This window comes from Aeromonas sp. LsrichE-8G, from assembly GCF_022869435.1.
In the GTDB taxonomy this organism is placed as follows: Bacteria; Pseudomonadota; Gammaproteobacteria; order Enterobacterales; family Aeromonadaceae; genus Aeromonas; species Aeromonas caviae.
In genome coordinates, this window is the sequence record NZ_JALIHH010000036.1 from 1 (window position 1) to 56020 (window position 56020).

Genomic DNA, 56020 nt, shown 5'->3' on the forward strand with positions numbered 1-56020 from the left:
CCTGGCCAGAAGGAGGCAATATCAATATGATGCACGGCGACAGCAGGGTGATGGTGGTGGTGTGTTTGGAGACAGCCAGTTTACCAGCACCCTGTCTGTCAACTTCCACTTCCCCAAGATCCCGCGAAGAACCTTTTTTTATGGGCACAAATGCTTAACAAAGCGGTGGTGGCGGCCTAACATGGCGGGATGTTTTTCTAGACGGGACAACAGGATATGTCTGGGTTGAAAAAGGATCTCGGGCTCTGGCAGGGGATGGGGCTGCTCGCCACCTCCCTGCTCGGTACCGGGATCTTCGTGGTACCGGCCACCGCCGCCTCGCTGGCGGGAGGGGCGTCGCTGTGGGCCTGGTTGCTGCTGATTGCCCTGGTGCTGCCCATCGCCTTTACCTTCGCCCGCCTCGGGCGGCGTTATCCCCACGCGGGTGGCGCGCCCCATCTGATTGGCCTCGCCTTTGGCAACGGCGCCGAGCGCTTCTCCGCTTTCCTGTTTCTGGCGGTGCTGCCGGTGGGCCTGCCTGCCGCCCTCACCATCGCCGCCGGTTTCTGGCACGCCCTGTTCGACATGGGGGAGTGGACCCTCTGGGGCATCCAGCTGCTCACCCTGCTCGGGGTCTTTCTGCTGGGGCTGCGGGGAGCGCGCTCCTCCGGCAACCTGCAACTGCTGATCGCCCTGGCCATTCTGGGGCTCACCCTGCTTATCTGGGTCAAGGGGGATCTCAGCTGGCGCGATGCCGCCCAGCCTCTGCCAACGGCGAGCGAATGGCCCGCCATGGGCTCGGCGCTGGCGGTGATGTTCTGGTGTTTCGTGGGGCTCGAGGCCTTCGCCCACATGGGGGAGGAGTTCAAGCGGCCAGAGCGGGACTACCCCCTTGCCCTGCTGGGGGGCGTGCTGCTGGCGGGGCTCATCTACTGGGTGCACTCGCTGGTGGTGCTCAAATATGACCTCTACGGGGACGAGGCGACCAATGCCACCGCCATTCCGGCCCTGCTCTCCCTGTTGTTCGGCCCCACCGCCAAGTGGCTGGTGGCGGTGCTGGGCTATCTCTCCTGCTTCGCCAGCATCAACATCTACCTGCAAGGTTTTGCGCGCCTTATCTGGAGCATGGCGCGGGAGGGCAAACTGCCGGTCTCCCTCTCTCGCCTCTCGGCCCGGGGCGCTCCCCTGCATGCCCTTGCCTGGGTGCTCGCCATCTGTTTCGTCTCCATCACCCTGATCCTCTGGCTGCGTCTGCCCCTCGATGCGCTGATCCGCTACGCCAACGGCAACTTCGTGCTGGTCTATCTGCTCTGCATGGCGGCCGGCTGGCGCTTGTTGTCGGGGACCGGCAAGGGGCTGGCGGGCCTCAGCGTGCTGCTCTGCACCCTGGTGCTGCTGGCCCTCGCTACCCAGGTGCTCTATGCCGTCGTGCTGAGCTTGGGGTATGGCGGCTTCTCCCTGTGGCGGCGCAGACGCCGCCGCTCGGCGTCCGATGAGGGTGTCTGCGCCATCAAGTAACTCCCGAAAAAAAGCCCCGCAGTGCGGGGCTTGTTGTTGCGGGTCACAGGCTGGCGGGCAGGTCGCTGCGCAAGATGGCGTAGTGGCGCAGGGAGATGAAGCCATCCCCCTTGCGCTCGCACTCACGCGCCGTGCCCTCGTAGTGAAAACCGGCCCGCTCCAGCAGGCGGGCGGAGGGGAGGTTGGGCTCCTCCACCACCGCCAGCAGCCGGTGCAGGTCGGTGGTGCGGTAAGTGAGCGGGAGCCAGAGTTGCAGCGCCGCGCTCATCACCCCCTTGCCCCAGTGTTCGGGATAGAGCCAGTAGCCCAGCTCGGCACACCGGTGAGTCGGGTCGGCATCGTTGTAGCCGATGGCCCCCAGCGGCTCGCCCGTGTGCCGGTCGCGAATGAGGTGCCAGGCGCCACGGCCGGTACGGGTCAGCTCGGCATACCAATCCATCTGTGCCCGGCATGCCGCCAGGCTGTCGTAGCTGACGCCGTAGTAGGCGACGACCCGGGGATCGGAGAGGCCGCGATAGATGTGAGGCAGGTCGGTGTCGGTGACGGGATCCAGCCTGATGTGGGGTGGTGCTGATGTCATGATGACTCCTTGCGGCCAGCCGTGGCTGGCCGCGTGTGTTGCGTCATAAGAGATGGATGAGCCGGGCTGGCGTCAGGCAAACCCGAGCCGCTCGGCAAGGCGCGCCAGCTCGTCACGCCACTGCTGCTGCAGGCGCGGGGTCTGGTGCCTGGGCTTGCGGGCCAGATCGGCGGCGAGCAGGGCATCGAGCTCATACCAGCGCGCCAGCAGCGCCTCTTCGTCATCCCCCGTGGCGGCCGCGGTCTGCGGGTCACCTGATCGAGCCGGGCTGCCCGCCTGCGGCAAGGGGGCATCGCCCAGCAGCTCGGCATAGGCCCGCTCGGCACTGTGGGCCTCCTGGATGCGCCCGTCCTGTATCAGCCAGAAGCGGTTGCAACTGCGCTCGATCAGCTCCCGGTCGTGGGAGACCAGCAGCACGCCCCCGGGGAAGGCCGCAATGGCGTCGGCCAGCTCCTCCTTGCCCGCCAGATCCAGGTGATTGGTGGGTTCGTCGAGCCAGAGCATGTGGTGGCTGCCGAGGGACAGGGCGAGGAACAGCAACCGTGCCCGCTCGCCCCCGCTCAGGGTGTGCACCTGCTGGCCGTGGCGGGCATAGGGGAAGCCCGCCCGGATCAGCGCCTGTCGCCGCGTCACCTCAGGCAGAGGGGCCAGGGGGTACAGCGCGTCGCTCAGGGTGGCGTCGTCAGCCAGCTGCTGCAGGGACTGATCGTAATAGGCGATGCTGGCGCCGGGGTGGCAGTACCAGCCCGCCTGCGGACTCTGCATGGTCAGTTCGCGCCAGCACTGGCGCAGCAGGGAGGACTTGCCGGTGCCGTTGGCACCGAGTAGGGCAACCCTGTCCCCCGCTCGCAGCCAGAGCCCCTCGGCACGCAGCAGCGGCGGCAGTGCCGGTGCCGGCGATACGTCGAGGGCCTCCAGTCGCAGCAGGGTGTCGGCAGGCAGGCTCACTCCGCGCAGCTCGAGCCGCCAGGGGGCCAGCGCCGCCACCTGGCTCTGCTCCTCCTGCAGGCGGGCGATGCGCTTTTCCATGGACTTGGCCTGGCGCACCAGCTTCTCGTTGTCATGCTCCCGCCCCCAGATGGCGAGGCGCTTGCTGCTGGCGCTCAGGCGGTCTATCTCCTTTTGCTCATCCGCCCGGCGCAGGCGGGCCTGCTCATCCTCGGCAGCCAGCGCCGCCCTGGCCTGGCTGCAGGGCAGGGCGAAGCGGTGCAACTGGCCATCTCGCAGGATCAGGGTCTGATCCGTGACGCGGTCCAGCAGGCGAGCGTCGTGGGAGACCAGCACGAAGGCGCCGCGCCAGCCCAGCAGAAACTGCTCGAGCCAGAGCAGGGCGGGCAAGTCCAGGTGGTTGCTGGGCTCATCGAGCAGCAGCAGGTTGGGTTGGCGCAGCAGGGCGCGGCCTATCTGCAGCCGGCTGTGCTGGCCACCGCTCAGTGCACTGACCTGCAATGTGGCCTGGGCCTCCAGCTGCAGTTCGGCCAGCAGCTTGTCCACCTGCCATTCGGCGGCGGGGTCGTTGCCGAGCGCATCCAGCAGCACGGCGCGGGTGCTGAGGGTGGAAAGCCCGGCGGGCAGTTGCTGGGCCACGAACTCGCAGCGGCAGGCGGCGGCCTGCACGACCCGGCCGGCCTGGGGCGTGCGCTCGCCCGCCAGCAGCGCGAGCAATGTGCTCTTGCCGCAGCCGTTGGCGCCAATCAGGCCGAGTCGGTCGCCTGCGCGAATGCCGAGTTCGAGGTGATCAAATAAGGGAAGGTGCCCCGCACTCATCTGCAGGGAATGGGTACTCATCAGGGTTGTCATGCTCTTGCTCTCTTAAATCGCGGGATAGGAAATCCCTGTCATCAGGAGCGCTGGCGACAACGGTAGAGTCGAGAAAGGTCTCGGTATGGAAGGGAGTCGGCTTTGCTCGAACCCGCTATCGCAGCGCGATGGTATGCAGGCAAGAGCACTTGAATGTGCCGAACAGGCGAGCCGAGAACATCGGACACGCTTGGATAACCATTTTTTACCTCCTTGTGTTTCGTTATGGCAGGGTGCGGCGATTATAGGCACAGAAAAAAACAGTCGTCCATCCGCCCTGTGGGGGGCCGTGGGCACCGCATCGGGAGGTGCGGGGTAAAAAACGCCCCGTGATACGGGGCGTGGGGGGTCAGTCGCGGGGGGTCTTGAGGGCCTCAATCACATCGTCACTGGGGGCCAGTCCCTCCACGTGGTTGAAGCTCTCCAGCCCCTCCTGGGGATTGATGGTGAGGGCGTCGGCGCTCAGGTAGCTGCCGCTGCCGGCGCTCTCCACCACGACGATGACTTCAGGCTGCTTGTCGCCGTTGAGATCCAGCAACTTGATCTCCTTGATGCTGCCATCGCGCGGCAGCACCTTGCCGTCGATGAACTGATCCAGCGGAAACTGGGGGTTGGCACCGGAGTAGAGGCGCACGTCGTAGCTGCCGGTGGAGGCGGGCTCGCCGCGCCCTTCGCTGACGGTCACCACCTGGCCGGAGGGGAGCGTCAGCTGCTTGAAGAAGCCATCCGCCGCCTGGCTGGCGAGGGGCAGGGTGAGCAGGCCGAGAGTAAGGAATAAGGCTTTCATGGAGAGGACCCTTGTTGCTGCTTATGTGTCTGTGACGGGCAGGGGACGCTTCCCTGCCACGTCGGAAGCGGGCAGGGGGCCGCTGGTCGGCCGCCCCCTGCCCGGGTTGTCATCACCATATCTTGACCCGTTTGGCCGGGTCCAGATAGAGCTTGTCGCCGGGCTGGATCTTGAACGCCTCGTAGAAGGCGGGGATGTTCGGTACCACGCCGTTGACCCGGTATTCCGGCGGCGAGTGGGGATCCGAGGCGAGCAGCATCTGCATCAGCTCGGGGCGATACATGCCCTTCCACACCTGGGCCCAGCCGAGGAAGAAGCGCTGCTCGCCGGTAAAACCGTCCAGCACCGGGGCCTCCTTGCCATCCAGGGAGAGCAGGTAGGCCTTGTGGGCGATGGTGAGGCCGCCGAGATCGCCGATGTTCTCCCCCAGGGTGAACTGGCCGTTGACGTACTGGCCCTTGATGGGCTCGAAGCGGTTGTACTGGGCCACCAGCCGGCTGGTGCGAAAGCGAAACTCCTTGAGATCCGCCGGCGTCCACCAGTCGCGCATCACGCCGTCACCGTCGGATTTGGCCCCCTGATCATCAAAACCGTGGCCCATCTCGTGGCCGATCACCCCGCCGATGGCGCCGTAGTTGACCGCATCGTCCGCCGTCATGTCGAAGAAGGGGGGCTGCAAAATGGCGGCCGGGAAGACGATCTCGTTGTTGCTCGGGTTGTAGTAGGCGTTCACCGTCTGGGGCGACATGTGCCACTCGTCCCGATCGACCGGCTTGCCGAGGCGCGCCAGGTTGTCAGCGTATTCGAAGGCGCGGGCCCGCTGCAGGTTGCCCACCAGATCGTCGGGGCGAATGGTGATGGCGCTGTAGTCCTTCCACTTGTCCGGGTAGCCTATCTTGGGTCTGAACTTGGCGAGCTTCTCGAGGGCCTGGGTCTTGGTGGCCGGGGACATCCAGTCCAGCTCCTGGATGCTCTGGCCGTAGGCGGTGCGCAGGTTCTCCACCAGCTGCTCCATACGGGCCTTGGCCGCAGGCGGGAAGTAGCGCTCGACATAGAGCTTGCCCACCGCCTCCCCAAGATTGTTGTCCAGTACCCCGAGGGCCCGCTCCCAGGGGGCGCGCTGCTTGGGCGTGCCGCTAAGAGCGGTGCCGAAGAAGGCAAAATTCTGGGCATCGGTCTGGCTGTCGAGGTAGGGGGCGTAATCGGTGATGAGCTGCCACTTGAGGTAGGCCTGCCAGTCAGCGACCGGGGTCTGCTGCATCACCTCGTTCAGGGCCGAGAGGTAGGTGGGCTGGCCGATGACCAGGCTCTGTTGCCCCGCAAGGCCGGCCTGGGCCAGGTAGGCGTCCCAGTCGATGGCGGGGGCGAGGCGCCCCAGCTCGCTCACCGGGCCCTTGTTGTAGTTCTTCTCTCTGTCTCGCAGGGCCACGTTGTCCCACTGGATCTGGGCGAGCCTGGTCTCGAGGGCCAGGATGCGTTTCGCCTTGCCCTGGGCATCCGTCTCACCGAAGCGGGCCAGCATGGCGGCGATGTGTTGCTCGTACTTGTGCAGCAGCGCCTGGCTGTTGGGGTCGCGCTTGAGGTAGTAGTCCCGATCCGGCAGGCCGAGGCCGGCCTGGTAGAGGTAGACGGCATAGCTGTCAGGGGCCTTGGCGTCGGCGTCAATCCAGAAACCGAAGGGGGAGCCGCCACCGGTGCGGGCGCTCTGGGCGAAGGCGCGGGCGAGATCCTGCGGCGTGCTGATCTGCTCTATCTCGCTCAGCATCGGCAGCAGGGGCGTGGTGCCCTTGGCGTTGCGGGCGGCCTGATCCAGATAGCTCTGGTAGAGGTCGTGGATCTGCTGGGCCGGGGTGCCGGTGGCGGCTTTGCCATCCAGCCCCTCCACCAGCACTCGCACGTCCGCCAGGGATTTGTCCCGCAGCAGGTAGAAGGCGCCGTCGGCGGGCCTGTCATCGGGGATCTTGGCCGTGGCGAGCCAGTGGCCGTTCACGTAGCGGAAGAAGTCGTCACCAGGCTTGACGCTGGTGTCCATGTTGGCCAGCGCAAGGCCGGAGTGTTTGTCCGGTTGGCTCGGTGCCTGACTGCAACCGGCCAGCAGGGCCAGCCCGACGAGGGTGGCCAGGATGTGTTTCTTGTTGTTCATTATGGTTTTATTCCAATTCGGGTTATATGGCTTCCTTGCCCACGCAGGGAGCGATTCACTCTAAGCAGCCGGGTTAGCGCTTGATAAGCCCGACTCTGCTAAGATCGGCCTGGTCGTATTGGGGAAGCCTATGATTTCTCGTATTTATTCTCGTTTTTGTCAGACCCTGCCCGCGCCGGAAGGTTCCCGCGGTCTGCTGGTGGCTTTCAGCGGCGGGCTCGACTCCACCGTCTTGCTGGTGCTGGCGGCCCGTTTTGCCCGCGCCCACGGCCTCGCCCTGAACGCCCTGCACGTTCATCATGGCCTGAGCCCACATGCCGACGACTGGGTGGCTCACTGCGAAGGGGTGTGCCGGCAACTGGCGGTGCCCCTCATCGTGGAGCGGGTGCAGCTCTGTCGGGGCAACGGGGAGAGCCTGGAGGCCCAGGCGCGGGCGGCGCGTTATGAGCGACTCGCCGCCCACCTGGGGGAAGGGGAGTGGCTGCTCACCGCTCACCATCAGGACGATCAGCTGGAGACCCTGCTGCTGGCGCTCAAGCGGGGGGCCGGTCTGCGCGGGCTGGCGGGCATGGTGGCGAGCCAGCCTTTTGCCGCAGGCCATCTGTTGCGCCCCTTGCTCGACATGAGCCGGGCCGAGCTGGCGCAAGCCGCGCAGTCACTTCCTTATGGCTGGGTTGAGGATGAGAGCAACGAGGACCCGAGCTATGACCGCAACTTCCTGCGCCAGCAGATCATCCCCCTGCTCAAGGACCGCTGGCCCGCCATGGCCCGGACGACGGCGCGCACCATGGCCTTGTGCGCCGAGCAGGAGGCGCTCATCGGCGAGCTGGCCGAGGCGGACTGGCAGGCGGTGGGGGAGGGAGAAGGGCTGCGCATTGACGGACTCCTCTCCCTCTCCCCCGTGCGGCGTAACAACCTGCTGCGCCACTGGATCCGCCGCCAGGGGGGGGAGATGCCCTCCCGCGAGCTGCTGGGCCTGCTGTGGCAGGAGGTGGCGCTGGCGCGCGATGACGCCAACCCCAGGCTGAGCTTGCAAGGGTTGGCGTGCCGCCGCTATCAGGGGCGCCTGTACCTGGTGGCGCCGGATCTCGCCCCCCGCGAGGAGGTGCTGCCCATCGGGATGGAAGAGACGCTCACCCTGCCGGACGGGCTCGGGCAGTTCAGGCTCTGGAGAACGGATGGCGAAGGGTTGCGGACACCGAGGGGGGACGAGCCGCTCTCGGTGCGTTTTCAGGTCGCCCCCGGCGTCATGCTGAAACCGGTGGGGCGGGTGGGCAGCCGGCGGCTCAAGAAGCTGCTGCAAGAGTACGGGGTGCCCTCCTGGCAGCGGGGGCGCATTCCCATCCTCTACTACGGTGAACAGGTGGCACTGGTGGCCGGGCTCTTTGTCTGCGACGGATTTCTGGCGCCAGAAGAGGGGGTGGCGTGGGAGTGGCGGCCCCCGTCCCCCAGGATACGAATTGACATCGCAGAGTGACAGGGGGCCGGGAGGTGAAGGGTGATGCCCTATTCGGGCAGGCCGGAGCCCCCGGCTTTCTTGCGGGCGTAGAGATGGGTATCGGCCGTCTCGTAGAGGCGCTGCACATCCATGCCCGACTGCCAGCTGGCGGCTCCCAGGCTGCACCCCACAGAGAAGGTGCTGAGCTCCTTGTGGCTGTGGAGCACATGTTGCAACCGCAGCCAGACCGGGCGCCAGGCCTCGGGGTCCGCGGGCTGCAGCAGCAGGGCAAACTCGTCACCGCCGAGGCGAAACGCCTGATCCGTCCCGCGAATGCACCCCTGCAGCAACTGGGCGAAGCGGCTTAGCACCAGGTCGCCCACCGGGTGGCCCCAGGTGTCATTGACCTGCTTGAATCTGTCGAGATCCAGCAGCACCAACACCAGGCCGTGGGGTTCCCGGCTGTGTTGCTCCACCGCCCGGCCGATGGCCTCATCGAAGTAGGCGCGATTGCCAAGCCCGGTCAGGTGGTCGAGCCGCACCTGCTGTTCCAGCCGATCCAGCCGCAGATAGAGGGGCAGGGGGAGACTGAACAGCTGATGATATTGCTCAAGCAACCGCCTCTGGCCGTCGCTCAGGGGGTGCTCCAGCTCGTAGTGCAACTGGCCGAGCAACTGCTCGTGTCGTCCCCGCAGCTCGAAGCGATAGGCATGCAGGGTCAGCCTGGCCTGGGGCGGGTGCGAGATGAGAGGATGGGGCTGGCCACAGTCGAACTGGAGCGAGTGGATCCGGACAATGTTTGCCACCCGCTCGGCAAAGATTGCCAGCAGGGCGTCAAGATCCCGTTGCCCCAGCAACTGCTCTATCTGCTGATAGCGGTCCTGCCCGGTCAAGGGCGCAAGCCGCTCCATCTGCTGTACCCACTGCTCTATGCCATGTCCGAAGCCGTTCAATGACGATGTGTTTTCCACGTTACAGCCCTTACACCTCTCCATTCATTGCGCAGGCTCTTGCAAGCCCTGTGCCTAAAATATGTCCGATGAAAAACAAGGGGGCTGGCTAGGCTTAACGGGATGAAACGTGAGGGGAAATCCCTGCCGCTGAGCGAGTGCCGTGCCATATGGGGAGCGGGCGCTGTACTTGCTGTGTCAGGGAAGAGGGCGCCGGGCAGATGAAGGAGAGGGATGGGTGTACGCCGATGTGTTGATCCTGCTGATCTTCGCCGTTGTGCTGGTGGCCATTTTCCGGCGCCTCGGCCAGCCGGTGATCCTTGCCTATCTGTTTGCCGGCATGCTGCTCGGCCCCCATGGCGTGGCCATCGTCACGGGTCAGGCCATGATGCAGACCATAGGAGAGCTTGGCATTGTGTTCCTGATGTTCTCCCTCGGGCTCGAGTTCTCCCTGCCGCGTCTGCTCGCCATGCGCAAGCTGGTGTTGGGGGTCGGCAGCCTGCAGGTGCTGCTCACCTCACTGCTGTTTTTCGGGCTCGGCTGGTGGTGGGGGCTGAGCCTGGCCCAGGCGCTGGTGGTATCAGGCACCCTGGCGCTCTCCTCCACCGCCGTGGTGATCAAGCAGCTCGGCGAGCTCAAGCAGCTCCATACCCGGCGAGCCCAGCTCGGGGTGAGCGTGCTGCTGTTCCAGGATCTCGCCGTGGTGCCCCTGCTGGTGATGATCCCCATCCTGGCCCAGCCCGAGGTGCAGGGCAGCGCCCTGCTGGCGGAGGTCGCCTGGGCCTCCCTCAAGGGGTTGTTTGCGCTATCCGTGCTGCTGGCGGTGGGGAAGTGGCTGCTGCCCATGCTGTTTTTCGAGGTGGCGCGCGCACGTTCAGACGAACTCTTCGTACTGAGTGCCCTGCTGGTGGCATTGCTGGCGGCCTCCCTGACCCAGTGGATGGGGCTCTCCATGGCGCTCGGTGCCTTTCTGGCGGGCATGATGCTGGGGGAGTCCCACTATCGTCATCAGCTCGAAGTGGACATCAAGCCGTTTCGCGACGTGTTGATGGGGCTCTTCTTCATTACCATCGGCATGACCATGGACTGGGCGCTGGTGGCGGGCGCCTGGTGGCAGGTGCTGGCCTGTGTGACGGGGCTAATCCTGTGCAAGTCGCTGCTCATATTGCTGGCGGGCCGTCTGATGGGGGAGCGCAAGCGCGACGCCATGGCCGCTGGCATCATGTTGAGCCAGGTCGGGGAGTTCGGTTTTGTGCTGCTGGCGCTGGCGAGTCATCACGGCTTGCTGGATCACCAGCTGGTCTCTCTGCTCATCGGCATCGGTGTCATCTCCATCGCCCTCACCCCCTGGCTGGTGTTGCGGGCGCTGGGGCTTGCCCACTCCCTCACCGACAGTGCCCTGCTCTCTCGCGCCGAGGTGGCCCAGTCGGGCCTGAGCAAACACCAGCACGTCATCATCGCCGGGTTCGGACGCACCGGCCAAACCTGTGCCCGCTTTCTCAAGCTCGAAGAGATACCTTTCCTGGCCCTGGATCTCGATCCCGAGCGGGTGAGTGAGGCGAAGCTCGCGGGGGAGCAGGTGGCGTTCGGCGATGCCAGCCGGCGCGACATCCTGCTGGCGGCCGGTCTGTTGCGGGCGCGGCTGGTGATCATCACCTTCGACGATCGCAAGCGGGTCGATGCCATGCTGACGCTGATCCGGGAGCTGGCGGGGGAGATCAAGGTGCTGGTACGTACCCGGGATGACAGTTTCCTTGAACACTACAAGCAGGCCGGCGCCTTCGAGGTGATCCCCGAATCCCAGGAGGGAGCCCTGATGCTGGTCTCCCACCTGCTGCTCAACTGCGACATTCCCATCGGCCGGGTGATCCGGCGCATGGAGCACGAGCGCAGCAGCCAGTATCGCTTTTTGCACGGTTTCTACTGGGGCGGCAAGAGTGCGGGCAATCTGGAGACGGATCAACTGCTCGAGCGGCTGCATCCCGTGCTGCTGCACGACCAGGCCTGGGCGGTGGGACACAGGGTGCGGGATCTCGCCCTGGGAGAGGTGCGCATCAAGGCGATTCATCGCGGGGAGCGCAGCCTGGATCCCAGGCGCGAGCTGGTGCTGGCGGCGGGAGATACCCTGGTGCTCTTCGGCACGGCCGTGGCCATGGAACAGGCGGAGCAGCGCCTGCTGGAGGGACGCTAGGATCTCCTTGCCATGGGATAAGGCCCCTCAGGCCTCTTCGCGAAACTGCTGCTGCCTCCCGCTGCCCGGCAGGTCGAGGAAGGCCTCGATGCGCTGGCGGTGCTCCAGCGCGTCCTGGTATCCCAGCTTGATGAGCCGCTGGCAATAGCCGGGGTCAAACATCAGGAAGCTGGCCAGGCTGCTGCTCTCTTCGCCGTTGACCCCGAGCACTCGCAGCAGACGGCGCAGCTGGGTCGGCAACCGTGGGAGGTAATCGAGGGCGATGAGGTCGAGATCCTGGCTGGGGCGGATCACGCAGGTCTCCACCTGGCGCAGTTTCAGTCGACTGCGCTCCCGTGCCGGAATAAGGGAAAGGGTCTGGTTGATGCGCCCGAGCCGCTCCAGATCCGAATTAAGGGTGTCGGAGAAGACGGTGTTGAGCAGATGGCTCGCGATGTTGGAGCTGGTCAGGTGCCCCTGGCGGGGAGTCGGGTTCTCCCTGTGAGGGGAGTCCAGGGTCACCAGCAGGATCCGCTCCGCCCCCAGGTGGATGGCGGGGCTGAGCGGGCTCAGCTGGTGGATGGAGCCATCCCCGTAGACGCGATCGCCGATGGGGGTGGCGGGAAAGACAAAGGGCAGCGCCGACGAGGCCAGCAGATGATCCGAGGTGAGCAGGGTACGCAGGCCACGTCGTCTGGCGCGCTCCCAGGGCTGATGTTCGGCCCGCCCCTGGAAGAAGGTGGTGGAGAGGCCGTCATCGTAGTCGGAGGCCGTGATGGCGATGGCCTCCAGGCTGCCGTAGAGGATGTTGTCATCGATGCGGTGATAGTCGATGAGCTGATCCAGCAGACGGCGCAGGGGGGCGTTGTCAAACAGGTGAAAGGCTCGGTTGCTCTGGGGGGTGATGAGGCCGGCCGAGCCCTGATAGAGGGTGCGCCACAGCAGCTGGCAAGGGTGGAAGTCGAAGATGTGGTGGGTCTCGAATCGTCGCCAGACCCACTCCAGCTTGCGCACCCCCAGGTGGAAGCAGGAGGCGTAGCACGCCAGCGCCGTGATGTTGAGAGCCCCCGCCGAGGTGCCGCACAAAATGGGGAAGGGGATGCCGATGTTGCGGGGGTAGAGTTCGGCCACCGCCTTGAGTACGCCGACCTGATAGGCGGCGCGGGCACCACCACCAGTCAGCAGAAGAGCAGTATTGGGTCTGGCCATGAGGGTGCGCCTTATCGTGATCGCCAGGGCGGGTTGCCACCGCGCAATTCAACTATAAGACGTTGTATACCGGATAAAAATGGGCCGCACGCTCAATTTTTGCGGCCCGTTTCCTTTTCAGTTTGCCAAGGGCGTCTGGCTCAGTTGATCGAAGGCGGCGAAGGCTGGAGGGCTTGCCAGAATACGGCCATGGCCGAGCCCCCGGGTGCTCACCAGCCGGGTGCGGCCATCCTGGGCCGCGCGCAGGGAGTCCCGGTGGGGGGCGAAGCGGTCTTCCTCATCGTGAACGATGAGGGTGGCGCCGCTGCGCCGGGCTAGCCGGCCAAGGGGGTCAACCGTGCTGAGCGGGTGCTGGTATTCGTGTTCTATCTCCTTGACCACCGCATCGAACAGCCGGATGGAGTAGCCGGAGCGCGCCACCATGCCGTAGAGCTGGGGCACGTAGTCGAGCACCGGGGAGATGAGCAGCAGCGGCAACGCATCCATGGCAGGGTGACGGCTGCTGAGGGTGACGGCGCCCCCCATGCTGTGGGTGACGACGCCCTGGACGGGGCCGACCCGCTCGAGGATCTCGTCGAAAGCGCGCACGAAGCGGGGCAGGTGGCCCCTGTTCCCTTCACTCCGGCCGTGGGCGGGGTGATCGTAGGCGAGGGCCGTATAGCCCTGGGCGGCGATATGGCTCATCAGCGGATAGAACTGGCTGGCACTGCCTGACCAGCCGTGCATCAGCAGCCAGACCGGCCCCTGCCCGAGCCGGTAGCTCATCAGGGTCCCTTCACTGGTGTGGATGGCCTGCTCGACCAGGCCGGCCGGGGCTGCGACGTCCCGGGTCGCCCGCTGCGGGGTGAGCAGCAGCTTGCTGGCGGTGCGCTTGGCGTGGGTGGGCGCGAGCACGTGATGCAGGCGGGTGCCGAGGCCCAGCAGCAACTTGCTCGGGCTGAAGCGGCGTGTGTTGAAATAGATCTTGCTGCTCATGGTCATCCTGTGTCTTTTGTGTGCGAACGGTCGTGCTTTTTTGCGGGTTTTTAAAAAGAAGAGCCCGTCGGGTCAGCGCCAGCTGGCCAGCAATTGTTCCACCTCGGGCCAGAAGTGGCGGGCCGGATCCTCGCTGAGCCCCAGGGCATGGAACACCTGATCCCCGAGATAGAGGCCATAGAGACGATAGACGGCGCGCCAGGGATCGAGATCGCTGCGCCACTCCCCTCTGGTCTGCCCCTGCACTACCTGGCGTGCCAGGTAGTCGAGCCAGAAACGGACCAGCTCGCGTGCCGCCTGCTGGACCTCACCCTCCTGGGCGGAGGTCCAGGCATCGAGGAACATGCAGCGGCCGGCAAAACTCTGGTTCCAGGCCAGCCAGGCCTGCAACAGGGCGAGCAGTTTCTCCTGCTGGGTGGCGTGCCCCTGTTGGCGCACCGGCTGGATCACCCGCTCACGAAATACCTCGGCGGAATAGGTGAGCACGGCGATTTGGAGGTTGTCGCGGGACTGGAAGTGGGCGAATAGACCGCTTTTTGACATCTCGCAGGCCGTTGCGAGGGAGCCTATGGTGAGGCTCTCCAGCCCCTGCTGGCTCGCCTGCTCGAATGCAGTCTGCAAAATGGTGTCGCGGGTCAGACGTCCCTTGCTCATCCGGCTCTCCTCTCTCTGGGCTGGCAGCATAAAGTACGACCGTGCTAATTGTCGAGCCGCAAATGGTGCAGGGAGGCCGTTTCCGGCTGCCGCGGGGTGCCAGAGAGTCTGTTGGAGGGGGGCTGGCTCGATACAAGCCAGCCGGGGACGAGCTCAGTCGTCCTTGATGCCCATTTGCTGCAGGGCGATGACTGCCTGGGTGCGGTGCTTGACCCCAAGTTTGCGGAAGGCGGAGTGATATGGGCTCTGATGGTGACAAGGTGCTCAACTGTCCTTGATATCCATCTGCTGGAGGGCGATGACCGCCTGGGTGCGGTGCTTGACCCCGAGTTTGCGGAAGGCGGAGTGATATGGGCTCTGATGGTGGCAAGGGGCTCAACTGTCCTTGATATCCATCTGCTGGAGGGCGATGACCGCCTGGGTGCGGTTCTTGACCCCGAGTTTGCGGAAAATCGCGGTGATATGGGCCTTGATGGTCGCCTCGGAGACGTTGAGCTCCCAGGCGATCTGTTTGTTGAGGCTGCCATCCCGCAACATGATGAGCACCTTGTATTGCTGGGGGGTGAGGCTGGCCAGCTTGGTGGCGAAATCGGGCCCTTCGCCGGGCTCGGGATGGAGGGAGATGCCTTCCGGCACCCAGTTGTCCCCCCCGATCACCGTATTGAGGGCGCTGACCAGCTCTTTCATGGGGACGGACTTGGGAATGAAGCCGAGCGCGCCCAGGCGCAGCACCTGCTGGATGATGGCGGGATCCTCGGAGGCCGAGACCACGACGATGGGGAGATCCGGGTGATGTCCGCGCAGATAGGCCAGCCCCTCGAAGCCGTTGGCCCCCGGCATCTTGAGATCCAGCAGCAGCAGGTCGACGTCGGGATGTTCGTCGAGCAGGTGGCTCAGGCTGTCGATGGAGTCAGCCTCCAGCAATCTGGCGTCGTCGATGGCCATGTGCACCGCTTGATAGAGGGCGCCCCGAAACAGGGGGTGGTCATCTGCGATGACGATGGTAAATTGGCTGTCCATAGCTCACATTGTTGCTAACTGATTGTTTTGAAAAATCAAACTAGCACTGCTACCCAAGTGGGTCAAACCCGCCAGTACGCAAATGTGAGGTGGTCATCGGATGTCGTGCCACGGGGCCGGCGGGATGGCCAGTAAACAACCCATGCAGGAGGCAATCGATGGGATCCCTGGTTTTGACGGTGGGCACGGGCTCCACCTGGGCAATGAGAACGGCGCTGGTGCTTGCCATGAGCGGGCTCAAGTGGCAGGAGCAGGTCTTCGATCTGGAAGATGCCAAGGAGCTGCAACGGCTCAAGCGCACGGCCCCCGCCGGCCTGGTGCCCTGGCTCGACGACGGTGAGCTGCGTATTCACGACTCTCTGGCCATCGCCGAATATATCCACGAGTGTTGCCCGGAGCGCCACCTTTATCCGGTGGACAAGGCCGAACGGGCCCTGGCCCGCAGCCTGTGCGCCGAGCTGCACGCCGGTTTTCGTCAGATCCGCACCCTGCTGCCCTTCTTCCTGGGGGCGCCCACCCAGAGTGAACCGCCGGTGGAGGTCATCGACGAGCTGGCCCGGTTGCAGACTCTCTGGTCCCAGGCGCGGGGGCCCTTCTATTTCGACGAGGCGAGCATTCTGGATGCCTTCTATGCGGTGATGGCCTATCGACTGGCAAGCTATGGCATTTCGCTGCCCGGTCAGGCTGGCGCCTATCAGCAGGCTTTGCTGGCCTGGCCCCTGTGGCAGGAAACCCTGCTCAGGGCGAGGTTGCAGTGGCCAAAGGCGGCCCGCCAGTCTGATTGATGCGGGCGTCGGCAAGACAAAAAAGGGGAGCCATCGGCTCCCCTTTTTATTCAGGCTAGGTCGCTATTTCTGCCGACCCGCGAAGACCACGACCACTTTGTCTTCTCCTTTCTCCCGCACGAAGCCATAGGGGACATCGGAAATCTTCTTGTGGCTGCCCGCCGCGATGGCAGGGTGGGCGGCACGGAACTGGCCGAGCCGTTGCCAGTGCTTGACCAGCTCCGCCTTCTCGCCACTCGCCAGCTCCTGCCAGTTCATGTCCGAGCGCACGCTCTGATCGAACACGCCGCCATCCTTGGCCAGCCCCCGGCCGGACTCGTCGCCATAGTAGATCTGGATGCCCCCCGGCAGCAGCATGAAGCTGTTGGCCACCCGCCGTTGCAGCGCCACGTCCTGGTAGTCGCCGAAGAAGAGCTTGGTGTCGTGGGAGCTGATGTAGCTCAGCACGTTGAACTCGGGATCCTGGTTGATGCGGCTGGCATAGCTCGCATAGGTGGGCTCTGCCCCCGCCATGCACTGGGCCTGGGGCAGGGCGAATTCACGCTGGTAGTCGAAGTTGATCAGGGAATCGAAGCCGTGCTGGTACCAGAAGTCCTTGGCGACCCCGTGATCCCACACCTCGCCCACCATGTAGAAGGGAAGGTCATCGAGGGCCTTGCCCGGGTTGGCGGCCTTCCACTCCTTGAGCGCGTCGGTGCCCGCCTGCTTGAGCCTGGCCCAGACCGCGGGCTCCAGGTGCTTGACGGTGTCGGCACGGAAGCCGTCGATGCCGAAGCGGCGCACCCAGTCGGTGTGCCAGGCAATGAGGTAATCGCTCACGGTGGCGTTGGGCAGGGCCTTGGCCCTGGTGTCTTTTTTGGCAGCGAGCAGCGGTGGCAGCCCCACCGATCTGGTGGATTCGGTCAGGAAGTCCGGCAGTCCCGCCACCGAGCCGGTGACGTCGTCGGTGCCGGGTTGCGGGTAGCCGGGCAGGCCGGCCCGCACCCAGTCAGGGCCCCACCACTTGTCCCAGTGGGATGACTGGTAGTCGATGAACTGGTTGTAGCCATGCCAGTTGAGGCCGCCGCTCGGGCGCCATTCATTCCAGCGACTCGGCAGCTTGCCGGTGTTCTGGGTGAGATCGGTGAGCCCCAGATCCTGCAAGTCGGCGAGGGTGGCGTAGCCTGCGTGGTTCATCACCACGTCGAGGATGATCCGCATGCCGCGCTTGTGGGCCTCGTCCACCAGGGTTTTCAGGCTCTCTTCGTCGCCGTAGTTGGGATCTATCTTGGTGAAGTCGAGCGCCCAGTAGCCGTGGTAGGCGTAGAAGGGGAAGTTCCCCTGTTCGCCACCGCCGATGAAGCCGTGGACCTGTTCCACCATGGGGGTGATCCAGATGGCGTTGATGCCGAGTTGCTTGATGTAGTCGAGCTTCTCGGTCAGCCCCTTGAAGTCACCGCCATGCCAGGTGGCCACTTCGTCCTGACCATCCTTCTGACGACCGAAGCTGTGATCATTGGCGGGATCGCCGTTGTGGAAGCGGTCGGTCAGCAGAAAATAGACGCTCGCCTGATCCCAGCTGAAGGGAGCAGGCTTGGCGGCCTTGACCGGCTCGAGCAGCAGCAGGCCGCCGCTCTCCTTGCTCGGTGTCAGGGTGATCTTGCCGCCTTTGACCACGGCTTCCTGTCCCGAGTAGGCATCCCGCAACCGTGTGCCGTCGGGCCAGACGCCCTTGAGTGATGTCGTGACCGGGCCGCCATCCCAGCTGATGCAGGGCTCTTCCGGGGGCTGGCGTTTGAACTCGCTCTTTTTGGTTGCCCGCAACACCTTGAGGCTGGGGGTATCGGGGTTGAAGGTGAACTCGTAGTCCCCCGCCAGCATCACCCTCAGATTGAAGTCTGTCCCCTTGCTGCACTTGTCCATGGGCTGGGCGGTGCCGAAGGGAAGGGGCCTGGCCTCGGTTGGCCCGAAGCTGGTGCCGCAGCTGTTGCCCGCATCGCTGATGCGGATCTGGTGGCTACCCTTGTCCAGTCTGTGGGTCAGGGTGACGGTGCCCTTGTCCAGCGTCAGCGCCTCGGCCACCGGTTTGCCATCCACATGGAGATAGACCTCGGGGGCGGCCATCGCCTGACCGATGAACAGCGGTGTGGCGAGCACGGCCAGCCACAGGGGTGATGGGCGAAGAGCGGGGCGCGAAGAGAGACGCATAAGCCATTCCTTGAGCAGAGTGTGAGGAGCAGGATCCGTTGAGGCACTCATTCTAGGGCGCGCTGGGGCAGGCTTGGACCGGTAAAATACCGATTTGTGACGTCAGTTCAAATGGTTACGTTTTCAAGAATGGAAAAGTGTGAACCGGGTGTCGCGGCCATGAAAAAAGCCGGTCAGTTGACCGGCTTGTAGGCATTCGGGGTGGCGTCACACGGTGAAGAACTTGAAGTTGACGAAGGCCACCGCGATGAAGGAGGCAACCATGCCGCTGATGCAGAGCACCGCAGGGCGGATGGCAGGCCAGCGATGGGCCAGCAGCACGATGGCCAGCAGGGTCGGATAGAGGCCGAACATGTAGCGGGGCATGGCGTTGAGTCCGGTCATCAGGGGGATGGTGCAGCAGATGAACATCAGGGTTGCTTCGGCCCAGCGTTTCTGGCTGAACAGGTAGCCATTCAGGCACCAGCCGAAGATCACCATGATGGAGAGATAGGCCTTGCGCCCCCCCAGCTCGAAGCCGCTCAGCCACCAGTCCAGGGGGCTGTCCATATAGCGGCCCCAGGCCACCTGGATGTGCTTGAAGGCCAGGGCATCCCCGGTGAGGTGATAGAGATAGACCATGTAGGAGAAGAGGCCGAGGGGAATGAGCCAGAGGGTGAACACCACCTTGAAGGCCCGCTCGGTGAAGCGGAAGAACTCGCGCCAGCCGTAGGCCTGCAGGGCCAGGATCAGCACCGGGAACACCATCATCACCCCCAGGTTGCGGGTGGCGGAGATGAAGATGCCGAGGAAGGCGACCATGAGCCACTGTTCGCGGTAGGCGAACAGGAACATTCCCAGCATCAGCGCCATGAACATGGGCTCGGTATAGCCGGAGACGAAATAGGCGGAGAAGGGGGAGAAGGCCAGCAGCCAGACCCCGAAGCGGGCTGTGTCGTCCCCCAGCTTGAGCTGGTGCAGCACCAGCAGCATCAGGGGCAAGCTGATGAAGAAGGCGATGTTGGCCACCAGCATCAGGCCGATGAGGCTCTCCATGTCAAACAGGCTGGAGAGACCGCCGGCCAGCATGGGATAGAGGGGCATGAAGGCCCAGTTCGCCGCATTGCCCTTGCTCAACCAGCGTGGATAGAGGTCGTAGCCATTCTCGATGATGCGCTGGAACCAGACGCAGTCGAACTGGCAGTAGGCTTGCAGCGGCCCGATGTCGGTGGCGCCATAGAGCTGGACGCCGAAATAGCCCATGCCATAGAGCGCCACCCGGCTCAGCACGAAGGCGGCGACGATCATCAGCCAGTCGCGGCCGCTGATGCGCAGTGACGGGCGATAGGGGAGTGCAGCCCCGGTTGACGGGGCGGTATTGGTCATATCATTCATCAGGCAAAAACCCAGATACGGGAGAGAACGTAGGTGAGCACGGTGACGGTCAGGGTGGCGATCACCACCGGCAACAGGCCGGAGAGACCGGCAAACAGCAAACCGCTCAGGATGAGATTACGCACCGCCAGCGAGAAGAGGGCAACCAGCAGGAACTTGCTGGCGGCACCTTGTTTCTGGAAGGTGATGTAGCGATGGCCGAAGAACGAGAACCAGAACGCCACGGCAAAGGCCAGGGTCGTGACCAGGTGCTCGGAGATGGCCGGCCAGGTATGAAACAGGGCGATGGAGGTACCCAGATCGACGAGGGTGGCCCCCCCGCCGACAAAACCGAAGCGAACCAGCCGCCAGAATTCCTCGCGGGAGATCATTGAGACGCCTGCTCCTGCTGATCATCAGCGGCTTTCGCGGCGGCCTTCTTGCCAGCGCTCTTCTTGCTGGCGGTGGGCACTTCCTGCTTCTGCTCTTCATCCTGCTTGGCGTACTGGCCGTAGACCCCTTCGATGAGGTAGACGGGGCGCTGTTTCACCTCGACGAACATGCGGCCGATGTACTCGCCGATGATGCCCAGCGACAGCAGCTGGATGCCGCCGAGGAACAGCATGACCGACATCAGGGAGGCGTAACCGGGCACGTCGATGCCGAAGAAGAGCACCTGGGTGATGATCTTGAGGATATAGAGGAAGGCGATGAAGGAGACACCGACCCCGATGTAGCTCCACACCCGCAGCGGCCAGCTGGAGAAGCTCATCAGGCCGTCAAGGGCGAAGTTCCACAGCTTCCAGTAGTTGAACTTGGTTTCGCCGGCATGGCGGGCCGGGCGCTCGTAGGGAACGCCGACGGCGCGAAAACCGGCCCAGGCGAACAGCCCCTTCATGAAGCGGTTGCGCTCCGGCAACTGCTTGATGGCCTCGACCACCTTGCGATCGATGAGGCGGAAGTCACCGGCGTTCTCCGGCAGCTTGGTGCTGGTGGAGAGGGCGTTGAAGAAGCGGTAGAAGCCACCGGCAGTCAGGCGTTTCATCGGGGTATCGGCGCTGCGATCCACCCGGATGCCGTAGACGGTGTCATAGTCGCCGGTCTGCCACAGCTTGACGAACTCCAGAATGAGAGAGGGGGGATCCTGCAGGTCCACGTCCATGGGGACGATGGCGTCGCCCTTGGCCTGGTGCAGGCCGGCGGTCATGGCCGCTTCCTTGCCGAAGTTGCGGGCCAGGTTGACCAGGGTCACACGGGGATCCCGGGCGATGGCCTGCTCGACCACCTCACGGGTGCGGTCACGGCTGCCATCGTTGACGAACACGATTTCAAGCTGGTCTTTGAGCGGGGCCAGTTCGGTATCTATCGCGCTGATGAAGGCGTCTATGCTCTCTTCCTCGTTGTAAACGGGAACGACCAGAGAGAGTCGAAAATCGGCACGGGACATGGGAACTTCCTTATTGAAAGAATTATTTTACGGAACAGATACTTGGGGCATTCCGCTTCACTGAGCCACGGTCAGTCGCACGGACTGGACGTTGAGCGGTGTCGGGGCGGAGAGCGCCAGGAAGTTGGGACGCTTGGGATCGGCGGTCAGGGAGTCGCCCGGCAGGCTGAGGCGGATCTCGTTGATGCCCGCCTTGGCCAGCTTGACCGTGGTGGTGAAATCATGACCCAGCGCCACCTTGAGCAGGGTGCCAGCCTGAGGGCTGTTGATCCTGGCCTGGATGGTGAGCTGCTCCGGCTGGGCCTGCTGCTTGGGCAGCACGAAATAGAGACCGCCCTGACCGCTCAGCTCGGTGCCTTGCTCGCTGGGCTTCTTGGCCCAGCCTTCGCTTGAGAGGAAGCGGCTCGGCTTGGTCAGGTTGAGTTCGTTGCCAGGCTGGAGGGTCATGCTGGAGTTGTGCTCCCAGAAACGGGTCTTGCCTTCCAGGTAATAGAGCTTGTAAGCCAGGCTCACGTTGGGGTGAGCGGCCAGATAGAGGGTATAAAGGTAGAAACCGCTCAGTGCCAGGATGGCAGCCAGAAAACCGAACTTTTTGTAGGTCATATTACTCACTCGACGCCCGACAGATTGATAGGCAGATTTCGCGCATATGCTAATCCAATTGCAAAAAAAGCATAGTGGATCACAAAAATATATTTGCTCACATATTAACCCTCAATCACCCTGCTTACCAAGGGGCTTTGGGGTCGTTTGCTTCCTCTTCTTGATTGTGGCTTTTTCGGCGCCAACCTGTCTGCCGCCACCTGGGGCGCATCAGGCAAACGGCTGATATTGTGCTTTGTTGTGGCAGGATCTGTCGCCATTTCACCCGGGCAGAATTAAGATGGCCTGTCCCGTTGTCAAGGATGACCCATGAGACTCTTCTCTCTGTGTGTGCTCTGCTGTCTGCCCCTCCAACCGTTGTGGGCGCAATCGTTCTGCTCCTCCCCCCTTCGCGTCGGTTTCGATGACTGGCCCCCATACCACTATTACCAGCAAGAGGGAGCACGTCGGGAACTGCGTGGATTTGCGGTCGACTACCTCAATGCCGTGTCGAATCGGCTGGGTTGTCATCTGGTCTATGTGGAGCGTCCCTGGAAGCGGGGGTTGCACGATCTTGAGCGGGGTCGGCTGGACATCGTGATGGAGGCGTATTTTGCCGATGACAGGGCGCGTTATGCCTGGTTCTCCATCCCCTACAACCCGGGCCGGACATCGCTCTGGGTACGCAAATCCGGTACCGGGGAGGAGTCGGATCTGGCGAGCTGGCTGGCCCACGGGCATCGCCTCGGTGTGACCAGGGACTACTATTACGGCCCGGAAATCACCAAGGTTCTGCAGCGATACCGCAACCAGGTGAGCGAGGTCAACGATGTGCAAAACTATCGCAAGCTGCTGCTTGGGCGGATAGACGGTTTTCTCGGGGATAGTCTGGCCACGCCCTGGGGTCTGAAGAGAGAGGGGCTGTCGGATGCGGTCGTCCCCCACACCATGGCGATCCATGAGACGCCCACCTTTTTCATGTTGAGCAAGAAGACCCTGTCCGGGGAATTCGTAGCGCGGTTCAACGAGGCGATAGTGGCCGTCGGCGACAGCGGGGAGCAGGAACTCATCTGGCGTCGTTACACCTCCGTCCGCTAGCAAAGTCGTCGGCATTCACGCATCATGGGGTCCTGACCGTCGCGCCTGACAGGCCGAAATGAACCGATTTGAGGCAAGCGTGGTAAGAAGCATGGGTAAGAAGTATTGGTTGGCATTGGCGAATCTCATCTGGCTGGGCTGCTGGCCGGCCAGCATGGTTCATGCCAGCACGGAACAGGCGGTAGTGGCCAGTCCCAGCATCCAGCATGACTGGTATCAGAACGAGGTGGCCGAGCAGGCTCGTCATGAGCTTGAACAGCAGTTGCAGGAAGCGGTGTTGGCCCAGCTGCATCCGGATTTCTACCGCCTCTGGCAGCAGTTGCAAAAGACCCCGGCGGATCGGCGCGGTGCCCTCTACGATGAGGCCTTTGGCAAGCTGGCCCGGTTCCAGCAGGCCTGGCGAGGGATGGATCTGGTCGCGCGCGAACAGATGCAGACCCTCAAGCTGGATCTGAACCGCCCCCTGGCCCATGCTCCCCAGGGAGACAATCTGCTGGAGCAGGTCAGGCAACTCAGGCCACAGGTGGCGGAATACGACGCCGTGCGCGAAGAAGTGCGCAAGCTGCTGGCCATGCCCATGGCCAAGCACTGGCCCATCCTCTCCATGCCGACCCTGAGGGCGGGGGAGAGCTCGACCGAGCTCGGCCAGATCCGCTCCATCCTGAACGAACTGGGGGACAGTGCCCCGACTCACCAGGACAGCCTCTACGATCCCGAGACCGAACAGGCCATCAAGCAGTTCCAGCGCCGCCACGGCCTGACCGCCGACGGCATCATCGGCCGTCAGACCCGCAGCTGGCTCAATACCGGCCCCGAGGTGCGCGCCAGCCTGCTGGTTCGCAACCTGTGGCGCCGTGATCTGGTGGATCACCTTGCCGGTCGCTATGTGCTGGTCAACATTCCGGACTACCGCCTGAGCGTGGTGGAGTCGGGCAGCGAGGTCTTCACTAGTCGGGTCATCGTCGGCAAGGAGCAGCGGGCAACCCCCATCCTCGCCAGCGAGATCCGCTCCATCGTGCTGAACCCGGCCTGGCACGTGCCGCGCTCCATCCTGAGCAAGGACATTCTGCCCAAGCTCGGGCGCGATCCTGCCTACCTGGATCGCGAACAGTTCGAGGTGATCGACGGCGAGGGCAATCCGGTGCAGTTCAGCGAAGATGGCTGGCACCATGCGCTGGCCTCCGGTTTCCCTTACCGGTTGCGGCAAAAGCCGGGGGATCACAATGCCCTGGGTCGCTACAAGTTCTATCTGCCTAACAACGATGCCATCTATCTCCACTCCACCCCGCGCAAGGCGCTGTTCGAGCAGGGGGCCCGTGCCTTCAGCTCGGGTTGCATCCGGGTGGAACACGCCGACGATCTGGCAGAGCTGCTGCTGGCGGACTCCCGCTATCAGCCGGACAAGGTAGCCAGCATCCTGAAAGAGACCCAGACCAAGTGGCTGCCCCTGAGCAACCCTATCCCGGTGTTTACCGTCTACTGGAGCAGCTGGATTGATGAAGAGGGACGTCAGCAACTGCGCAACGATATCTACGGATTCGACAGAGTCAGCTATCAAAGCCGCTTGCTGTGATCCTCGCCACAGAGTGACAAGCCCGGCCCGTGCCGGGCTTTTTCATGGGTGAATGGGGTTTGACAGCGCTTTTTCTGGCAGGTAGTTTCGGCCCTTGTATCAAATTCATTCACCTGTGTGACTTCACCATGAGATGGACGGACAACGGATGCTGGGACAAGAGATAAGCCGACGCCGTCTGCTGCTGGGGGCGGGTTGCCTGATGGGGACCAGCCTGCTGTCGTTCCCTGCGCTTGCGAGCCGCAGCACTTCGGGACGGGAACTGAGTTTCTTCAACCTCAATACCGGCGAGCGGGTACGCGCCAGTTATTGGGAAGATGGCCACTATCTGAGTGACGGGTTGGCGGAGCTCAACCATATTTTCCGTGACTACCGTCGCAACGAAGTGTTCAACATCGACAGAAAGCTGTTCGATCAGCTCTTTCTGCTGCAACACAAGCTGGGGCGCCACGGCGAAATCCAGCTCATCTCGGGTTATCGCTCCCCGACCACCAATCAGCAGAAGCGGCGCAAGAGTCGCGGTGTTGCCAAGCACAGCTACCACACCCTGGGGCAGGCGGTTGACGTGCGCATCCCCGGCGTGCAGCTGGCGCACCTGCGCAAGGCCGCCCTGAACCTCAAGGTGGGCGGTGTGGGTTATTACCCTTCCGACAACTTCGTGCACCTGGACACAGGCCCCGTTCGTAGCTGGTGAGTCGGGATTTCCTCAAGGGTTGAGTGCCGATTGTGTCTTTTTGCCGCTGGCATTGAGGGGGACCAAGCTGCTAGGCTCTGGACTCCAGCCAGAGGAGAGAAAGATGAAGCAGATTGTGATCGGGGGGCTCATCGCCCTGTTGTTGACTGGTTGCGGCAAGCTCAACCGCGAGAGCTACGACAAGCTGAAAGTCGGGATGAGCTATGCCGAAGCGAGCGCCATCCTCGGCAAGGCCGAGCGTTGCGACGATGCTCTCGGCACCACGAGCTGTGTCTGGGGAGGGGAAGGCAAGAACATCAAGGTGCGTTTCATCGCCGACAAGGCGACCTTCTTCAGCTCGGAAGGGATCAACTGACCTTTTACTCTCTTGCCGATTTGCCGATGCCCAACAAAAAAGCGCCGTATGGCGCTTTTTTGTTGCTCGTTATCCGTGCGATATGGCCAGGAACTGGCGTGTTCAATGGGTGGCGTACTGATAGTTGAAGGTGGGCAGTCCCCATTTGAAGCGTACCGCCAGGAGCCGCAGCACGAAACCGATGCCGATGGCACCGAAAGCGGCCCAGTCGTTGGGCAGCCCATGGTGCAGCGCAAAGCAGTAGAGCGCGGCGGTGATCAGCGAGACGGCGGCATAGAGCTCGCGCTTGAACACCAGCGGGATACGCTGGCACAGCAAGTCCCGCAGTACCCCCCCGAACACGCCGGTCACCACGGCCATGATGCAGGCGATGCCGGCCCCGTGGCCCATCTCGAGCGCCCGGGCAGCCCCGAAGATGGAGAAGACCACGAGCCCCAGGGCATCGAGCGCCAGGAACAGCTTGCCAAGGTAGCGCATCAGCGGGGCCGAGATGACCCCGGCCATGGCGGCGCCCGCCACCAGCAGCACGTATTCGGGGTGCTCGACCCAGAGCAGGGGATAGTGGCCCAGCAGCACATCCCGAATGGTACCGCCACCGATGGCCGTCGCCGAGGCGATGATCACGACGCCAAACAGATCCATCCGTCGCCGACCCGCTGCCAGCGCGCCAGTCATCCCTTCGGCCACCAGGCCGAGCAAGAAGAGTGCATGTAACATGAGATATCCCAGGGTGCGAGAAAGGCCCGCATCCTAACAACCCTGCGCTGGGGCGACAAGCTATCTTGGCTATGCATTAGATTAAGTAATGAAAAGGGGGCTTTCGCCCCCTCTTTTGATCATGATGACGCGGTTCAGCGTCCAAGTTGCTCGCTGCGGTATTGGTCTACCCACATGGCGGTGGCGCCACAGATGGCCACCGGCATCACGAAGAGATTCACCACCGGGATGGCGGAGAAGAGGGTCACCAGGGCGCCGAAGCTCAGGCACTTTCCACGACGTTGCTTGAGGGCGTCGCGCATGGTGATGAAGCCGATCTTGTGGTTGTCGAACGGATAATCGACATACTGGATCGCCATCATCCAGGCGCTGAGCAGGAACCAGAGCACGGGTGCCAGGGTCTGGCCCACTACCGGGATCAGGAAGAGGATCAGGCAGCCGATGGCCTTGGGCAGATAGTATTTCAGCTTGGTCCATTCGCGGCCGAAGGTACGGGGCACATCTTTCACCACATCCAGCATGCCGGTGTCATTCATGGCTTCACCGGTGAGGATCTGTTCCACCTTCTCTGCCAGCAGGCCGTTGAAAGGGGCAGCTATCCAGTTGGCCACCGAGCTGAAGATGAAGGAGAAGACCACCAGTATGGTGATGAGGGCGATGGGCCAGAGCAGGTAATCAAGCCAGGAGAGCCAGCTCGGGATCTGCTGGTGCAGCCAGGCGAACAGGCCGTCCAGTTGTAGCAACAGGGCGTAGAAGGCACCGACAAAGAGCACGAAGTTGACCAGCAGGGGGATCAGCACGAAGGTGCGGATGCCGGGCTGGCGGATGAGTGAGAAGCCGCGCAGGAAGTAGTCTGCACCGCTGACCGAATCTTTGACCATGTGGGGTGATTGGCTCATGTGAGATCCATCAGTGAATGGGGAAAGTGCCAGCATATTACAAACAAGCCTTTGATTTGGTAAAGTCGCCTGCCCGCCTCCTCTTTATTTCGTTACCCACATAGGCCGCCATGCGTCTGAAATTGATCAAACTCGCCGGTTTCAAGTCGTTTGTCGAGCCGACCCGCATCGAACTCAACGCCGACATGACTGCCGTGGTGGGCCCCAACGGCTGCGGCAAATCCAACGTCATCGACGCCGTGCGCTGGGTGCTGGGGGAGAGCTCCGCCCGCCATCTGCGCGGCGAGAACATGACCGACGTCATCTTCAACGGCTCCATCAACCGCAGCGCCCATGGCCGCGCCTCGGTGGAGCTGGTGTTCGACAATCCCCACAACCGGGTACCCGGCGAGTTCGGCCGCTTTACCGAGATCTCGGTGCGCCGCGAAGTGCTGCGCGACGGCTCCAATCACTACCAGATCAACGGCCAGAAGTGCCGCCGCAAGGACGTGACCGACCTCTTCCTCGGCACCGGCCTTGGGCCCCGCAGTTACGCCATCATCGAACAGGGCACCGTCAGCCGGCTGGTGGAGTCCCGCCCCGCCGATCTCAAGCTGTTCATGGAAGAGGCCGCCGGGGTCTCCCGCTACAAGGAGCGGCGCCGGGAGACCGAGCAGCGCATCCGCCATACCCAGGAGAACCTGGAACGCCTTGGCGACATCCGCGGCGAACTGGGCTCACGCCTCGAGCACCTCAAGGCCCAGGCCGAGACCGCCGAGCGCTACAAGCAGCTCAAGAGTCGCAGTCGCGCGGCCCGCAGCGAACTGATCGGCTCGGAACTGTGGGCGCTGGAGACGCGTCTTGGCGAAGCCAAGACCGAACTGGCCCAGACTGAACAGGCGCTGGCGGCCCTCGATGCCAAGCGCACCGCAGACGAAGGACGCCACGTCACTCTGTCGGTGGCCCGCCAGGAGGCGCAGGCCGAGCAGGCGAGCCGCCAGCAGCAGATTTTTCTCGGCGGGCAAGCCATCGCCCGCCTCGAGCAGCAGCAATTGCACCAGAGCGAGCTTGGCCGCGACTGGCAGGCGAGGCGGCAAGCCCTCGGCGAGCGTATCGAGGGGCTCAAGGCCCAGTTGGCCGGCCAGCTAGAGCAACTGGGCGAGAGCACGTTGCAGGGGGAGGTAGCGTCGGCGCGCCTCGAGCAGTGTGAGCAGTTGCTTACCGACCAGCAGAGCGTGCGTGCGGCGGCGGCCGAGCGGCTCGAGCAGACGCGTCAGCGCCAGCAGCAGTGGCAGCAGCAGCTGGGCCAGTTGCAGGGGCGGCTCAACCAGACCCGCGCCGAGGTGAACGGCCTGCAGGAGCTGCAGGCCAAGACCCGGCTTGCCCGCCTCAAGCTGGAAGACGAACAGGCCGGGCCCCTTGGCGGAGAGGGGGAGAACCTGCAACCGGCGCTCGATGCGCTGGCGGCGGAACTCTCGCTCTCCCGCGCCCGCCATGAGGAAGCCGATGCGGCGTGGCAGGCCGGTGTGTCGCGCCATGAAGCACTCAAGGCAGAGCAGGGTCGCCAGCAGGGCCTGCTGCGCGAGCTGGAGGCGCGCCTCGCCACCCTGGATCAGATCCTGGGGGAGCAGATGGCGGGCGCCACCCTGGCGGATCGGTTGCAGGTTCCCCCCGAGTGGGCCCGGGGGCTGGACAAGGTGCTCGGCCGCTGGCTCACCGCAATCCCGGCGGACGAGTGCAACCTGGCGCAACCCGGACTCTGGATTGGCCCGGCCCAGTCAGCCAGGGCCGGTACCCTGGCGGCGCAACTGGGGGGCGAGCACATTCCGGCTTTCCTCAATGCCATCTGGCTGGCAGAGAGCAGGGAGGAGGCGCTGTCCCGCCTGCACAGCCTCTCTGCCGGTGAGTCGCTGCTCACTCCCGCCGGAGACTGGTTCGGCCCCAACTGGGCGGATCTGGGGGAGGGCATGGCCCTGGGTACCCTGGCGCTGCTCGGTGAACGTGAGCGGCTGCACACCGAACTGGCCGCGGGTCGGGAGGTGCTGCACAGACTCGACGAGCAGCTTGCCGCCGCCGATGCAGCGCGGGCCCAGCAGCACAGTGCCCATGAGCTGGCTCAGCACACCCTGCGCGAGCAGGAGCTGCGGTGGCAGCAACTGCGCGAAGCCTGGAGTCTGCGCGAGGGGCAGCGCCAGGAGCGCTTGCAGCGCCTGGGCCAGCTGGGGGAAGAGCTGGCCCGGCTCGATAAGGAGCAGGCTGAGGAGGCGCAGCGGCTGGCGTCGGCCGGGGAGCGGCTTGAGCAGGATGACGCGGCCCTTGGCGAACTGCAGGAGCAGGGGGAGGTACTCGCCGAGGCGCTGCTGCTCGCCCAGGAGCAGGTGAGCGGGGCGGAGCGGGCGCTGGAAGAGGCGCGCCTTCGCCGGGAGCAGCAGCAGGCGGCCTGCCAGCGGCTACAACTGGAGCAGCAGAACCAGCGCCAGCTCATCACGCTGCGCGAGCAGGAGCTGGCCCGTCTCGGCCTGGAGTTGGCGGAACTCAAGGAGCCAGGGGCCGCTCCGAGTCAGGATCTGTCGCCCCTGCTGGTCGAACAGCGCAATCTTGAGGCGCAGCAACTGGCCTGTCACCAGCGGCTCGCGGAGCTGGATCGCCAGCTGACCGAGCTGGAGCAGGCCAGAAGCGCCGATCACAAGCAGCTGGTGAAAATTCAAGAGAAGCTGGCGACTCTGCGGCTCGAGCGCGAGCGCAACCTGACGCGCAGGCAGGGACTGCACGAGCAGTTCGAAGAGCTGGGCGTGCGCCTGGTGGACCTCGATCAGGCGGTGCTGATTGCCGCTGATCGCGGCAAGCTGCGCCAGGAGATCCAGACGCTGGAGGCGCAGGTGGAGGCGCTTGGCGCCATCAACCTGGCGGCACTGGAGGAGTATGAGGAGGCGAAAACCCGCGCAAGCTACCTGGAAAATCAGTGCCAGGATCTGGAGCAGGCCCTCGACACCTTGAGCCAAGCCATTAAAAGAATTGATAAAGAAACACAAATACGCTTCCGCGACACTTTCGATAAGGTCAATGAAGATTTAAAATCCCTGTTCCCAAAAGTGTTCGGGGGGGGCAGTGCCTGGCTTGAGCTGACCTCGGATGATCTTTTGGAGGCCGGAGTGAGCATCATGGCAAGACCTCCGGGCAAGAAGAATGCTACCATTGCCCTGCTTTCCGGGGGGGAGAAGGCGCTAACCGCCCTTGCGCTGGTTTTTGCCATCTTCAGACTCAATCCAGCACCATTTTGTCTGCTGGATGAGGTGGATGCACCGCTCGATGAAGTGAACGTCGGTCGCTTCTGTTCTCTTGTCAAAGAGATGTCGAGCACAGTACAGTTCGTTTACATCAGTCATAATAAGGTCTCCATGGAGATGGCCGAGCAGCTGGTTGGCGTCACGATGCAAGAGCCCGGGGTTTCGCGCATAGTGTCGGTCGATATCGGTGAAGCCGTCGCTTTGGCTGAGCAAAACTAGAAAGAGAAGCAGCTAATGCAGGAATTGCGTTACATCTTGGTTGCCCTGGGCGGTATTGCCATCGCGGCATTGCTCATTCACGGGTTGTGGAGCAACAGAAAGAATCGTCAGGCACCGATCAAGGAGAAACCCCTGGGTCGGATGGAGTCCAAGTCCCGTGAGCGTGACAACGACGCCTTCGACAGCGATGGCATCGGTCAGGTGCGTGTGGTGAGCGGTGGCCGTCGTGCCGAGCCCAAACTGCGTAGCGACGAGGCCCGTCAGCCCGAACCCCGCCGTGTCGCCCCCGTTCCCGCCTTCGATGATGAAGATGACGACGCTGATCTGCCGCCTCCCGTGGTGCGCAAGCCTGCCGCTCGCCCTGTCCCCCCTCAGCCTGTGTATGAGGAAGAAGAGGACTATGAAGAGCCGGTTGCCGCCCCTGTTGAAGAGGCCCCTGCTGCGCCGGTGCGCAAACCTGCCCAGGTGATCCGCCGTACCCCGGTACACCGTTCCCGTCCGCAGCGCGAGCCCATGATGCAGCCGCTGGACGAAGAGCCGCTGGTGGAGCCGGCCTATGCCCAGGCGCCGACCTTCGGTGCACGCGAGCCGGCACCGGTTGCCCAGCAGGCTCCCCGCTACGCCCAGCCGGCTTATGAAGAGCCCGCTTACGATGACGAGCCAGCCTATGAAGAGCCGGTTCACACAGCCGAGCCAGAACCCGCTCCGGCCCCGGTCGAGAAGATCTGGCAGGATGTCTATGTCATCAACCTGATGGCCCGTCCCGGCCACGATCTGCAAGGGGCGACCCTGCTCTCTTCCCTGCTGGCGCTGGGCTTCAAGTTTGGCGAGATGGACATCTTCCACCGTCACGAAGATCTGGGCGGCAAGGGGGAGGTGCTCTTCTCCATGATCAACATGGTCAAGCCGGGTACCTTCAACCCCTATCGCATGGAGCAGTTCAGCACCCCGGGTGTGTCCCTCTTCATGCAACTGCCCCTTCGCAGCAATGCCGCCTTCGCCTTCGAGCACATGTTGCAGGCCGCGGATCAGCTGGCGAGCGATCTCGATGCCATGCTGACCGACGCCTCGCGCAGTCCCCTCAGCGACGACGACATCGCCCGCTACCGTCACGAGCTGGCGGCCTACGAGGCCAGCCGCGACTGATGCGCCATGGGGCTTGAACAATGAAAAGTGCGGTACCCCGGTGCCGCATTTTTGTTTCTGCCCCAGACTGAATGTTCCATCACACTTCGAGACTTTTTCATGAGCGATATCCTCTCCCGCCACCGTCAACTGTGTGAGCTGCTGACCGAGTACGGCCATCAGTACTATGTGCTGGACAACCCCACGGTGCCGGACGCCGAATACGATCGCCTGATGCGCGAGCTGATTGCGCTGGAGGCCGAGCATCCCGAGCTGAAAACCCCGGCCTCGCCGAGCGTGCGGGTGGGAGGCCAGCCGCTGACCGCCTTCAAGCAGGTACGCCACGAGATCCCCATGCTGAGTCTGGACAACGTCTTCAGCAGCGAGGAGTTGCAGGCGTTCGAGCAACGCATTAGTGATCGCCTCAAGCGGGAGGTGAATTTCACCTTCTGTTGCGAACCCAAGCTCGACGGTCTGGCGGTGAGCCTGCTCTACGTGGCTGGCCAGCTGGTACAGGCCGCCACTCGCGGGGACGGCACCACGGGGGAGGAGATCACCGAGAACGTGCGCACCATCAAGGCCATTCCCCTGACCCTGCGAGGCCAGGGGTGGCCGGCGCGGCTGGAGGTGCGTGGGGAGGTCTTCATGCCCAAGGCGGGGTTCGAGGCGATGAACCGCGATGCGCTGGCGGCGGGGGAGAAGGTGTTCGTCAACCCGCGCAACGCCGCTGCCGGCAGCCTGCGCCAGCTCGATTCACGCATCACCGCCAGCCGCCCCCTCAGCTTCTATGTCTACGGCGTGGGAGTCGGTGGCGACGAGCTGGGGGAGTCCCACTTCGGTCGCCTCAATCAGCTCAAGGCCTGGGGTCTGCCGCTCAGCCCGGAAGTGAAGCTCAAAGAGGGTGCCAGCGGTTGTCAGGCGTTCCACGACGACATTCTGGCGCGTCGCGGGGATCTCCCCTACGAGATCGACGGCGTGGTCTACAAGGTGGACGACATCGCACTGCAAGGGGAGCTCGGCTTTGTGGCCCGCGCACCGCGCTGGGCCACCGCCCACAAGTTCCCGGCCGAAGAGGAGATGACGGCGCTTGAGAATGTCGAGTTCCAGGTGGGCCGCACCGGTGCCATCACCCCGGTAGCCAAGCTCAAGCCGGTGTTTGTCGGCGGCGTCACCGTTTCCAACGCTACCCTGCACAATGCGGACGAGATCGCGCGCCTTGGCGTCATGATCGGCGACACCGTGATCGTGCGCCGGGCCGGGGACGTGATCCCCCAGGTCGTGGCTGTGGTGGAGGCGCAGCGCCCGGCGGATGCCCGCGCGATCCTCTTCCCGACCGAGTGCCCGGTGTGCGGCTCGGCGGTGGAGCGGCTGGAAGGGGAGGCCGTGGCCCGCTGTTCCGGCGGTCTCTTCTGCGAGGCCCAGCGGGCGGCCGCCATCAAGCACTTCGCGGCGCGTCGCGCCATGGACGTGGACGGCCTTGGCGATAAGATAGTGGAGCAACTGGTGGACAAGGGGCTGGTGAAGACCCCGGCCGACCTGTTCAGCCTCAATGCCATCCAGCTGGCAGGTCTTGAGCGGATGGGGCAAAAGTCCGCCCTCAACCTGGTGGCGGCCATCGACAAGGCGCGCAGCACCACCCTGCCGCGCTTCCTGTTCGCCCTAGGGATCCGCGAGGTGGGGGAGGCGACGGCGCTCAACCTCGCCAACCACTTCCTCACCCTGGAAGCCCTGCGCGCCGCCTCGGTGGAGCAGCTGCTCGAGGTACCCGACGTGGGGGACATAGTGGCCAAGCACGTCTACTACTTCCTGCGCCAGCCCCACAACATCGAGGTGCTCGACGCCCTGCTGGCCGCCGGTATCCACTGGCCGGTCATCGAGAAGAAAGAGGCAAGCGATCAGCCCTTTGCCGGCAAGACCTTCGTGCTGACCGGCACCCTCACCGCCTTGTCCCGCAACGACGCCAAGGCGGCGCTGCAGGCCCTGGGTGCCAAGGTGGCGGGCTCGGTGTCGGCCAAGACCGACGTGCTGGTAGCGGGGGAGGCGGCAGGCTCCAAGCTCGCCAAGGCCCAGGAGCTGGGGATCACCATCTGGACCGAAGCCGAGTTGCAGGCGGCCATTCAGCCCTGAGGATGCACGTTTGAGCAGACAAACCCGGCCCACTGGCCGGGTTTGTCGTTGGTGGGCTCACTCGACGTAGCTCACCTTGTCCTGCCAGGCATCGGGAGCCGTCAGGTGCCAGCGTGCCAGTTCGCTCTTGCTGAACAGGTATTCCCCGCGGGATGCGGCGCGGGGGGAGAGGGCGCCGGGCGCCGTGCCCGAGAGGATGGCATTGGCCAGTTCGGCGGCTCTCTCTCCCTGGCTGTGGCCGTCGAGCACCAGACCGCCGATGGCGGCTCCCCTGCCCACCGCAAAGGCCCAGAAGCAGAACAGTGGCACCGGGCTGTTGGCGCTGGTCCATGCCAGTACCTGTTGCTCGCTTACATGCTGGCCCTGAGCGTCGGTGAGAGTGTGGTAGAGGCCGAGGAAGAGCGCCTGATAGCCGTTTTCCCGGCTGGCGAGCACTGCCTCCTGCCAGCGTCCGTAGTCGGTGAACTGGCGGCTGCTGACCCGGGTCTGGCCGATCGTCAGCTCGCCTCGCCCCTTGAACTCGTGGGCGACGGCGGTGCGGGACACCTCGCTTTCGTCAAACAGCACCAGGGCACGCTCCAGCCCTCCCATAAACTGACTCATCTCGCTGATGCTGCGCTTGAGCAGGGGGCGTTCCAGGACGCCGGTGATCAGGGGGTGGCCGACCAGCCCCTTGGGGCGCGGATTCTCGTTCATCCCGAGAAACACCACGGGCGTTCCCCGGGCGGCGATGGGTCGGGCGAGGGCGTTGATGGCGTTGTCATCCCCCAGGATCACCAGCGCTGGCTGGTGGGTCCGGTAGGCGGCCATTCCCTTGGCGAGCAGTTCGTCACGGGTCTGGCCGGGCTGGCGCTTGGTGTCCAGATAGAGATAGCCGAGGTGATGCGCCTGCTTGAGGTGTTTCTCTAGGCCGGCACTGTAGCTCTGATCCCACTGGTTGCTCTGGTGATAGCTGCTGATCACCAGGATCTCGGCGGCCAGCAGCGGGAGGGAGAGGAGGGAGAGCAGGAGCAAGACCTTGGTCACGTGTGTTTTCCGCAAGGGACAGACTGTTCCCCAGTATGTGCTCTCCCGCTCTCTGGCGCCTCGGTCAATTGTTGTCGGAAGGCGTGCCCCTCTCTTTTTATCCCTTGCCGGGCGGGAGCCCGCATCCCGTCTGGGGTGAGCAAAAAGAGCTCCCTTTGGCGCTGATTGTGAACTGCCCCACTCCTTCTAAAACCTGTTCTGGATCAAGAAACAGGGTACCGCTTTGGTGCCTAATAGACCCCACATATAGGTGTAAGCATAAAAAAAACACCCATATATAGTGTCATAAAGCTGTGCATAAGTGGTCGCCCTCTCAGTGTCAGCCCAGGTGTTTCAAGCCTTGGCTGACCTTGTTTGCGCCGGGGACGGGCGTGGAGAAGGGGACTCAACGAGGGTGAGCCGAGGGTGGCCACCAGGTCTTTCAATACGGGGAAAATCGATGAAACCGGTAGTGATCAAACGCGATGGATGTCGTGCACCATTCAATGGCCAACTGATCCGCGATGCGGTCAGCCGGGCGGCGGCTGCGGTCAATCAGGCCAGTCCGGCGCTGGCAGAGCGCATTGCCGCCGCCGTCAGCCAGGAGCTGGAGGGGCGAGGGGAGGTAGACATCCACGAGATCCAGAACCGGGTCGAGAACCACCTGATGGCCTCCGACGACAAGGCCATCGCCCGTGCCTACATCGAATACCGTCACGACCGGGATCAGGCCCGCGAGGCCCGGGGTCGCCTGGCCCAGGAGATCCGCGGCCTGGTGGAGCAGACCAACGCGGCCCTGCTCAACGAGAACGCAAACAAGGACTCCAAGGTGATCCCGACCCAGCGTGACCTGCTGGCGGGCATCGTCGCCAAGCATTACGCCATCAGCCACATGCTGCCGCGCGACGTGGTGCAGGCCCACGAGAGCGGCGACCTGCACTTCCACGATCTCGACTACTCCCCCTTCTTCCCCATGTTCAACTGCATGCTGATCGATCTGCAGGGGATGCTGACCCACGGCTTCAAGATGGGCAACGCGGAGATAGACACTCCCAAATCCATCAGCACCGCCACCGCGGTGACCGCCCAGATCATCGCCCAGGTGGCGAGCCATATCTATGGCGGCACCACCATCAACCGCATCGACGAAGTGCTGGCACCCTATGTGACCATCAGCTGGCACAAGCACCGGGAGGTGGCCGAGGAGTGGGGGATCCAGGATGTGGACGCCTACGCCATGGCTCGCACCGAGAAGGAGTGCCACGACGCCTTCCAGTCCCTAGAATACGAGGTCAATACCCTGCACACCGCCAACGGTCAGACGCCGTTCGTCACCTTCGGCTTTGGCCTGGGGGACAGTTGGGAATCGCGCCTCATCCAGCGCGCCATCCTAGGCAACCGCATCGCCGGCCTTGGCAAGAACAGGAAGACCGCCGTCTTCCCGAAACTGGTGTTCGCCATCAAGGATGGCCTGAACCACAAGCAGGGGGATCCCAACTACGACATCAAGCAGCTGGCGCTGGAGTGCGCCTCCAAGCGGATGTACCCGGACATCCTCAACCACGACCAGGTGGTCAAGGTCACCGGCTCCTTCAAGACCCCCATGGGGTGCCGTTCCTTCCTCGGTGCCTTTGAAGAGAATGGCGAGCTGGTCCACGAAGGGCGCAACAACTTAGGTGTCGTGAGCCTCAACCTGCCGCGCATTGCCCTGAAATCCCGCGATGAAGCGGACTTCTGGGACAAGCTGGATGCCGCCCTGCGGGTGGCCAAGACAGCGCTCATGTACCGCATCAAGCGCCTGGACGGGGTCAAGGCCCGGGTCGCCCCCATCCTCTACATGGAGGGGGCCTGCGGGGTGCGCCTCAAGGCCGATGACAACATCAGCGAGATCTTCAAACATGGCCGCGCCTCCATTTCGCTGGGTTACATCGGGGTACACGAGACCATCAACGCCCTCTATGGCACAGACGTCCACCTGTTCGACAGCGAGACCCTGCGCCAGAAGGCCATCGCCATCATCGCGCGGCTCAAGGCGGCCACCGACGAGTGGAAGGAGGAGACCGGCTACGGCTTCAGCCTCTACTCCACCCCGAGCGAGAACCTCTGCACCCGTTTCTGCCGCATCGACGCCAAGGAGTTTGGCGTGGTGGCCGGGGTGACCGACAAGGGCTACTACACCAACAGCTTCCACCTGGACGTGGAGAAGCAGGTGAACCCCTACGACAAGCTGGACTTCGAGGCGCCCTATCCGCCCATCGCCAGCGGCGGCTTCATCTGCTACGGCGAGTACCCCAACATCCAGCACAACCTGGAGGCGCTCGAGAACGTCTGGGACTACAGCTATGACAAGGTGCCCTACTACGGCACCAACACCCCCATCGACGAGTGCTACGACTGCGGCTTCACTGGCGAGTTCGAGTGCACCTCCAAGGGCTTCACCTGCCCGCGCTGCGGCAACCATGACCCCGCCAAGGTGTCGGTGACCCGCCGGGTGTGCGGCTATCTCGGCAGCCCGGATGCGCGCCCCTTCAACGCGGGCAAGCAGGAAGAGGTCAAACGCCGGGTCAAGCATATGTAAGCGAGCAGACCCCACCCCAGCCCTCCCCTTGGCAGGGGGGGGGCAAAGAAGCTCCTCCCCCTTTCGAAGGGGGAGGTTGGGAGGGGGTTGGCCGTTAACCCGGAGAACTCGAATGCACTACCACCAGTACTACCCGGTCGATGTGATCAACGGCCCAGGCACCCGCGCCACCTTGTTTGTGTCGGGTTGCGAGCACCAGTGCCCAGGTTGCTACAACCAGAGCACCTGGCGGCTCGATGGGGGCAAGCCGTTCGATGAGGCGATGAGCGATCGCATCATTCACGATCTCAACGACAGCCGCATCAAGCGGCGCGGACTGTCGCTCTCCGGCGGCGATCCGCTCCACCCCGCCAACGTGCAGCATGTGCTGGCGCTGGTGAAGCGGGTGCGAACCGAGTGCCCCGGCAAGGACATCTGGTGCTGGACCGGTTATCTGCTGGCAAATCTCAGCCCGGCCCAGCGGGAGCTGGTGGCCTTGCTGGACGTGCTGGTGGATGGCAGGTTCGAGAAGGCCCTGGCGGATCCCGGTCTGCTCTGGCGTGGCAGCCGCAATCAGATGGTTCACGACCTCAACGCCTGGCGGAAAGGAGGAGAGCGGATCCCCTGTCTGGTTTGCAGTTGAGGCCTTGGGTGTTTATGGTTAGGCCAACCCCAAGCGCTGTTTACACGAGGAATCCCGATGAACAATCTGCTCAAGATCCTGCTGGCCATCTTTCTCCCCCCGGTCTGCGCCTTTATCCAGGTAGGCTTCAGCCTCCATTTCCTCATCAACATAGTGCTGACCCTGCTGGGCGGTCTGCCCGGCATGGTCCATGCCCTCTGGCTGGTGGTAAGCGACAAGCGCGCCTGAGTCGTGAGAGATCACAAGGCCAGCCCTCCGGGGTTGGCTTTTTTTTGCCTGCCAGATGGGGGCTTCCAGGATGAGCCCCTTTGCCTGACACTGGCGCGTCGCTCATGGAGTCGAGCGATACAACGAAGAGGGAATGTCGAGTGCGAGTGAAAGGGTTGTTGCTGTGGGCCGCCCTGGCCCTGCTCGGGGGCTGTGCCAGCCCCACCGCCAAGCTGAATCAGCCTCCGGTGGATGTCACCTGGGAAACGCTGCCCGAATACTGGGTGCTGGTGGGGGATGCCATCAGGTTTAACCCGGTCGGGGGGCTGCCGGCGAAGAGGCCGGTCAAGGGGTATGTGACCCTTCGCTACCTCATCGATTCCAATGGCACGCTGTTCAGCCCAGAGGTACTGGAGTCCCAGCCCCCCGGCGTGCTGGATCTCATCGCCATCTCCGGGCTGGCGCAGCTGCGCTACCGGCCATCGGAGCAGAATCAGCAAGCCATTCCGGCTCGGGTTGTGGCCCGATTCGAAGTGGAAGTGAAATGACAAACACCCCGGCCAGGCCGCAATGCTGTTCACTTAAGAGAATTTGAGTTCCAGTCCACGTAGTATCAGGACAAAAAATCGAGGGAGGCATGATGCCTCCCTCTTTCTATTGCAAGCCCCGCTGGATAAAGGCTGGAGGAAGATCGACTGGACACAGCCTTGCCCCCTCAACTCAAATCTAATTTATGAATAATCAGTCAAAAAAGTGCTTATCTGAACAGCATTGCGGCCAGGCCGGGGTGTTTCGTGTGGGCGGTGTGCCATGACGGCGCGGATCACTGCTCCTTGCAGTCGTTGTAGCGGCTCTGCCACTCCCCGGCGTCATCACGCATCTCGACGAACCCCTCCTTGCCCTTGTTCCACCAGACCACCTCGTGATCGTCGGTATAGCGGGCGCCGGAGGCGGAAACCGCCTGAGGCAGGGTGTAATCCTTGCCATCGGGGAGGGAGAGCTTGACGAAGTTCAGGCTCTCGTCCGAGAGGGAGAAGTAGCGAACCTGCACTTTCTGGTTCTGTTCACACAGATAGGTGACGGGATCGCCGCCGGTCACTCCCAGCTTGCCGCTGCCCAGATCGCAGCCGCCGAGCAGGGTGATGGCGCCCGCCCCCAGTAGAAAGAGCTTGGCGTGTTTCATGTTTGATCCTCACAACGGTGTCATATGGCCTTGAGCCTAACAGGATGAGGCACAACTGCAACCTCATGGCAGGAGCCCTGCGTCGGGATGCGTCCGTCTCCCTCTGGTCCGTGGGGCAGGCAAAAAAACGCCCCGGCAGGCAAGCGGGGCGAAAGGGAGCCGTCCAATGGCTGCAGAAAAGGGTCAGTGGCCGAACCGTGTCGCCTCGAAGCGATTGAGCAGCCGGTGGATGAGGTAGCAGGCGAGCAGGGTGACCACGATGGTAAAGAGGATGCTGCTCACCCGATAGAGGGCGCTGAACACCAGGTCGTTGCCCGGGGTCAGGTACTGGCCGAACAGGATGCCGAGGGTGGTGAGGGCACCGAAGCCGACTCCGGACCCGCTCGCCTCCTTCACATGGGCATAGCTGAACAGCATGGCGCCGAGCCAGAGCACCGGGGTCACCAGCAGCAGCAAGCCGGACCAGTCATAGAGCACCAGCTGCCCCAGGATGCCGAAACTCACCCCCAGCAGGGTGCCCATGGCCCGCTTGCGGGCATAGTCCAGGGCGCCGTTCCAGTGCATGGGGAAGAGCAGCAGCAGGGTGGTGGCCTGGGCAGACATGGAGTCGCGCAGATCGAAGATCTGGAACACCAGGAACGAGAGGGTCGCGATGGACGCCCCCAGCAGGGCTTCGTGGCGCATCCGGTGCGGCGCCTTGGGGGAGGGGGCCGGCCTGGGGCGCTCCTCCACGTCCGGAATGAGGGCCGTCATCAGATAGGCGATGAGCACCGACAGGACGCTGGCCCAGAGGTTGCTGAAGATGAGGTCGTTCAGATCAATCCCGGGGTAGCTGGCAAAGTGCAGCATGATGCTGAGGCTGAGCACCCCGTTGGCACCGAACAGGAACAGGCTGCCCCGGGACATGGCGGCGAAACGGTAGAGGAAGAGCAAAAAGACCAGGGGGGTCATGAGCCCCGGGTGGCCGCCGAACAGGCCGCCGAGCAGCCCCACTTCCAGACCGCACATGGCGGCGGAGGCGATGAGCTGGCGGGCGGCGTGACCGTTCATCACCGGCACCAGGCCGAGCAGCAGCACCGGGGTGACGGTGAAGAAGACCCCGTTGCTCCAGCCGAAGATCTTGCACAGCACAAACCCCAGGGTACAGCCAAAGGCGATGCGCAGACACTGGCGCAGTTCGTTGGGGGTGAGGGGTCTGTGCCACAGGTTCATGGTCGTCATCTCAATAGATGTAGTGCAGCAGGCTGAGCAGACGGATCTGGCCGCGGGCCAGCAGCCCGGTCAGGGCGTTGTCCGGCAGCAGCTGCACCGTGGCGCGGGCCCCGGCCGGCAGGTGGGCGGGCAGTTGCTCCAGGGTCAGGTGCAGGCGCAGGCGCTGGGCATCCCGTACCCAGCGATCGGACTCGACAGGGTTCGCAAGCTGGCCGTTGGCGTCAAACTGGCCGGCGCTGACCCCGGCATCCAGGCTGGCGACGCGGGCAGGATAGAGGCGACCGGGCTCGCCGTCGAAGGCGACGAGGGCCTGACTGCCGGCGCTGACGTGGCGCAGGCTCTTCTCGCGAAAATCGGCGATCACGTCCACCTGCTCGGAGACCAGGGCCAGCAGAGGGGAACCCGCATTGGCCACGCTGCCAGGCTTGAGCTGCAAGTTGGTGATGATGCCGTCCTGGCTCGCATGAACCCGGCTGTAGGCGAGGTTGAGCTCGGCCTGGGCGAGGCGGTTGCGGGCCTGGCGCAGCAGCAGGTTGTCTTCCCCTGGCAAGCCGCGGTTGACGCGGGCCTGCTCTACCCGGGCCTGGCTGCCGAGCAGGTTGGCACGGGCGGTACGGGCGGCGCTGTCGGCGTCATCTTTCTGCTGTTCAGAGACCATGTGACGGCGGTAGAGGGCGTCGATGCGCGCCGCTTCCCGCTGTTTCTGGTCGGCCTGGGTGCGCAGCGAGCTGTACTCCGCCTCGTAGGCGGTCAGGGTCGCGTCCAGCTGGCGGTTCTGCTGCCTGGCCTGATCCAGGGCGAGCCTGGCCTGATCCACGGCGAGCTGGAAGGGTTCCGGGTCGAGGGCGAACAGCAGATCCCCCTGCTTGACGTGCTGGTTGTTGGCGACGGCGACTTCGACCACCTTGCCGCTGACCTGGGGGGCCATCCGGGTGACGACCCGGGTGGCCATGGCCTGGGGGGTCAGGGGCATCTTGATGTCGGCCAGCAGAAAGTAGCCAAACACCAGGACGAAGCAGATGATGGCCCACTTTATCCAGCGCTTGAATTGTTGATCCGGTGTCATCTTATTCTCTCTCTTCGTGCTGTGCGGCTATCTTGCCGAGGGCGTTGGCGGAGATGCGGTGCACAATGTCTTCAAACTGGGCCAGCTCCTGCTGGCTGATGCCGGTGAGCAGCTCCCGGCGCACGGCGATGATGCGGCCCTCGATCTGATCGAGCAGCGCCTTGCCCGCCGGGGTCAGGGTGACGATGCGGGCCCGCTTGTCCTGGCTGCAGCAATGGCGCTCGATCAGCCCCTGCTCCTCGAGCTGACCCAGGGTCCGCATCAGGGAGGGGAGCTCTATCTCCAGGGCCTCGGCCAGGGTCTTCTGGCTGAGGTGGCCGCCGAGGCGGCTGAGTTTCCACAGGGCGGTCCAGCGGGGATGGGTGAGCCCTAGAGGTGCCAGCTCGAGATCGGCCACGGTGCGCCAGAGCCGGTGCAATCGCCCCAGCTGCTCGGCGAGGGAGAGTTCTCGCAACATCTCCAGATCCTTTTTCATGACGGGCACCTCAATTACTTAGCTTGCGAAGCATTATATTTATTTCGCAGGCTAAGTAAATAGTGTGATACAGCTCACGTTCAGGTTTTTTGCCCGGGCCGTGGTGTTTAAGTTTTTATATGGCTTTGCGGGCCAGCTAACCGACAACGGCCGGGGGAGGCGCTAGAGTGGCCACCTTTGAGGTGCGCCAGGCTGGCCACTGACCCGGCCGGGGGACACCCTCACCCTGGGCTTTCCTGTCCGCTGCAAGGTTGAACGATGAAACTGCGCCACCAGCTAGTCACCCTCTCGCTTGGCTTGTCACTGCTGCTGATCCTGATCCTGGGCTGTCTGCTCGCCCTCTTCATGCGCCACCTGCTGGAGAACAACCTGAAGGAGAAGGGGAGCGATCTGGCCCGGGTGCTGGCGGCGGACAGCCGGGTGGTCCGGGCCCTGGAGAAGGGGAGCGATCCCGGGCTGCGGGATTATGTGCAGGGGATCTGCAGCCGCACCGACGCCGCCTACATGGTGGTGACCGACGAACATGCCAGGCGCCTGAGCCACCCCTCGCCCGAGCTGGTGGGCCAGACCTTCCGGGGGGAGGACATCTGGCCTGCACTCCAGTCGCGCGAGAGCTACTGCTCCCGGGACGTGGGCACCCTGGGTCCCGCCATCCGCTGCTTCGCTCCCGTAGTGGGGCCCGATGGCCAGGCCATCGGTGCAGTGGCGGTGGGTTATCTGATGCGCACCGTGGAGGGCACCTATCAGGAGCGGATCGCCCTGCTGGTCGGCGCCATCGCAGCGGTGCTGGGGTGCGGCCTGCTGCTGGCGCTCTGGGTGCAGCACCTGCTGCGCCGCACCCTGCTGGATCTGGAGCCGGAGACCATCGCCAATCGCTTCGCCCAGCAGGATCTGGTGCTGGAGGGGATCTCGGAGGGGATAGTGGCCCTGGACAACCAGCACAGGATCACCATGCTCAACAGCGCCGCCTTCTATCAGTTGCGACTGCCCGGCACCGGGCGCCACGCCCTGCTGGGCCGCTCCCTGGCGGAGCTGGCCCCCGGCCTCGTGCCCACGTTGCAGCAAGGGGGGGCGGTCAGGTTCACCGTGCAGGGGGATGACTTCGTCGGCCACTGGCAGGAGCTCAGCGGTCGCGAGCCGGGGCGCATGCTCATCTTCAGCCGGCCAGACGGCACCGGCAGCCTGGGCATGCAGGTGACCCACCTGCGCCAGTACGGCGAGATGCTGCGCATCCAGACCCATGAATTCGCCAACAAGCTCAGCAGCCTCTCCGGTCTGCTCCAGCTCGGCCACGTGGATCAGGCGGTAGACCTCATCCAGCAGGAGAACGAAGCCTGCCAGAACATGTTGCAGGATCTGCTGCGGGTCATCGAGAACAAGCCGGTGGCCGGGCTCATCCTCGGCAAGTTCAGCCGGGCGCGGGAGCTGGGGGTGGAGCTGGTGCTGGATGCGGGGTCGGCCCTCGGGGAGTATCCGGCCGAGGTGTCGGCGGATCTCATCACCTGCATCGGCAACCTGCTGGACAACGGCATTCGCGCCGCCTGGGGGAACCGCGAGCACGCCGCGCCCAGGGTGCTGCTCTCCCTCGATGATCTGGGGCGGCGGCTGGTGATCGAGGTGGAGGACAGTGGCGAGGGGGTGGACGAGGCGCTGGCGGATCACCTGTTCGACTACGGTGTCAGCCGCCAGACCGGGGATCACGGGGTCGGCCTCTTCCTGGTCAAGAAGACGGTGGCCAGGCGGGGGGGCGTGATAGAATGGCGTCGCACCGCCGAGCAGACGACCCTGTTTGGTATCTATTTGAATAAAAACCAATTGGTGTAAGTCATGAAGCCAATTTTCACGCTGATTATCGAGGATGACGAGCGGATAGGCGCCATGTTGGGGGAGCTGGTCTCCTCCACGGCCGGGTTCTCCCTGATGGGGCGGGCCGGCACCCTGGCCGAGGCGGATCGCCTGATGGCGGGGAGCGAGCCCCGCTTGCTGATGGTCGACATCTCCCTGCCCGATGGCTCGGGCCTGGAGTGGGTGAGCCGGCTGCGCAGCTACAACCGGGAGGTGATGGTGATGATGGTGACCGCCTCCTGCGACGTGGAGACCATACAGCAGGCCCTCAACCTGGGCGTGCAGGACTACGTCATCAAGCCGCTGCGGCTGTTTCGCATCCAGCAGAGCCTGGAGGAGATCCTGGTCCTGCATCGCCGCCTGTGCGAGCCGGGGGAGCTGGCCCAGAGCGACCTGGACCGCCTGATGGGCAAGGCGCGCAACCAGGGTCGGGAGGCGCGGGAGACCCCCAAGGGGATCGACGCCATCACCCTGCGACAGGTGCTGGATCTGCTGGCGGGGGAGCCGGACAACACCTTCTCCACCGACACCGTGGCCCTGCGCCTCTCCCTGAGTCGCACCACGGCCCGCCGCTACCTGGAGTTTCTGGAGTCAGAAGATCGGCTGGACGTGGAGCTCAACTACGGCCAGCGTGGCCGCCCGGAGCGGCGCTACCACTGGCGCCGGGAGTCGTGACCCCGCCGCGGGCACAACGCCGAAGAGGCCGCGCACACCATGCTGCGCAGGCCGCGCAGATAAAAGGGAGCCTTTGAGCTCCCTTTTGTTTTGCCCCGATGCGACCCGGCCCTTCTATCTGGGATCGCCCGAGAAGGGGTGCAGGGCGGTGCGGGCGCGCTCGAACAGGGCGATGAGATGATCCGCCACGGCTCTCACCCGCCGGGAGTGGGCGAGATCGCTGTGGAGCACCAGCCAGATGGGCTGATCCACTCCGAGCTCCGGCAGCAGGCAGACCAGATCCGTCTGGCGGGCCAGGTAGTGGGGCAGCACCGCGAGCCCCAGACCGGCCTGGGCGGCGGCGAGCTGGGCCGCCAGGGTGCTGGTCTCCACCCGGCAGGGGCGGCCGCGCAGCATGCGGGTCATCCATCTGGCGGCGGGCAGGTGGCTCTGGGTTTCGTTCCATCCGATGAAGTCATCCTGATCGAAGCTGGCGGCATCCAGCCCGGGGCTGCGGGCATCCAGGTAGGCGCCGGTCCCGTAGAGGCCAAAGCCCAGGGTGCCCAGGCGCCGCAGGGTGAGGTGGCCGGCATCGGGCTTGACCATGCGCACCGCGAGATCGGCATCGCGCCGGTGCAGGTTCACCGTCTGCACCCCGGTGACCAGCTCCACCCTCAGCTCGGGGTGCTGGGCAAAGAGCGTCGGCAGGGAGGGGATGATGAGGGGATTGGCCAGGTTCTCGGCAGTGGCGAGGCGCACGGTGCCGGCCACCTGTCCCTGCAACTGCCCCGCCTCGCCAAAGGCCAGTCCCGCATGTTCCAGCGCCTCGGCTCGCTCAAGCAGGGCCTCCCCGTCGTCGGTCAGGCGATAGCCCTGCTGGTGGCGGCTGAACAGGGGGAGGCCGAGGGCCGCCTCCAGCCTGTCCAGGCGCCGGGAGACGGTGGCCACCCCCATGCGAAGGGCGTGGGCGGCACCGCTCAGGGTGCCGCTGCGGGCGATGGCCAGGAAGACGCGGGCGTCGTCCCAGAGCAGGGGATCGTGCATAGTGTTTCCATAATCGGAAAATGGGTTGCCAGTTATCTCTATATCTCATTAATTTTCGGAAGACCATACTCCCCTGCAACTTGTCAGGGAGAAAATGCGATGCAACGACGAACACTGGGAGCCAACCTGCAGGTCTCTGCCCTGGTGCTGGGCTGCATGGGGATGAGCGAATTCTACGGGCCGCGGGACGATGAGATGTCCTTGCGAGTGCTGGCGGAGGCGGTGGAGCGGGGCATCGACCTGCTCGACACCGCCGACATGTACGGCCCCCACCACAACGAGGCGCTGATCGGGCGTTTTCTCGCGACCCGGCGGGGGCAGGTGAAGGTCGCCACCAAGTTTGGCATCGTGCGCCAGCACGGGGAGTACAGGCGTACCCTCGACAACAGCGCCCGCTATGCGCGCCAGAGCTGCGAGGGCTCCCTGCGCCGCCTCGGCATCGAGCAGATCGATCTCTACTATGTGCACCGCCTCGATCCGGCCCATCCCGTCGATGAGACCATGGCCGGGCTGGCGCAGCTGGTACAGGAGGGCAAGATAGCCCGCATCGGTCTGTGCGAGGTGAGCGAGGCCACCCTGAGGCGCGCCCATGCCGTGCACCCGGTGGCGGCGGTGCAGACCGAATACTCCCTCTGGACCCGGGAGGTGGAGGCGGCGGTGCTGCCCGTCTGCCGGGAGCTGGGGATTGGTCTGGTGGCCTACTCCCCCCTGGGGCGCGGGTTTCTGACCGGGCGTTACCAGCAGGAGGCGGTGTTCGAGGAAGGGGATTTTCGGGCCAGTCTGCCGCGCTTTCAGGGGGAGAACCTCGCCACCAACCGCACCCTGGTGCAGGCGGTCATGGCCCTGACCCGGCAGAAGGGGTGCACGGCGGCGCAGATAGCCCTGGCCTGGCTGCTGGCGCAATGGGAGGGGATAGTGCCCATCCCCGGCACCCGGCGCCTGACCCACCTTGAGGATAACCTCGGCGCCCTCTCGGTGCGCCTCTCCCCAGCGGAGCTCGGGGCCCTGGGCCAGGCCATCCGGACCCTGCCGGTGGCGGGGGAGCGCTATACTGCCGAGGGGATGAAGGGGGTGAACGCATGAGCGGCTCGCACACGGATCGCCATGAACGGGCGTTCGCGCTGCTGGCCCGGCTCGATCCCCAGGCACCCACGCGAGTCGCCGCCAGCCTGGATGCCCTGCCACCGGAACTTGCCGAGCTGGTGCTGGGGTTTGCCTTTGCCGATGTGCTCGCCCGTCCCGGCATCGATCTCTGCACCCGCGAGATACTCACGGTGGCGACCCTGATGGGAATGGGCACGGCGCCCGGACAGCTCGAGTTCCATATCCGGGCCGCCCTCAATGTGGGGGTCAGCCGGGAGACCATCATCGAGATCCTGCTCCAGGTCGCCGTCTATGCCGGAGTGCCCGCCTGCATGAATGGCATCCGTGCGGCCCGCAGCGCCTTCGCCGCCCATGACAAGGGGCGGGGGGGCAGGGATTAAGGTGGAGACGTCACCCTGGCGAAAAGGTCAGGTGTGCCCTGACGAGGGCAGCAAGAAGGGAGCCGAGGCTCCCTTCTTTCATGGTGCTGGCCGGCTCAAGCCCCTTCTGGCAGAGGACGGCGTACCCTCGGCTTGAGCTGGGAGAGCATGACCCCGGTCAGGATGAGGCCGCCCCCCAGCAGGTGATAGCCGTGAATGGGCTCCCCCAGGGTGATGACGGCGATGAGGGCCGTGCACAGGGGCATCAGGTTCATGAAGACCGAGGTGCGCTCCGCCCCCAGGGTGGCGAGGCCGCGCATCCAGCAGTAGGCGGCGAAGATGGAGGAGGCGAGGCTGGCGAACAGCACCATGCTCCAGCCCTGGGCGGGAATGGCCAGGGAGTCGGCAGAGAGGGCCACCGGGATGAGCAGCAGCACCGCCAGCAGGATCTGCAGGTAGAGGTTGAGCCAGGGGCCGAACGGCAGTTGCCAGCGGCGGATCAGCAGGCCATAGAGGGCATAGCTGGCCGCCCCCAGCAGCATCATGCCGTCGCCGGGGTTGATGCCGCTGTGCAGCAGTGCCAGGGGGTTGCCCTGACCCAGCAGCCAGAGCACCCCGAACAGGGAGAGGCTCATGCCGAGCAGCGCCTGCTTGCCCGGCTTCTGGCCAAAGCAGCAGGCCCCGATGAGCAGGGTGAGCAGGGGCAGCAGGGAGCCGATGACCCCCATGTTGGTGGCCGAGGTGCTGTGGGCGGCGTAGTAGGCGAGGCACTGGTAGAGCACCATGCCGAGCAGGGAGAGCACCAGCAGCTTGCCGAGCCAGGGGCGGATGTCGGCCCGGCGGCGCCAGAGCTGCGGCAGGCAGAAGGGGGAGAGCGCGAGGGCGGCGATCACCCAGCGATAGAAGGAGATGGCAGCGGGATCCAGCACGCCGGCGGCTGCCTTGGAGACCACGGTATTGGCGGCCCAGATCAGGATGGCGAGCAGGGGGAAGAGAAAAGGCATAGGCACTCCTTGGTACGATGGGGAGAGTCTAGCCTTGTCTTGAACGAGGTAAGTAGCGTAAATAAGACATGTCATAACCGCTTTGGGACAATCTGCATGGGCACCCTCACCCTGGCCGAGCAGGATCGCCTGCTGGCCGACCCCAACCCCCTCTACTTTCGCTACAGCCAGATCCAGGGGGGCAACGCCTGCGCCGAGCACGCCCACCCCTGGGGTCAGCTCAGCCTCATCAGCCTGGGGGTCATGGTGGTGGAGGTGGGGGGAGAGCGGCTGGTGGCGCCTCCGGACTACCTCATCTGGGTGCCGGCGGACCTGCCCCACACCGCCTTCAACGAGCAGACCCTGGATTACACCTCCATCTACGTGAGCCACGCCCTGGCCCCGCGTCTGCCACGGGAACCCCAGCTGCTGGCCCTCACCCCCTTGCTGCGGGCCCTGCTGGAGGACTTCACCCAGCGCCGGGTCGGGCACATGGAGGATGAGTGGGATGCCCGTCAGGGTGAACTCTTCATCGAGAAGCTGGCCCGCACCCGATGCCAGCCGAGCTACCTGCCCCAGAGCCGGGATCGCCTGCTGGCCCCCTTGCTGGCGGCATTGCAGGCGGCGCCGGAGGACAACCGCACGCTGGTGGAGTGGGCCAGGGCGCTGCACACCACGGAGCGCACCCTGGCGCGGCGCTGCCAGAAGGAGCTTGGCATGAGCCTCGGCCAGTGGCGCACCCGGCTCCGGCTGGTGAAGGCGCTGGACTGGCTGCGGGGCGAGATGCCGGTGCAGGAGATCGCCTGGCGCCTCGGTTACGCCTCCACCTCGGCTTTCATCGCCATGTTCCAGCGGGAACAGGGCTGCGCCCCCCAGCGCTATCGCCAGCAACTGGGCCAACCCGTGGCCTGAACCGCATGAAAAAGGGCGCCCGCAGGCGCCCTTGTGGATCACGGGATGGGCTTAGAAGAAGCCGAGGGGGTTGATGTCGTGGCTCACCAGCAGGTTCTTGGTGTTCTGGTAGTGGTCCAGCATCATCTTGTGGGTCTCGCGACCGATCCCCGACTTCTTGTAGCCGCCAAAGGCCGCATGGGCCGGGTAGGCGTGGTAGCAGTTGACCCAGACCCGGCCGGCCTGGATGCCACGCCCCATGCGCCAGGCCAGGTTGCTGTCCCGGGTCCACAGGCCGGCCCCCAGCCCGTACTGGGTGTCGTTGGCAATGGCCAGGGCATCCGCCTCGTCCTTGAAGGTGGTGACCCCGAGCGCCGGCCCGAAGATCTCCTCCTGGAACACCCGCATCTTGTTCTGGCCCGAGAAGATGGTGGGCTGGATGTAGAAGCCCCCCTCCAGCCCGCTCACCTTGGCCGGGCCGCCGCCCAGCAGCATCTTGGCCCCTTCGCCGCGGCCGATCTCCATGTAGCTCAGGATCTTGTCGAACTGCTCGCGGGACGCCTGGGCCCCCACCTGGGTCGTGGTGTCGAGGGGGTTGCCCTGCACTATGGTGCGGGCGCGGGCCAGCACCTTGTCCATGAAGTCGTCATAGATGCTGGCCTGCACCAGGGCGCGGGAGGGGCAGGTACACACCTCCCCCTGGTTGAAGAAGGTCATCAGCATCCCTTCCACCGCCTTGTCGATGTAGCTGCTCTCGTGCTGCATCACGTCGGCGAAGTAGATGTTGGGGGACTTGCCACCGAGCTCCACGGTGGAAGGGATCAGCTTGTCGGCGGCGCAGCGCAGGATATGGGCGCCCACCTCGGTGGAGCCGGTAAACGCCAGCTTCTGGATCCGGTTGCTGGTGGCGAGCGCCTGGCCCGCCTCGGCGCCGAAGCCGTTGACCACGTTGACCACGCCAGGGGGCAGGATGTCCTTGATGAGATCCATCATCAGCATGATGGTGACCGGGGTCTGCTCGGCGGGCTTGAGCACGCTGCAGCAGCCGGCCGCCAGTACCGGGGCCAGCTTCCAGGCGGCCATCAGCAGGGGGAAGTTCCACGGGATGATCTGGCCGACCACGCCGATGGGCTCCTTGAAGTGGTAGCTGACGGTGTTCTGGTCCAGCTCGGCGGCGGAGCCCTCCTGGGCGCGGATGCAGCCGGCAAAGTAGCGGAAGTGATCCACCACCAGGGGCAGGTCGGCGGCCAGGGTCTCGCGCACCGCCTTGCCGTTCTCCCAGGTCTCGGCGACGGCAAGCCGCTCAATGTTCTGTTCGATGCGATCGGCGATGCGCAGCAGCAGGTTGCTGCGCTCGGTGACGCTGGTCTTGCTCCAGCTGGCGAACGCCTTGTGGGCCGCGTCCAGGGCGAGCTCGATGTCGGCGGCGTCGGAGCGGGCCACCTCGCAGAACACCCGGCCATCCACCGGCGAGATGTTCTCGAAATAGCGGCCGGCGCGCGGCGCCACCCAGTCGCCACCGATGAAGTTGTCATAACGGGATTTGAAGCTGACCAGGGCACCTGCCTGACCGGGAGCGGTATAAATCATCTCATCATCCTTATGTGTGTGGTCCTGACCGGCCTGGCGGGCAGTCCGGTTGCTTCCTGTCATCGCAAGGGGCGTGCCAGCGGGCAGCGCTCTACACAAAAAGGTTGCAAAAACGTTATAAAACGGGGTGCCAAGGGGTATCTTGGTTAACCAGTGCCCCCCAGAGCGGCCCCCGAACTGTGCCGTTTCTGAACATCGGGTGTGACACTGTGCCGTTTGTGAACAGGAGACGTGATGAAGGCGCTCCCCCAAGGCGGCCCTATTCGCGAGTGTGTAGAAGGAGGTGTGATGAGCGAGTTGCCTCAATCCGGTGCCAGCCCAATCCAGCGCTCCTGGGAGCGCTGCCTGCATCAGGGGCTGAGCCGCCAGCAGAGCGCCGAGCTGGACTTGCTGCCCCAGGGGGAGCTGTCGGCTCGCCAGGAGCAGCACAGGACGCTCATCGCCTGCTTCCAGCGCTTCGTGCTGCCGCTCTTTGGCCAGTTGCTGGCAGGCAGACCCTGTCGTCTGCTGCTGTGTGACGGCGAGGGGGCCATCCTCGCGGTGAGCGGAGACGACCGGTTTGCCCGCCATGCCGAGCGCATTTTTTTGCGCAGCGGCGCCCGCTGGGGGGAGGCGAGCAAGGGCACCAACGCCATCGGCACCGCGCTGGCCGAGCAGAGCGAGGTGCAGGTGCTGGGGGCGCAGCACTTCTTCGCCCAGCACAGCTTTCTCAGTTGCAGCGCCTGCCCCCTGCTCGGGCCGGACGGGCAACTGCTCGGCGTGCTCGACATCTCCACCGATGCGGCCCACCACGGCGGCGACATGCTGGGCACCGTGCGCCTCCTGGCCATGACCCTGGAAAACGCCCTGCTGGCCCGCCAGCCGGGCTGGCTGGTGGATCTCGATCCCCAGAGCCTCTGGTCTGCCCGCCTGCTGCTGGGGGAGGGGGGCGAGCTGCTCGGGGCCAACCGGGCCGGTCGGCTCTGGCTCGGCCAGCACCCCTTCGACGGTCAGCAGTTGCTGCGCGAGCGCCGCGGCCTGCGGCTGGTGCCGGAGGCGGGGGAGCGCGCCGCCAGGCTCCCCCTGCCGAGCGCGGTTGAGGAGGGGGGATCGCAGGCGCAGCAGGTGCCGCTCAAGATGCTGGAGCGGGGCATCTCATTGCTCATCGAGGGGGAGACCGGCAGCGGCAAGGAGCACCTGGTGCGCACCCTGCACGCCAGTTCGAGCCGTCGGGAGCGGCCTCTGGTGTGCGTCAACTGCGGCGCCCTGCCGGCGGAGCTGGTGGAGGCCGAGCTGTTCGGCTACGTGGGGGGGGCCTTCAGCGGTGCCCGCAGCCAGGGCAGCCAGGGCTATCTGCGCGCCGCCCACGGCGGCATCCTGATGCTGGATGAAATTGGCGAGCTGCCGCTCCAGGCCCAGACCCGGCTGCTGCGGGTGTTGCAGGAGCGCGTCGTCACCCCGGTAGGCAGCCACAGACCCGAGGCGGTGGATTTCTGGCTGGTCAGCGCCAGCCATCGGGATCTGGCGGCCATGGTGGCGGCCGGCACCTTTCGCGAAGATCTCTACTACCGCATCTGCGGCTGGCGCCAGCAACTGGCACCCCTGCGGGCCTGGTCGGTGCCCGAGCGTCAGGGGTTGATCCTGAACCTGCTCGCCCAGATGGACCCGGCGCTACAACTGAGCCGGGAGGCGGAGCAGCGGCTGCTGGCTCACCCTCTGCCCGGCAACGTGCGCCAGCTCAAACAGGCGCTGGAGGTGGCCTGTGTACTGGCAGAGGGGCAGGGCTGGATTGAACCTGCCCATCTGCATCTGCCCGCCGTGGAAGGGGGAGCGAGCTCACCTTTGGGAGGGAGTACCCTGCGCGAGCAGAGTCGGCAGCGGGTGCAACAGACCCTGGCAGAGTGCGGCGGCAACGTGAGCGAGGCGGCGCGCCGTCTTGGCATCAGTCGCACCACCCTCTATCGGGCGCTGCGGGAGGAGGGGTGAAGGGTGTCGCGCCGTCCAGCGCTTGTGTAGACTGCGAAGGCAAGGACGTTTTTTCGTTATGTTTCCATCGCAGGGAGTGCGCAATGACCCATCTCACCACCGACGAGGCCCCCCGCCTCTCTCCCGGCTGCTGGCCGATGCCGCTTGCGCCCCATGGGGCCCGTGCCGGTTAGTCGGCACCCGTCTGCGCCCGGTGCGGCGCGTGTAATAACCTTGGATCTGGATCAGCGCGGTTCGGCGCTTCAAGGTGTAGGGTAAAAGCCCTTTTTCAGGTGTGATGCCGATGATCCCTTCCTATTCCCGCATGACGACGCTGTTGTTCTGGTGCCTGCTGGCGGCGAGCCTGCTGGCCATGGTGTTATTCGAATTCGGACCCGAGCGGCGGCTCGACATCCTGAGCCAGGCCGGTTTGTCCGTGCGTGCCCAGGATGACAGGGCCCACAAGGGCTCCTCCGTCGCCACCCTGAGTCAGGGGGGCGACAGACCCGCCATCCAGTGCACCCTGCGAAGCCAATATGCCTATCCTTTCTGCGAGCTGGTTCTGACCCTGACCGATCCCGAGCAGGGGCTGGATCTCTCCGGCTTCACCGGGGTGCGGGTGAGGCTGGATGTAGAAGGGCAGGGGGTACAGGCCTGGCGCCTTTATCTGCGCAACTACGATCCCGTCTACTCGACGCGGGAAGACGAGAGTTCCCACAAGTTCAACGAAGTGCTCTTCACCGCCAGGGATTTTGGTCGTGAGCAGGATGTCCCCCTGAATGTCTTTGCCCCCAGCTCCTGGTGGGTGCAGCAGTACGACATTCCGCTGGTCCAGCAGGGGCCGGATCTGCACCATGTTTACGCCATCGAGATCGCCTCCGATGACAAGATGTTGCCGGGGGAGCACCGGTTGCGGCTCGAGCGGCTGGAGTTCTATGGCCGCTGGTGCAAGCCGGGGGACTTCTATCGCTATCTGCTGCTGGGGTGGCTTGTATACGGCGTGCTGCTCTTCCTGGTCCAGAACCTGATGTTCGGGGATCGGCTGCGCAAGGCCAGGGAGGCGCGCCTCGCGGCTGAAGCCCTGAGTGCGAGCCTGTGCGAGCAGAACCGGCGCACCGAGGAGGAGGCCCGTTACGATCCCCTGACCGGGGCCCTCAATCGGCTCGGCGGCGAAAAGCTGCTCGGGGAGCTCGGCGAGATGCCGCTCTCCTTCATCTACATCGACATCGATCACTTCAAGGGGGTCAACGACGGTCACGGCCACCCGGTGGGGGACGAGGTGCTCAAGCACATGGTGAGCGAGCTGCTGCGCCATTGCGACAGCCTGTGCCGACTGGTGCGCTGGGGCGGGGAGGAGTTCGTGCTGGTCTGCCTCCATTACGACGAGGGACGGGCCGCCGCCCTGGCGGAGCGGCTGAGAGGGGCGCTGGAGGGGTACAGGCACTGGCCGCTGGGGCTCGGTATCACCGCCTCCTTCGGGGTGGCCGAGCGGCGCAAGGATAGCCTGGAGCAGGCGCTCAAGCGGGCCGACGAGGCGCTCTATCAGGCCAAGCAGAATGGTCGCAACCGGGTGGAGGTGGCGCCCGACTGATCCGGCGCTGGAGCCCATGGCCGGGCGGGGCTATCATGCGCCCCATCATTTATCCGAGGAGAGATGCCATGGCACAACACATTGGCGCCCTGACGCTGCTGGTGGCGGATTACGACGAGGCCATCGCCTTCTTCACCCGGGGAATGGGCTTCGAGCTACTGGAAGACACCCCCTCGACGAGCCGGGCAAACCGGGCAAACGCTGGGTGCGGGTCGCTCCCAAGGGGGCTCCCGGCTCCGCCCTGCTGCTGGCTCGCGCGGCCAACGAGGAGCAGCGCGCCGCCATCTGTCGCCAGGGGGGCGGTCGGGTCTTCCTGTTCCTTGAGACCGACGACTTCTGGGGCGATTACGAGCGGATGCTGGCCTATGGTGTTCATTTTTGTGAACAGCCGCGCCTCGAACCCTACGGCACCGTGGTGGTGTTCGAGGACATCAGTGGCAATCGCTGGGACCTGCTGCAACTCGCTGCTGCCAACTGAATCTGAAAACGTTTATCATCCCGCCCGTCATAAAGTCATAAAAGTGTCACAGAAAGTTCTAATAATTGGCGCACCCATCTTCACAGAGGAGAGAGAAGGGATATGGCTAAGCGAATTCTGGTGGTCGAGGACGAGGCACCGATCCGCGAAATGCTCTGCTTCGTGCTTGAGCAGAAGGGATATGAAACAGTAGAAGCAGAAGATTACGCCGATGGACTGGCAAAGGTGCGCGAACCCTACCCCGAACTCATCGTGCTGGACTGGATGATGCCAGGTGGCAGCGGTATCCAGTTCCTCAAGCAGCTCAAGCAGGATGAGATGACTCGCCAGATCCCGGTGGTGATGCTGACCGCCCGGGGCGAGGAAGAGGACAAGGTGCGCGGGCTCGAGGCCGGTGCCGACGACTACATCACCAAGCCCTTCTCCCCCAAGGAGCTCACCGCCCGCCTGCACGCCGTGATGCGCCGCGTCTCTCCCACCTCGGTGGACGAGGTGATCGAGGTGCAGGGGCTCAAACTGGATCCCGTTTCCCACCGGGTCAGTGCCGAGGAGAAGGCCCTCGACATGGGGCCGACCGAATTCAAGCTGCTGCACTTCTTCATGACCCACCCCGAGCGGGTCTACAGCCGCGAGCAGTTGCTCAACAACGTCTGGGGTACCAACGTGTATGTCGAGGACAGGACGGTGGACGTGCACATTCGCCGCCTGCGCAAGGCCATCGAAGAGACGGGGCACGACAGATTGATCCAGACGGTGCGCGGGGCCGGCTACCGCTTCTCGACCCGTCTCTAGGTCAGGGCCAGTGCCGCCAGCGCCTGCCGGCGGGCATTGGACCCGGCTCTTTGCTGCCTCTAGGAGATCTTAATGTTGCAACCTTACGCCTGGCGGCGACAGTTGTGGCGAATGGCGTTCTTCTACAGCCCCTTCGTCTTGGTAGGTTGGTTAATCGATCATCTCGTTCTCTGCCTGCTGGTGGCCACTGTGGTGCACCTGGTCTGGCACTACCGCTTCCAGAAGCGGCTGTCGGACTGGCTGTGGCACGATCGCAGCCTGGTGCCGCCCCACGGCAGCGGCAGCTGGGAGCACATCTTCAACGGCATCTACAAGTTGCAGCAGCGTCACCGGGCCCGGCGCCGGGAGCTGGCGGGCCTCATCCGCCGCTTTCGGGAAGGGGCGGAGGCGCTGCCCGATGCGGCCGTGGTGTTTCGCACCGACGGCAGCATCCTCTGGTGCAACCGGCTGGCGGAGCAACTGCTCGGCTTTCGCTGGCCCGAGGATGCCGGCCAGCACATCGGCAACCTGATCCGTCACCCCGCCTTCGTCGCCTATCTGGGCAAGGGGCAGTATGACGAGCCATTCGAGATGCACTCCCCCATCAACGAGGAGAAGTTCCTCGAATTTCGCATCATGCCCTATGCGGAGGATCAGGCCATGCTGGTGGTGCGGGATGTGACCCGGCTGCGCAGCCTGGAGAAGACGCGCAAGCACTTCGTCTCCAACGTCTCTCACGAGTTGCGTACCCCCCTCACCGTGCTCAAG

Annotated in this window: 48 protein-coding genes and 2 pseudogenes (1 of these 50 cut by a window edge); 25 read left to right on the forward strand and 25 right to left on the reverse strand. The window is 64.4% G+C overall.

Annotated elements, in window-relative coordinates:
* The first annotated feature begins 216 nt into the window (after positions 1-216).
* Positions 217-1497, forward strand: a complete 1281-nt coding sequence (gene yjeH / locus MUW49_RS07850; protein WP_041211297.1) for an L-methionine/branched-chain amino acid transporter — start codon at positions 217-219, stop codon at positions 1495-1497.
* 43 nt (positions 1498-1540) lie between these two features.
* On the opposite strand, the gene MUW49_RS07855 is transcribed toward yjeH, so the two are convergent.
* From MUW49_RS07855 to MUW49_RS07870, 4 genes are all read right to left on the reverse strand, one after another.
* Positions 1541-2077 (reverse strand): GNAT family N-acetyltransferase, encoded by a 537-nt coding sequence (locus MUW49_RS07855; protein WP_113069825.1) that lies wholly within the window; start codon positions 2075-2077, stop codon positions 1541-1543.
* Positions 2078-2149: 72 nt separating this feature from the next.
* On the reverse strand, positions 2150-3877 hold the full coding sequence (locus tag MUW49_RS07860) for an ABC-F family ATP-binding cassette domain-containing protein (RefSeq protein ID WP_244812585.1): 1728 nt from the start codon (positions 3875-3877) through the stop codon (positions 2150-2152).
* Positions 3878-4226: 349 nt separating this feature from the next.
* Positions 4227-4664, reverse strand: coding sequence for a PliI family lysozyme inhibitor of I-type lysozyme (locus tag MUW49_RS07865; protein WP_010673427.1), 438 nt, complete (start codon positions 4662-4664; stop codon positions 4227-4229).
* Between the two features lie 112 nt (positions 4665-4776).
* Positions 4777-6807, reverse strand: coding sequence for a M13 family metallopeptidase (locus MUW49_RS07870; RefSeq protein WP_128342575.1), 2031 nt, complete (start codon positions 6805-6807; stop codon positions 4777-4779).
* 130 nt (positions 6808-6937) lie between these two features.
* Between MUW49_RS07870 and tilS the strand changes: the two genes are divergently transcribed.
* Positions 6938-8284: a tRNA lysidine(34) synthetase TilS gene (tilS, locus tag MUW49_RS07875; protein WP_200164399.1), complete on the forward strand. Its 1347-nt coding sequence runs from the start codon at positions 6938-6940 to the stop codon at positions 8282-8284.
* A gap of 29 nt (positions 8285-8313) precedes the next feature.
* On the opposite strand, the gene MUW49_RS07880 is transcribed toward tilS, so the two are convergent.
* The gene (locus tag MUW49_RS07880; RefSeq protein WP_244812586.1) at positions 8314-9240 is read right to left on the reverse strand and encodes a GGDEF domain-containing protein; all 927 of its coding nucleotides are present in this window, start codon (positions 9238-9240) and stop codon (positions 8314-8316) included.
* Between the two features lie 193 nt (positions 9241-9433).
* Between MUW49_RS07880 and MUW49_RS07885 the strand changes: the two genes are divergently transcribed.
* A complete protein-coding gene (locus MUW49_RS07885) occupies positions 9434-11386 on the forward strand; it encodes a monovalent cation:proton antiporter family protein (protein ID WP_041211304.1) in 1953 nt (650 codons plus the stop codon).
* Between the two features lie 27 nt (positions 11387-11413).
* On the opposite strand, the gene MUW49_RS07890 is transcribed toward MUW49_RS07885, so the two are convergent.
* From MUW49_RS07890 to MUW49_RS07905, 5 genes and pseudogenes are all read right to left on the reverse strand, one after another.
* Entirely contained in the window at positions 11414-12574 is a 1161-nt protein-coding gene (locus tag MUW49_RS07890; RefSeq protein WP_151028453.1) for a patatin-like phospholipase family protein, read from the reverse strand.
* A 117-nt stretch (positions 12575-12691) separates the two neighbouring features.
* Positions 12692-13549 carry an alpha/beta fold hydrolase gene (locus MUW49_RS07895; RefSeq protein WP_244812587.1) on the reverse strand — a complete coding sequence of 286 codons (858 nt, stop codon included), beginning with the start codon at positions 13547-13549 and terminating at the stop codon, positions 12692-12694.
* 72 nt (positions 13550-13621) lie between these two features.
* Positions 13622-14203, reverse strand: coding sequence for a helix-turn-helix domain-containing protein (locus MUW49_RS07900; protein ID WP_048208163.1), 582 nt, complete (start codon positions 14201-14203; stop codon positions 13622-13624).
* 264 nt (positions 14204-14467) lie between these two features.
* Positions 14468-14548: pseudogene (locus tag MUW49_RS22055) on the reverse strand (DNA-binding response regulator); the annotation flags it as partial.
* 30 nt (positions 14549-14578) lie between these two features.
* Entirely contained in the window at positions 14579-15223 is a 645-nt protein-coding gene (locus tag MUW49_RS07905) for a response regulator transcription factor (protein WP_041214700.1), read from the reverse strand.
* 158 nt (positions 15224-15381) lie between these two features.
* Here MUW49_RS07905 and MUW49_RS07910 point away from each other — a divergent pair, with 158 nt between their 5' ends.
* Complete coding sequence (locus MUW49_RS07910) at positions 15382-16008, forward strand: glutathione S-transferase (RefSeq protein WP_049636285.1); 627 nt, start codon at positions 15382-15384, stop codon at positions 16006-16008.
* A 63-nt stretch (positions 16009-16071) separates the two neighbouring features.
* Here MUW49_RS07910 and MUW49_RS07915 read toward each other — a convergent pair whose 3' ends face one another.
* The 5 genes from MUW49_RS07915 to MUW49_RS07935 form a co-directional block, all read right to left on the reverse strand.
* On the reverse strand, positions 16072-18195 hold the full coding sequence (locus MUW49_RS07915) for an alpha-amylase (RefSeq protein WP_053288148.1): 2124 nt from the start codon (positions 18193-18195) through the stop codon (positions 16072-16074).
* 207 nt (positions 18196-18402) lie between these two features.
* Complete coding sequence (locus tag MUW49_RS07920; RefSeq protein WP_052814338.1) at positions 18403-19569, reverse strand: hypothetical protein; 1167 nt, start codon at positions 19567-19569, stop codon at positions 18403-18405.
* Positions 19569-19940, reverse strand: coding sequence for a GtrA family protein (locus MUW49_RS07925; protein WP_010673439.1), 372 nt, complete (start codon positions 19938-19940; stop codon positions 19569-19571). Before MUW49_RS07925 ends, MUW49_RS07920 begins: the two co-directional genes overlap by 1 nt.
* Positions 19937-20995 carry a glycosyltransferase family 2 protein gene (locus tag MUW49_RS07930; RefSeq protein ID WP_041213382.1) on the reverse strand — a complete coding sequence of 353 codons (1059 nt, stop codon included), beginning with the start codon at positions 20993-20995 and terminating at the stop codon, positions 19937-19939. Before MUW49_RS07930 ends, MUW49_RS07925 begins: the two co-directional genes overlap by 4 nt.
* A gap of 57 nt (positions 20996-21052) precedes the next feature.
* The gene (locus MUW49_RS07935; protein ID WP_104454569.1) at positions 21053-21598 is read right to left on the reverse strand and encodes a hypothetical protein; all 546 of its coding nucleotides are present in this window, start codon (positions 21596-21598) and stop codon (positions 21053-21055) included.
* Between the two features lie 309 nt (positions 21599-21907).
* On the opposite strand from MUW49_RS07935, the gene MUW49_RS07940 reads away from it, so the two are divergent.
* The 4 genes from MUW49_RS07940 to MUW49_RS07955 all read left to right on the forward strand — a co-directional run bounded on the left by MUW49_RS07940 (position 21908) and on the right by MUW49_RS07955 (position 25297).
* Positions 21908-22675 (forward strand): transporter substrate-binding domain-containing protein, encoded by a 768-nt coding sequence (locus MUW49_RS07940; RefSeq protein ID WP_052814336.1) that lies wholly within the window; start codon positions 21908-21910, stop codon positions 22673-22675.
* Positions 22676-22766: 91 nt separating this feature from the next.
* Entirely contained in the window at positions 22767-24248 is a 1482-nt protein-coding gene (locus MUW49_RS07945; protein WP_052814335.1) for a L,D-transpeptidase family protein, read from the forward strand.
* Between the two features lie 148 nt (positions 24249-24396).
* A complete protein-coding gene (locus MUW49_RS07950; RefSeq protein WP_052814334.1) occupies positions 24397-24942 on the forward strand; it encodes a DUF882 domain-containing protein in 546 nt (181 codons plus the stop codon).
* A 103-nt stretch (positions 24943-25045) separates the two neighbouring features.
* Positions 25046-25297 (forward strand): hypothetical protein, encoded by a 252-nt coding sequence (locus MUW49_RS07955; protein ID WP_010673445.1) that lies wholly within the window; start codon positions 25046-25048, stop codon positions 25295-25297.
* A gap of 102 nt (positions 25298-25399) precedes the next feature.
* On the opposite strand, the gene MUW49_RS07960 is transcribed toward MUW49_RS07955, so the two are convergent.
* Both MUW49_RS07960 and cysZ read right to left on the reverse strand, forming a co-directional pair.
* Positions 25400-26014 (reverse strand): trimeric intracellular cation channel family protein, encoded by a 615-nt coding sequence (locus MUW49_RS07960; protein ID WP_010673446.1) that lies wholly within the window; start codon positions 26012-26014, stop codon positions 25400-25402.
* Positions 26015-26148: 134 nt separating this feature from the next.
* Complete coding sequence (cysZ, locus tag MUW49_RS07965; RefSeq protein WP_052814897.1) at positions 26149-26913, reverse strand: sulfate transporter CysZ; 765 nt, start codon at positions 26911-26913, stop codon at positions 26149-26151.
* A 110-nt stretch (positions 26914-27023) separates the two neighbouring features.
* Between cysZ and MUW49_RS07970 the strand changes: the two genes are divergently transcribed.
* The 3 genes from MUW49_RS07970 (at position 27024) to ligA (ending at position 33650) form a co-directional block, all read left to right on the forward strand.
* The gene (locus MUW49_RS07970; protein ID WP_244812589.1) at positions 27024-30398 is read left to right on the forward strand and encodes an AAA family ATPase; all 3375 of its coding nucleotides are present in this window, start codon (positions 27024-27026) and stop codon (positions 30396-30398) included.
* A gap of 15 nt (positions 30399-30413) precedes the next feature.
* Positions 30414-31544 (forward strand): cell division protein ZipA, encoded by a 1131-nt coding sequence (gene zipA / locus MUW49_RS07975; protein ID WP_053288151.1) that lies wholly within the window; start codon positions 30414-30416, stop codon positions 31542-31544.
* A 99-nt stretch (positions 31545-31643) separates the two neighbouring features.
* A complete protein-coding gene (ligA, locus tag MUW49_RS07980; RefSeq protein ID WP_053288152.1) occupies positions 31644-33650 on the forward strand; it encodes an NAD-dependent DNA ligase LigA in 2007 nt (668 codons plus the stop codon).
* 57 nt (positions 33651-33707) lie between these two features.
* Here the strand turns inward: ligA and MUW49_RS07985 are convergent, their stop codons facing one another.
* On the reverse strand, positions 33708-34676 hold the full coding sequence (locus tag MUW49_RS07985) for an ABC transporter substrate binding protein (protein WP_244812590.1): 969 nt from the start codon (positions 34674-34676) through the stop codon (positions 33708-33710).
* 439 nt (positions 34677-35115) lie between these two features.
* Between MUW49_RS07985 and nrdD the strand changes: the two genes are divergently transcribed.
* The 4 genes from nrdD (at position 35116) to MUW49_RS08005 (ending at position 38610) form a co-directional block, all read left to right on the forward strand.
* Positions 35116-37233 (forward strand): anaerobic ribonucleoside-triphosphate reductase, encoded by a 2118-nt coding sequence (gene nrdD / locus MUW49_RS07990; protein WP_010673452.1) that lies wholly within the window; start codon positions 35116-35118, stop codon positions 37231-37233.
* Between the two features lie 112 nt (positions 37234-37345).
* Positions 37346-37855, forward strand: coding sequence for an anaerobic ribonucleoside-triphosphate reductase-activating protein (gene nrdG / locus MUW49_RS07995; protein ID WP_244812591.1), 510 nt, complete (start codon positions 37346-37348; stop codon positions 37853-37855).
* 57 nt (positions 37856-37912) lie between these two features.
* Complete coding sequence (locus tag MUW49_RS08000) at positions 37913-38083, forward strand: YqaE/Pmp3 family membrane protein (protein ID WP_010673454.1); 171 nt, start codon at positions 37913-37915, stop codon at positions 38081-38083.
* A 146-nt stretch (positions 38084-38229) separates the two neighbouring features.
* Positions 38230-38610, forward strand: coding sequence for an energy transducer TonB (locus tag MUW49_RS08005; RefSeq protein WP_223920298.1), 381 nt, complete (start codon positions 38230-38232; stop codon positions 38608-38610).
* A gap of 275 nt (positions 38611-38885) precedes the next feature.
* Here MUW49_RS08005 and MUW49_RS08010 read toward each other — a convergent pair whose 3' ends face one another.
* The 4 genes from MUW49_RS08010 to slyA form a co-directional block, all read right to left on the reverse strand.
* On the reverse strand, positions 38886-39245 hold the full coding sequence (locus tag MUW49_RS08010) for an MliC family protein (protein WP_010673456.1): 360 nt from the start codon (positions 39243-39245) through the stop codon (positions 38886-38888).
* 183 nt (positions 39246-39428) lie between these two features.
* Positions 39429-40457, reverse strand: coding sequence for a DUF2955 domain-containing protein (locus MUW49_RS08015; protein ID WP_052815465.1), 1029 nt, complete (start codon positions 40455-40457; stop codon positions 39429-39431).
* Positions 40458-40467: 10 nt separating this feature from the next.
* Positions 40468-41523, reverse strand: coding sequence for an HlyD family secretion protein (locus tag MUW49_RS08020; protein WP_201872218.1), 1056 nt, complete (start codon positions 41521-41523; stop codon positions 40468-40470).
* 1 nt (position 41524) lies between these two features.
* Positions 41525-41998 (reverse strand): transcriptional regulator SlyA, encoded by a 474-nt coding sequence (gene slyA / locus MUW49_RS08025; protein WP_010673459.1) that lies wholly within the window; start codon positions 41996-41998, stop codon positions 41525-41527.
* Positions 41999-42256: 258 nt separating this feature from the next.
* Here slyA and MUW49_RS08030 point away from each other — a divergent pair, with 258 nt between their 5' ends.
* A complete protein-coding gene (locus tag MUW49_RS08030) occupies positions 42257-43822 on the forward strand; it encodes a sensor histidine kinase (protein ID WP_010673460.1) in 1566 nt (521 codons plus the stop codon).
* A 3-nt stretch (positions 43823-43825) separates the two neighbouring features.
* Positions 43826-44518, forward strand: coding sequence for a response regulator (locus MUW49_RS08035; protein WP_010673461.1), 693 nt, complete (start codon positions 43826-43828; stop codon positions 44516-44518).
* Between the two features lie 114 nt (positions 44519-44632).
* On the opposite strand, the gene MUW49_RS08040 is transcribed toward MUW49_RS08035, so the two are convergent.
* On the reverse strand, positions 44633-45541 hold the full coding sequence (locus MUW49_RS08040) for a LysR family transcriptional regulator (RefSeq protein ID WP_069785606.1): 909 nt from the start codon (positions 45539-45541) through the stop codon (positions 44633-44635).
* 99 nt (positions 45542-45640) lie between these two features.
* On the opposite strand from MUW49_RS08040, the gene MUW49_RS08045 reads away from it, so the two are divergent.
* Positions 45641-46624 (forward strand): aldo/keto reductase, encoded by a 984-nt coding sequence (locus tag MUW49_RS08045; RefSeq protein WP_161470780.1) that lies wholly within the window; start codon positions 45641-45643, stop codon positions 46622-46624.
* Positions 46621-47025, forward strand: coding sequence for a carboxymuconolactone decarboxylase family protein (locus MUW49_RS08050; protein WP_161470781.1), 405 nt, complete (start codon positions 46621-46623; stop codon positions 47023-47025). The genes MUW49_RS08045 and MUW49_RS08050 overlap by 4 nt, the downstream gene beginning before the upstream one ends.
* Positions 47026-47120: 95 nt before the next feature.
* On the opposite strand, the gene MUW49_RS08055 is transcribed toward MUW49_RS08050, so the two are convergent.
* Positions 47121-48008 (reverse strand): DMT family transporter, encoded by an 888-nt coding sequence (locus MUW49_RS08055; protein WP_161470782.1) that lies wholly within the window; start codon positions 48006-48008, stop codon positions 47121-47123.
* A 96-nt stretch (positions 48009-48104) separates the two neighbouring features.
* Between MUW49_RS08055 and MUW49_RS08060 the strand changes: the two genes are divergently transcribed.
* Positions 48105-48899 (forward strand): helix-turn-helix transcriptional regulator, encoded by a 795-nt coding sequence (locus MUW49_RS08060; protein WP_010673466.1) that lies wholly within the window; start codon positions 48105-48107, stop codon positions 48897-48899.
* Positions 48900-48950: 51 nt separating this feature from the next.
* Here MUW49_RS08060 and MUW49_RS08065 read toward each other — a convergent pair whose 3' ends face one another.
* A complete protein-coding gene (locus tag MUW49_RS08065) occupies positions 48951-50468 on the reverse strand; it encodes an aldehyde dehydrogenase family protein (RefSeq protein WP_042882672.1) in 1518 nt (505 codons plus the stop codon).
* A 288-nt stretch (positions 50469-50756) separates the two neighbouring features.
* Here MUW49_RS08065 and MUW49_RS08070 point away from each other — a divergent pair, with 288 nt between their 5' ends.
* From MUW49_RS08070 to phoR, 5 genes and pseudogenes are all read left to right on the forward strand, one after another.
* The gene (locus MUW49_RS08070; protein WP_128272612.1) at positions 50757-52433 is read left to right on the forward strand and encodes a sigma-54-dependent Fis family transcriptional regulator; all 1677 of its coding nucleotides are present in this window, start codon (positions 50757-50759) and stop codon (positions 52431-52433) included.
* 283 nt (positions 52434-52716) lie between these two features.
* Positions 52717-54003 carry a GGDEF domain-containing protein gene (locus MUW49_RS08075; protein ID WP_053288159.1) on the forward strand — a complete coding sequence of 429 codons (1287 nt, stop codon included), beginning with the start codon at positions 52717-52719 and terminating at the stop codon, positions 54001-54003.
* A 68-nt stretch (positions 54004-54071) separates the two neighbouring features.
* Positions 54072-54481 (forward strand): annotated as a pseudogene (locus tag MUW49_RS08080) (VOC family protein).
* A 102-nt stretch (positions 54482-54583) separates the two neighbouring features.
* Entirely contained in the window at positions 54584-55273 is a 690-nt protein-coding gene (gene phoB / locus MUW49_RS08085) for a phosphate regulon transcriptional regulator PhoB (protein WP_010673471.1), read from the forward strand.
* Positions 55274-55345: 72 nt separating this feature from the next.
* On the forward strand, positions 55346-56020 hold the 5' portion of the coding sequence (phoR, locus tag MUW49_RS08090) for a phosphate regulon sensor histidine kinase PhoR (RefSeq protein WP_010673472.1). It continues 621 nt past the right edge of the window; the window shows 675 of its 1296 coding nt (coding positions 1-675); it begins with the start codon at positions 55346-55348; the stop codon falls past the right edge of the window.

What these genes read in the sequence shown, in the direction of transcription:
- MUW49_RS07880 (WP_244812586.1), bottom strand. Translation starts at nt 9,240, where the DNA reads ATGGAGAGGTGTAAGGGCTGTAACGTGGAAAACACATCGTCATTGAAC.
- MUW49_RS08020 (WP_201872218.1), bottom strand. Translation starts at nt 41,523, where the DNA reads ATGACACCGGATCAACAATTCAAGCGCTGGATAAAGTGGGCCATCATC.
- MUW49_RS07960 (WP_010673446.1), bottom strand. Translation starts at nt 26,014, where the DNA reads ATGTTACATGCACTCTTCTTGCTCGGCCTGGTGGCCGAAGGGATGACT.
- MUW49_RS08035 (WP_010673461.1), top strand. Translation starts at nt 43,826, where the DNA reads ATGAAGCCAATTTTCACGCTGATTATCGAGGATGACGAGCGGATAGGC.
- yjeH (WP_041211297.1), top strand. Translation starts at nt 217, where the DNA reads ATGTCTGGGTTGAAAAAGGATCTCGGGCTCTGGCAGGGGATGGGGCTG.
- MUW49_RS08050 (WP_161470781.1), top strand. Translation starts at nt 46,621, where the DNA reads ATGAGCGGCTCGCACACGGATCGCCATGAACGGGCGTTCGCGCTGCTG.
- MUW49_RS08015 (WP_052815465.1), bottom strand. Translation starts at nt 40,457, where the DNA reads ATGAACCTGTGGCACAGACCCCTCACCCCCAACGAACTGCGCCAGTGT.
- cysZ (WP_052814897.1), bottom strand. Translation starts at nt 26,913, where the DNA reads ATGAGCCAATCACCCCACATGGTCAAAGATTCGGTCAGCGGTGCAGAC.
- MUW49_RS07910 (WP_049636285.1), top strand. Translation starts at nt 15,382, where the DNA reads ATGGGATCCCTGGTTTTGACGGTGGGCACGGGCTCCACCTGGGCAATG.
- tilS (WP_200164399.1), top strand. Translation starts at nt 6,938, where the DNA reads ATGATTTCTCGTATTTATTCTCGTTTTTGTCAGACCCTGCCCGCGCCG.
- MUW49_RS07890 (WP_151028453.1), bottom strand. Translation starts at nt 12,574, where the DNA reads ATGGCCAGACCCAATACTGCTCTTCTGCTGACTGGTGGTGGTGCCCGC.
- MUW49_RS08040 (WP_069785606.1), bottom strand. Translation starts at nt 45,541, where the DNA reads ATGCACGATCCCCTGCTCTGGGACGACGCCCGCGTCTTCCTGGCCATC.
- MUW49_RS07905 (WP_041214700.1), bottom strand. Translation starts at nt 15,223, where the DNA reads ATGGACAGCCAATTTACCATCGTCATCGCAGATGACCACCCCCTGTTT.
- MUW49_RS07955 (WP_010673445.1), top strand. Translation starts at nt 25,046, where the DNA reads ATGAAGCAGATTGTGATCGGGGGGCTCATCGCCCTGTTGTTGACTGGT.
- MUW49_RS08055 (WP_161470782.1), bottom strand. Translation starts at nt 48,008, where the DNA reads ATGCCTTTTCTCTTCCCCCTGCTCGCCATCCTGATCTGGGCCGCCAAT.
- MUW49_RS07950 (WP_052814334.1), top strand. Translation starts at nt 24,397, where the DNA reads ATGCTGGGACAAGAGATAAGCCGACGCCGTCTGCTGCTGGGGGCGGGT.
- slyA (WP_010673459.1), bottom strand. Translation starts at nt 41,998, where the DNA reads ATGAAAAAGGATCTGGAGATGTTGCGAGAACTCTCCCTCGCCGAGCAG.
- MUW49_RS08060 (WP_010673466.1), top strand. Translation starts at nt 48,105, where the DNA reads ATGGGCACCCTCACCCTGGCCGAGCAGGATCGCCTGCTGGCCGACCCC.
- MUW49_RS07870 (WP_128342575.1), bottom strand. Translation starts at nt 6,807, where the DNA reads ATGAACAACAAGAAACACATCCTGGCCACCCTCGTCGGGCTGGCCCTG.
- MUW49_RS07915 (WP_053288148.1), bottom strand. Translation starts at nt 18,195, where the DNA reads ATGCGTCTCTCTTCGCGCCCCGCTCTTCGCCCATCACCCCTGTGGCTG.
- phoB (WP_010673471.1), top strand. Translation starts at nt 54,584, where the DNA reads ATGGCTAAGCGAATTCTGGTGGTCGAGGACGAGGCACCGATCCGCGAA.
- MUW49_RS08075 (WP_053288159.1), top strand. Translation starts at nt 52,717, where the DNA reads ATGATCCCTTCCTATTCCCGCATGACGACGCTGTTGTTCTGGTGCCTG.
- MUW49_RS08030 (WP_010673460.1), top strand. Translation starts at nt 42,257, where the DNA reads ATGAAACTGCGCCACCAGCTAGTCACCCTCTCGCTTGGCTTGTCACTG.
- ligA (WP_053288152.1), top strand. Translation starts at nt 31,644, where the DNA reads ATGAGCGATATCCTCTCCCGCCACCGTCAACTGTGTGAGCTGCTGACC.
- MUW49_RS07895 (WP_244812587.1), bottom strand. Translation starts at nt 13,549, where the DNA reads ATGAGCAGCAAGATCTATTTCAACACACGCCGCTTCAGCCCGAGCAAG.
- MUW49_RS07945 (WP_052814335.1), top strand. Translation starts at nt 22,767, where the DNA reads ATGGGTAAGAAGTATTGGTTGGCATTGGCGAATCTCATCTGGCTGGGC.
- MUW49_RS07855 (WP_113069825.1), bottom strand. Translation starts at nt 2,077, where the DNA reads ATGACATCAGCACCACCCCACATCAGGCTGGATCCCGTCACCGACACC.
- nrdG (WP_244812591.1), top strand. Translation starts at nt 37,346, where the DNA reads ATGCACTACCACCAGTACTACCCGGTCGATGTGATCAACGGCCCAGGC.
- MUW49_RS07925 (WP_010673439.1), bottom strand. Translation starts at nt 19,940, where the DNA reads ATGATCTCCCGCGAGGAATTCTGGCGGCTGGTTCGCTTCGGTTTTGTC.
- zipA (WP_053288151.1), top strand. Translation starts at nt 30,414, where the DNA reads ATGCAGGAATTGCGTTACATCTTGGTTGCCCTGGGCGGTATTGCCATC.
- MUW49_RS07860 (WP_244812585.1), bottom strand. Translation starts at nt 3,877, where the DNA reads ATGACAACCCTGATGAGTACCCATTCCCTGCAGATGAGTGCGGGGCAC.
- MUW49_RS07970 (WP_244812589.1), top strand. Translation starts at nt 27,024, where the DNA reads ATGCGTCTGAAATTGATCAAACTCGCCGGTTTCAAGTCGTTTGTCGAG.
- MUW49_RS08045 (WP_161470780.1), top strand. Translation starts at nt 45,641, where the DNA reads ATGCAACGACGAACACTGGGAGCCAACCTGCAGGTCTCTGCCCTGGTG.
- nrdD (WP_010673452.1), top strand. Translation starts at nt 35,116, where the DNA reads ATGAAACCGGTAGTGATCAAACGCGATGGATGTCGTGCACCATTCAAT.
- MUW49_RS08010 (WP_010673456.1), bottom strand. Translation starts at nt 39,245, where the DNA reads ATGAAACACGCCAAGCTCTTTCTACTGGGGGCGGGCGCCATCACCCTG.
- MUW49_RS08000 (WP_010673454.1), top strand. Translation starts at nt 37,913, where the DNA reads ATGAACAATCTGCTCAAGATCCTGCTGGCCATCTTTCTCCCCCCGGTC.
- MUW49_RS07900 (WP_048208163.1), bottom strand. Translation starts at nt 14,203, where the DNA reads ATGAGCAAGGGACGTCTGACCCGCGACACCATTTTGCAGACTGCATTC.
- MUW49_RS07940 (WP_052814336.1), top strand. Translation starts at nt 21,908, where the DNA reads ATGAGACTCTTCTCTCTGTGTGTGCTCTGCTGTCTGCCCCTCCAACCG.
- MUW49_RS08065 (WP_042882672.1), bottom strand. Translation starts at nt 50,468, where the DNA reads ATGATTTATACCGCTCCCGGTCAGGCAGGTGCCCTGGTCAGCTTCAAA.
- MUW49_RS08070 (WP_128272612.1), top strand. Translation starts at nt 50,757, where the DNA reads ATGAGCGAGTTGCCTCAATCCGGTGCCAGCCCAATCCAGCGCTCCTGG.
- MUW49_RS07865 (WP_010673427.1), bottom strand. Translation starts at nt 4,664, where the DNA reads ATGAAAGCCTTATTCCTTACTCTCGGCCTGCTCACCCTGCCCCTCGCC.
- MUW49_RS07930 (WP_041213382.1), bottom strand. Translation starts at nt 20,995, where the DNA reads ATGTCCCGTGCCGATTTTCGACTCTCTCTGGTCGTTCCCGTTTACAAC.
- MUW49_RS07920 (WP_052814338.1), bottom strand. Translation starts at nt 19,569, where the DNA reads ATGAATGATATGACCAATACCGCCCCGTCAACCGGGGCTGCACTCCCC.
- MUW49_RS07935 (WP_104454569.1), bottom strand. Translation starts at nt 21,598, where the DNA reads ATGACCTACAAAAAGTTCGGTTTTCTGGCTGCCATCCTGGCACTGAGC.